This window comes from Solibacillus sp. FSL W7-1436 (genome assembly GCF_038007305.1).
In the GTDB taxonomy this organism is placed as follows: Bacteria; Bacillota; Bacilli; order Bacillales_A; family Planococcaceae; genus Solibacillus.
In genome coordinates this window covers 1,505,001-1,562,671 of sequence record NZ_JBBOWV010000001.1, presented here as the reverse complement: position 1 = coordinate 1,562,671, position 57,671 = coordinate 1,505,001, and the positions used below count along the sequence as shown (strand labels likewise).

The following is a 57,671-nucleotide window of genomic DNA, read 5'->3' as shown; positions in this document are numbered from 1 at the left end:
TTTTAAAAGTGTCAAAAAGCCCTGGATCATTCGGTGTCGTCCTCAGTACATCAGCTAAATCTTTCAGGTTCCCTGACGTATCGAAGTAATCGGTGTTCAACTCGTATTCTTCTTTACCGTTTACTATCTTTTTAATATATTTACGCACAGGTAATGCGAAGAAGTTCGCCTTTTCGTCCACATTTGCTGTTACTCGGATTCTGTTGTCCGTTCCTTCAACATTTTCAACTTTAAAGCCGGATACGAGCGGTGGTTTTGAATCGTCAATTAACGGTCTGCTTTCAATTTTTGAAAGTTGCCCTGAACGATCTTTCAACACCATATATATTTTATAGCTTTTAAACGGATTAAGTTTTGGCGGTGTAGGCTTTGTTACATTAAATTTAAATGTGCCAAGCGTTGCCGGATTTTGGCCATCCGCAATATAGTCATCAGTTGTACCTGCCGATGTCTTTGTCTGGAATTTCCCTTTTACTATATCTGGATCTGTAGAAAACTCATCGACGAAATGACGATTTGTAATACCGCGCTCTGCAATTACCTCATCATAATCAGATGGTAAGATCATGTAATAGTACGTACCGGCTTTGTTTGTATTTACTTCGATTTCATATTGGGAAGGACCCGTTACGACATTTCTGATCCGGATTGTCGGCTGTAATGCGTCCGAATGGCTGTACTGCGCATAATTCCGCGGTTCCATTCCCACCGGCACAACATCCTTATTTTCGAATTCATTTTCCGCTAAATCCTTTACCCCTTTTAAAATGGTAGCGACAATCGTATCACCATTTACTAAAGAGCTGACGGAAGGAATCGTTAAACGAATTCGCTTGTTGGAGTATTGAACTTCGACTGGCTTCATTTCTTTGTGCCCTGATATATTGACAATTCCTGTACCGGATAATAAATAGTTATCAGGATTTTCAGCTGTTGCTTTATCAAGTTCTTCGCTCACGGTTATATAGAAATAGCCTTTTTCCTTATCTGCCAGTTGCAGCTCCGGCGGTTGAATAACATACGGATAGGTCATATCCGGCGCTTCTGTCTTCAATATAATCTTCGGTGCAGGATTGCGCATCTTGTTGCCCGATTTATCGACCATTACCGCATAAATTTCATACTCTGTGTTTGGTTTAATATCGCCGATTGCCGGAGTTGCACCATATTTCGTTTCGGTAATGACGATATCATCAGGTTTTGTAATTGTTCCTTTTCCTGTGTAGCGCTTCATAATTTCATCGACAGTCGGGTCCGGCATCGTAACAGGCGATTTTTCGCGAATATAGTAGAAGTATTCGCCCGGCTCTGCAATTCCCTTAATGACAAATTGCAGACGCTTACCTCCGTACATCGTTTCGCCTTTATCGAGACGGAATGTCGGTGGTCGGTTATCGATTGTCGAGAATTCCTGCTCTTCCTTCTCTGATACATTGTCCGCTTCATCAATTACAATTGCATAAATGATATAGTCCGTCATCGTTTCCAGACCGGTTACAGTAAAGTTCACAGGCTCGTCCATTACGAGTGGCCCACTGCCGTTGTATTTTGTACCGCCTGTTTTAATCTCACTTATTGTTGGGGGTTTTTCATCGGCCTTTTTAATGACATAATAGTATGTTCCATCTTCATCCGCTGTTAATGTCACATCGGCTGTCGATCCGCCGGCTGCTACATCCAACTGTGTAATGGTTGGAGACGTAACATCGGTAACAATCGTATTTTCCACCGGATCGCGGTCAACCGCTTTTCCGTTTTCATCCTCTACATATCCAATGTTCGGGTCATCCGTTTTATAATCGTCAAACACATCGTTTACGGTTTTATTATTCGGGATGATTGCTTTGGAAATATAGGCATGTGTACCAAGATTCGTAAAGCCATTGCTTGATGTAATGTAATAATAGCCATACGAGCTGTCTGTATTCAGGTACACATTTTTCAACGTGTTTTTATACACGTATTGAATATAATGAACGCCATAAATAGAAACATTATAGTCCGTATCGATATACATCGCTCTCGGGCTTGCATACAGCTCCATGTTTGCCACATTCCCCTGTACCGTCAGGCGGTCGATAGTATAGTTGGCTTTTAAAAATGTACGGTCCGCAGTTACATACAGATTACGAATATCCGAATTTTCAAAGTCCACGTATTTCTTAACATTTGTCAAACGTTCGGTGTATTTTTGCAGGTGCTCGGGCTTTGTCGGGTCCGGCTTATCCTGCAGTGTTTCCTTATCATCAGGATTCAGGAAATCTTCATTTTTCGGGTTTGTAGGTGTGCCCCAGTCGATGAACGATGCGAAGTTCCCTATACTCGCAATACGCACATTCCCCAATGCAGCAAGCGAACGTCGCGGTGCTTCTGCCACTTCCACACGTCCTGTAAAATCGATGTTTTTGAAGCGCAAATAGCTTCCGTTAATGACAAGTTCTCCTGCAAACGAAGAATTGCCTCCATCAAGCGCCAATAAACGCGAAGAAGTTCCGCTCGCATTTATCGTAAGCTTCGAAATATTTTGAAGGGTCTTTCCTGAATAGCTTCCCTCGATGTAGGCACCTTTTAATACATTTTGATTTCCCGCATTAATAATACTGCGTAAATGGGATGCCACCGTGTACGGGACACCGTTTATGTATATTTGATTTCCAACAATATCCCCGACTGTGTATACCGGATTGCCCCGGTCCGCTTTTTCTGCTCGCCAAATAAATGTCGCCATCTGCCCGCGTGTTACGGTATTAAAAGGATCAAATGAAACAGGTGTTTTTCCTTTTGTTACATTCAAATCATAAAGTGTCTGTATAAAATACGCATTGGCATTTTTATTTGAAACATCCTTGAAACCATGAGTAAGTTTTGTGGAAATGCCAAACTTGAAGCCAAGCGTTAAAATTTTAGCCATTTGTCCGCGTGTAATCGGCTCTTTTGGTTTAAAGGTTTTATCTGAATAGCCATTAATGACACCCGCCTCTGCCAATGCGGCGATGTAACGGTAATTTGGATTATTCACTGTCACGTCTTTAAACCCAGGATTTTTTGGATTTGTTATATTTACATCAATCGTCAGTGCCAGCATTTTTGCAGCATCTTCACGAGTAATTGCTGTGTTTGGTTTAAATGTACCGTTCGAATAACCTGTTGCAATTTTACGGTTGGCTAAATCGATAATCGGCTCGTAATAATCCGCATTTGGATTTAAATCACTGAACGAAATGGCATTTGCCTGGTGGGGTATTGCGACTAGCACACCACTTGTCGCCAAAACCGTTGCGACCGCTGCCTTTGAAAGTTTTTGTGCCTTTTTCGAGTCCATGTTAGAAAATCCCTCCCTTTTGAAATGTCGTAACATGTTCAATCTAGTAAATACTACTATTGTTTATATCGGCTAAAGGTGTGCAAAAATGTATTGAAATTATGCAGTTTTTCAATTTATTTGGGGATTTCTATTTTTGGACAAAAAAAGGAACGACCCTGCTTTGACTTATTGTCAAAAAGCAGAATCGTTCTATAAATAAATAGCCAACCAGCCATACTTTACCCTAGCAAAAAACTTTCTAATCTTTATCAGGGTTTCTATACTTAGTACATATTCACTAAAATTACATTTTATTCCTGTATAGGGCCAATTTTTTTAAAATAATAGAGAATAATCTATCAATGTTTGTTTTTTCTGTATTTCTGCACATTTTGCTTATTTTCGCACTATAATTTTCAGAGTATTTAAAATATAATAGGGAATAGAGAATTAGAAAATAAGGGGACTCTTTTTCTTATATTTATATTTTATTGAAAGTGATGGCATATTTTTAGTGATAGTTCTAATTTCTACATTGAACTTTTCACAGGCAAGATTCAAAATTTCCAACAAAAACAACTGTTCAACACATAAGGGGGATGGGTATGACTATTTTAAATGGATTAAAAATACTGGATTTTTCTTCTCTATTGCCTGGGCCGCTTGCGTCAATGATGTTTGCGGATCTCGGTGCAGATGTGATTCATGTGGAGTCAGAGCGCCGTGTTGATTTAATGCGGATTATGCCGCCGTATGATGAGGACAAGGAATCCTACTTCCACCAGCATTTAAACCGTTCAAAAAAGTCTTTGCAGCTTAATCTGAAGTCTGCGGAGAGCATTGAAATTATTAAAAAGCTTATCCAAGATTACGACATTGTCATTGAAGGATTCCGTCCTGGAGTGATGAAACGGCTAGGAATTGACTATGAAACACTGCGTGAATTCAACCCGCGCCTCATTTACTGTGCAATTACAGGCTACGGGCAAACGGGGCCTTACGCAACCCGGCCAGGCCATGATAATAACTATTTATCGATTGGCGGTGTACTCAATCATTCGCGTCTGAAGGATAAAAAGCCCGTTGCTATGGGTATTCAAATTGCGGATATTGCAGGCGGGACAATGCATGCTGCTGTCGGAATTTTAGCGGCTGCTCTTCACCGTGAAAAAACTGGTGAAGGGAAATTTATCGATGTTTCGATGACTGATGCGATGTTTTCGATGAATGCTTTATATGGTACGCAATACCTTGGAAGCGGCCGTCCGCCTCAGCCGGAAGAGGAAATTTTAAATGGCGGAACATTTTATGATTACTACCGGACGAAAGACGGTCGTTATTTCTCAGTCGGCAGTCTGGAACCGCAATTCCGTAAACTATTATGTGAAGCGCTTGGCATTCCGGAACTGATCGACAGCACATTTAATGACTCCTACTATACACAGCAGCGCTTTAAAGAAGCAGTTACCGATGCATTTTGTTCAAAAACATTTGATCAGTGGCTTGAAATTTTCAATGAGGATTTCCATGGATGTGTGGAGCCGGTACTTACATTTGACGAAGCTTGCGAACACCCGCAAATTAAAGCACGGAATATGCTCGTAGAAGTTCGGAAACCGGATGGATCCTCGCAGCGCCAAATTGGAACAGCCTTGAAGATAAGCGGTGTTGAACCGACTTACAAACATGTCGGGGCAAAAATAGGTGAACATACCGAGGAAATTTTAACTGCTTACGGCTATAGTAAAGAACAAATCGAGCAGCTGACAAACGATGGCGTATTGCAATAAAACAAGAAGGTGAAGCATGCATCTGCATTGCTTCACCTTTTGTTTAACATAGAGCTACACGGCGCTCAATAAATTGGCGCAAATATTGGAAATGATGCGGTATGAGCAAATATTTCTTATAGACTGCCAGCAGTTTCTCCACTAGCAGGTCTTCTTCAGCCCAAAACAGTATTTTCAACAAATTGCATATATGCTGTGATGTCATTTCGGCAATACGATAATAATCGCTGTTTTTATTTAAATATTGCTGTTGCCATAAAATAATCGATTCCCGGATATTTTGGGGCGAACCATCTACAAATAGAGCAATATCACGTTGAACAGTTGCCTCGATCATATGCAGGATCGTTTCTGTTTCATCGGCATGAAGGAGCTGAAATAGGGCTGCACATGACGCAAGCTCATAATTTTTCAGCAGTTCTATCCCAAGTTCAAACTGCTCCTCCTTTACAACGCTATTTATCAGTTCATAAAAGACATGCTCCAAGTAGTTTTTCCGGTAATCTTTCACAAGTGTATCAGGCTGCGGGCTCATGCTGCTCAGCACATCCGCATATTCAACGACAAGTTCGATCGCATGATTATTGATCCGCTCTTCTTCAATCAAAAACATTCCTTGCAGTAAAATACTCCGATAATCTCTTTTATAAACCGCCTCCTGAAACAACATGTAGCCAAGCAGTGTCTGCTCTTTTGTATTCAATGCAAACTTTCCGGTTGACCAGTTTTCCAGTAATGCCTGAATGCATTTTCGAAGCTTCAGCATATGGCGTCGCCCGCTTGTAAAATGCGTGCGGACATTTAATAGATGCAGCTGCTTTATTTCATCCGATTTCGGGTTTTCAAAATCAATCTTCTGTACAAGCTTATGAATGATTGTTGCAATCCGATTCGCTGTCAACTGTCCGGCAAGCAATGCTTTAAAATGCCTCATTAATTCAACAGGTCTCGTAATCTCCATTAAAGGTACTTGTAAGAACAGTGAATAAATCTTTTTCGCACCGATTATTTCCCAGTACTTTTCATTTGCACAATAAACCGGTTGCACAAAATAATGATTGTCCACTTTGTACACATAAATTTTCTTGAGTTCCGTTTGTATATGAGTTACAGGAACCGGCTTCGAAAAAATATATTCAACCAGCTGGTCTAATGCCACTTCCCCCTGTGTATGTAAAAACGAAAACAGCACTTTTCTGTTTTGCTGCTCGGCAAAAAACTGTTCCATTTTTCCATTCGAATTATTCGTCTCGTATATTGAATCATTAAAAAATAAGTCTAATCCGCCCCAATAGTTTTTTATTAACTGAAAGCAAAACTTCTCTGCACGCTCCTGCTCCAGCAAAAATTCATTGCTCTGTATAGGTGCGCCCCAAATCGCAGTCTGTTTTTCAAATTGAAAATTTCCTTCCAAAGCCTGCTCTAGCTTTTCCCCTGTTTGTCCGTTCGTCTGTTGAAAGAGCTGCTCATCAAATGAAAGCAACAACAAAGATCCCTCCATTTTTTCCACCTTATTTCTATACAAAAATATACCAAAAATTAAATGGATATGTAACGTTTTTAATTTTTTCACTTTCCTTCAAGGTGATTACATAAAAAAGAGCATATCGTTTCATTTGTACCAAGTCGTATGAAATGCTGCTTAAACCATACGCACCGACAATAGAAATCGATATGCCTCATAACTATTCGTTATGCAAAATAGGGGTCACAATAATTTTTGATGGATTGGCTTGCACTGGTTTGCTTTTTGTTGCACGGTCATAAAAAACGAACAGCATCTTTCCTTCCAAATCATTTTGATCCACGCGCTTACCTGCCAAATCCAATATTTCTGTTTTTTCACTGACATGGAGTTTAAGCTTCAGCTGATCACAGTAAAACTGACGGTCAAATGCACCGACACATACTTCGCCATCCTTATCATACTGATCAAAAATGATCAACAGCGGTGTTGTATGCGGCGGGGAAACCATCGGCAACGGATTTCTGGAATCAATAAAGGCAATGATTTTTGCCTTGACCGGAATGGCAGATACCCCAATTTGGTGCCCGTCCTTTGTCATTAAAGGCGTTTTTGATGTAATTTGAAATATGACTTTCTTATTGCCGTCTTTTTCACTAATTGCTTCTATAATACCTATACCGGACTGAACGCTAATCGAGATGACAAGAGTTTCTATCTTCTTGATCAATGGCTGCATCGCTTCATCCCCTCTACTTTTCTAGTAATTTCCTATTTCCCGAAAAATAAAGAACAAAAACTTATCTAATTAACTATGACATTAGTGCATTTAATGATTGATTAATGACATTCAGTCATACTGGCGCTTAACTGTTTTAAAGAGGCGCGCTTTTTTCAGAAGTGTTTTTGGCATTTGAACTGTTGCAGTTACAACTCCCGGATGTCTTCCTATTTCAATTCCACCGGTAATGGTTGCACGGTTTCTCAATTCTTCCACCGTCAGTCCAAATAACTTTGCCGCGCGTTCGAGTGCATTTTCTGTAGCTGCATTTAAGTTAACCCCTGTTCCTACAATCGACAATGGGAAACTTTCCTCGACCTGCTTTACACCGAATTCTTCAGCCAGCTCGCGTGCAATGCGTTTCTCTTCTTTCGTGAAAGGTTTTGCGGTATAAGGTAAATCTTCAACATTCGGAAGCAAGATCGGACCATCCAAGTTTACCTTTTTCAGTACACTTACCTGCAGCTGTACAATACCCGATACATCCGTTGTATGTCCGGCAATTTCACCATCGCCCTGCATTGCATGCATATCTCCTACGTATACACCGCCTCCTGGAACTTTTACAGGGCAAATGACAACAGCCCCTTCACGTACACGGTTAATATCCATATGTCCATCTGTACGGTGAATATTCAGCTCGTCTTCGGTCAATGTAAATTCATGCGGTGCTCCGATTAAAAATGTTCCGAAATCACCGGCATTATGCGAATCCGGCATTGCTTTTGATGGCGTTGTTCCAAGCTGTCCAACAAACGGGCGCATTCTTGCAAGTACCCCGATCAGGTCACTCGGCGCGAATGAAGTAATCGGATTTTGAACCGAATTTTCCGGAGTACGCATATAGTTTTTGCTTTCCTGGGCAATCCGGCGTGCCGCTTCTTTTCCGACCGTTAATCCGACATTCCCTTTTGAATTAAATGCCATTGTATAGCCGTTGGAAATTTTAAATGGTGTTGTGTCCGTACCGCAAGTCATACATTTTATGGACTCCTGACCGATTCCTTCTACAATTGTCGGCGGATGGAGCTTCCCGCACCCCGGGCATTTCACCTTTACAAAAGGATCTCCGATAAAGCGTTCATTTTGAGCTTCGTCCGTTCCCGAAGAAGTCGCAATCGATGTAACTTGAATCGACTTAATCTGGATGACGATTGCATCTCCGACTTCAGCGCCTTCAACATATACAGGCTTCGTTACTTCGTGCCCCCCACGGATCGTCGGTGTAATCATAGGCCCCCAACAACCAGGAGCTGTATTGGCAATGATCGTACCCCCATCTTTTAAAGGCCCTAACATTGGTGCATTCGGGTTTAATACACCGTCCGTAAATTCATTGACGAAGAGCGTTTCGGCAGCCTGAATAACTGGTTTATCCCGGTATACCGGATCTCCTGTTAATTGTTCATTTGCTGATGTTAGTTCATTTACCATCGGAATCCCTCTCTCTTTTAAATTTTTAGTAAATTCAGAAATTGGATACTATCTCCATTATACAAATTTTTTACACTATAAGCTGGATTTGACTTCCCATATAAGCAAAACTTTTATCTATCTTATATAATGTGAACAACTAGTAGATTATGCAAAAGTGGAACGTGAGGAGGAATCTTTTATGGATCAGAAGAAGACGGAAATCCTTTGGCGTGAGGAGAAATACAATGTGATGTTTTATAGTCAGAATCACTACAATGCAATACGTCAGGCTATGAAAAACAAGGCTTCTTATGAAGAAATTTCAGCACTGATCGCTCAGGCATTAAACTTAACACCAACAGCAGGCAGCATGCGCAACGCTTGCCAACATATGTGGGGTTATTTTAAAAAAGTTGCGACCGAAGAGGAGAAAAAACAGTACGAACAATTGATAAAAACAACAGATTTCAGTGAACTATTAACGTTTTTAAGAAGATTGGCGGAGAAATATGAAGTAACGTATTTATTGGAAAGCCGGGTATTGAAGCGTTAGAAAGGAAGAGAATTCAATGAGGAAAAGGGGGTGGGACAAAACCCGCCTCAAAATCAAAAGCCGTTCAAATTTTACGATGAGTAAAGTTTGAACGGCTTTATTATTATGTGTCTACTATGTAGTCGTTGTTCTCCGTTACGGCGGACGCTTTCCTGGGGGCACGGCTCGAGCCTGTAGTCTCTCCCACGTGCTTGTCCCCTGGGAGTCGCCGCCTTCACTCCGAACAACTAATTTTTCTTCTATATCAAGTAAATCTCTGCATAATTTCAGGCATGAAAAAAGGACATTCTCTGTTAAAATTTAAGTATCCTACAACCAAATTTCAAACGAAAGAAGTGTCCCTATGTTTAAAGATTATAACATGAATCAAATTATATTACCGCTAGATTTAGAAGTAAAGTTACATAAAAATGATATTGCCTTTTCTATCCATCATTTGGTCGAAAGCATTCCGAACGAAGCTTTCGCTCCTTTTATTCACCATACTGGTTGTCCATCATATCATCCACGTATGATGCTAAAGCTGATTTTATGCGGTTACACACAATCCACTTTTTCAGGAAGAAAAATAGAGGATCTGACAAGAGACAGTATCCGTATGATGTGGCTTGCCCAAGGATATGAACCAAGTTATCGCACTATTAACCGTTTTCGTGTACATCCCAATATGAAGGAACTCATTCGCCAATGTTTTGTACAATTCCGCTGTCAGCTAGTTGAAGAAAAACTCATCGATCAAGAAGCGATTTTTATCGATGGCACAAAGATTGAGGCAAATGCCAATAAGTTCACATTTGTTTGGAAAAAATCAGTGGAAAAACATCATACCAACCTCGTAGAAAAATCAAATAAACTTTACGATGAGTTATTGGAACATCAAATTATTCCTGAAATCAAACGTGAAAGTGATGAGCAGTTATCGATAGAAGAGTTAACTCAAGTAGCACATCACCTAGAAGAAGTAGTCGACGACTATACAAGCAAAATAGAACATTCTGAAGATGTCATTGAGCGAAAAAGATTACGTAGCGAACGAAAAACACCGAAGCAAATCCTCAAACAAGTACATGATTGGATCATAAGAAAGCAGAAATACCAAAAAGATTTTGAAGTGTTTGGCACACGTAACAGTTATTCAAAGACGGATCATGAAGCAACATTTATGCGGATGAAAGATGACTATATGCAAAACGGCCAATTGAAGCCAGGGTATAATGTACAAATCGCTACAGAAGGTCAATATACACTCGCGTACGATGTATTTCCAAATCCAACAGACACGAAAACACTTATTCCATTTCTTAGTCAAATTGAAGAAAATTATTTCGAGTTACCAAAACATATTGTAGCGGATGCCGGATACGGCAGTGAACAGAATTACCATGATATTCTTAACAAACGCAAACGAACTCCACTCATTACATTTAATCAATACTTGAACGAACAGAAGCGAAAATATAAAAATGATCCTTTTAAGACAAGTAATTGGGTGTATGAGAAAGAAAACGATGTCTACATTTGCCCAAATGAAAAGAGATTACGATTCCAATATAACTCTGTTCGTACAGATAAATCGGGTTTCCAACGAGAATTTAAAATCTATGAATGTGAGGAATGTACAGGGTGTCCTTTCCGTACAAAATGTACAAAAGCTGCAGAAGGTAAAAATCGTAGACTCATGATTAATGAGAAATGGGAAAAACAAAAAGAAGAAGTAAGAGTGAAGCTTTCAGAAGAAAAAACGGCTGCCATTTATCGTCGACGTAAAATCGACGTGGAACCAGTTTTTGGATTCTTGAAGGCTAATTTGTGTTTCCGTCGATTTTCTGTTCGTGGAAAATCGAAAGTTACTAACGAAATAGGTTTGGCATTAATGGCCACAAATTTAAGGAAGTGATTATTGCGGAGCAAAAAGACCACCAGTGCGGAACTTTAAGCCACTCAATGCGGACAATTGAGCCACCGAATGCGGAAACTTTGAGCCACTTACATATATTCCCTTAAACCTCCTGTATAATGAAGGAGCATACCAACAGGTATGACACTTCAGAACAGGAGGATTTTTTATGATTGATTACCGAAAGATATTAGCTCTTTCCTTCGACCAAATTAGCCAACGTACAATTAGCGCTAGTACCGGACACGCTCGCAATACCGTATCCGATGTCATCCAACGTGCCGCAAAGCTAAACGTCACCTCATTGAACGATACGATGACAAATGTGTGGCTTGAAGAGTATCTCTACCCAGAGAAACAGCCAATTGAAAAAGGTTACTGTCCAGTGGATTGGGAGTATGTACACAAGGAGCTGCAGAAAAAGCACGTCACGCTTAAATTGTTACATCATGAGTACGCAATAGCCGCAAAGGAGGCTAAAAAAATCCCTTATGCTTATCGTACATTCGCTGAAAAGTACGGTCATTATGCGCGAAAATTTAAATTAACCATGCCTTTAAAACGCAAACCAGGTGAAATTTTGGAAGTAGATTGGGCAGGCGCAACGCTTTCAATTCAAGATCGTGCAACAGGAGAGGACTTAACTGCCTATGTTTTTGTGGCTGCCTTACCTTACAGCCAAATGATGTATGTAGAAGCGTTTCTAGATATGACATCCGCCAACTGGTTGACAGCACATATCCACGCCTTTGATTACTTTGGAGGGGTTACAGAGACACTTGTGCCAGATAATTTAAAAACAGGTGTGATTAAAGCAAAGCGCGAAGAATCAGTTCTAAATGAAGCTTATCGTGAGCTGGCTGATCATTATCGCACGGTCATTGTGCCAAGTCGCGTACAAAAGCCAAAAGATAAACCAAGTGCCGAAGGTAGTGTGGGACATGCCTCACGGCAAATTATCGCTGCTTTACGCAACATACAGTGTTTTCACATCAATGAACTGAATCAACATATCGTTGAAAAACTTGAAGAAATCAACACCACCGATTTTCAAAAACGTCCTGGAACACGAAAAAGCGTATTTGAGGAAGAAGAGAAAAGCACTCTCCAACAACTTCCTCCAACACGCTTTAAGATGACGGAATGGAAAACCGCCAAGGTTCAACTGAACTACCACATCCAAGTTGAACGCATGTATTATTCCGTCCCTTACGAATACGCCCGTGAATCGGTAGATATTCGCTTAACAACAGATCTAATTGAAGTGTACTTTAAAGAAACTAGAATTGCATCCCATAAACGATTAAAAGGCAACGTTGGACAATATTCCACAAACATCGACCATATGCCTGACCATCATCGTTCATATGTGGAGCATAATCCAGAAAACAGCTCAAAATGGGCAGCAACCATCGGTCCATGTACAGAAAAGTATGTCGCGTATATTTTAGAAAATCATGTAGAGAAAAAGGCACTTCAAATTTTAAATACGCTACAAAATCTCACGAAAAAATACGCAGTTGAAGAACTTGAACAAGCGATTTTACTACGTTGCTTGAAATCTCATCTAACCCATCCAATACGGTTTTAAAGGGACTATTAGAAAGAACCAAACAAACGTCTAAAGCCAAAAATAAACCCAAAAAATCAACTACAGCTTCAACCGAAAATCATGGTTTTACACGTGGAGCTGCTTACTTTGGGAGGGAGAAAAAATGAGTAAACAAGAAACGTTACGTAAGCTTTCAGAAATGGGCTTAAGCGCAATGGCCGAACTTTATCAAGAAATGAGTCGAAATCAGTCTTATCGTGAGATGGACTTTGATGAACTTTTCAGTCTCTTAACGGATACCGAATACGATCGCCGCAAATCCAACAAACTTGCTCGTTTAATTAAACAAGCAACATTCAATGAGCCATCGGCTGCCATTGAAGATATTGAATACCACTCAGATCGCCATTTAGATAAAAAACTCATCTTAGAACTAGCCACAGGAAACTATATTCAAAATCACCACAATATCATTTTAATGGGCGCTTCAGGCAACGGAAAAAGCTATATAGCGAATGCATTCGGCATTCATGCCTGCCGTCAATTCCATAAAGTAAAATATATTCGCCTACCTGAGCTACTTGATGAATTAGCTGTAGCTAAATATGAAGCAGATGGCAGCTATCGAAAGCTCATTCAACACTATAAAAAAATCGATTTATTAATCATTGATGAATGGCTCTTAACAGAACTCACAGAAGAACAAGTTTTAAATGTCTTTGAAATCGTAGAAGCCCGTCTAAAACGATCTTCTGTTCTCAATTTGCGCCGGAAGGCTGGTACGACAAACTTGGCCATGCCCAAATCGCAGATGCCATTTTAGACCGCATCGTCCATGATTCCTACCACATTTTAATTGATGGCGAAGTATCGATGCGCGAACGTCATGGACTAAAGCCCATCAAGCGCTAGTCCTCCATAGCATGAAAGAGGGAAACAAATCACTACTAGTAGTGGTTGTTTCCCTCTTATTTTTAACGAGTGGCTTAATCGTCCGCACTCGGTGGCTCAAAACTCCGCATTCACTGGTATAAAGTTCCGCACTGCTGGCTTAAACGCTCCGCAGTATTCAAGGAAGTATGCGGTAAGAGGATAACACCTCTTCCAATATTTTCTTTATAAAACGCAAAAAAGAGAAATTGCATTGTGCAATTTCTCTTTTTGCGTAAACTGGAACTAATTCTGTCCCAACCCCTAACATTTAATATTTATAAGACTGGCCGCCGTCGATTGGGATAACTGCTGCGTTGATGAAGTCCGCTTCATTTGATAGCAGGAATGCTACTAAATAACCGACTTCTTCCGGCTTACCGAAACGTCTCATCGGATTCGGCTTTACAAATTCCTTGCCGACTTCCTCCCAGTTATCACCGCCCATTTGGCGTAGTGATCCTTCTACCATCGGTGTCATGATCGCACCCGGGGCAATTGCCTTAATCGAAATTCCGTATTGGCCGTATTCAATAGCCGAGTTACGCGTTAACCCGACAACCCCATGTTTACTAGCCGCATAGCCTGACTGGTTTCCGACACCACGGATTCCGCCAACCGATGCTGTATTGACAATAGAGCCATATCCCTGCTCTTTCATTACTTTCAGCACATATTTCATACCATAGAAGACACCGTTCAAATTGATGGAGATCACTTTATGAAATTCCTCAGTTCCGTAATCACCAGTTAAGTTTTGCTTCCCTTCAATTCCCGCGTTGTTAAAGAAACCATCAATTTTACCGAATTTCTCAACCGTTTGATTTACAAAATTTTCAACTTCACTTTCTGTCGCTACGTTTGCTGCCACTAATAATGTTTCAGCATTTGCCGCTACTTCCAGCACTTTCTTCTTCGTTTCGTCCAGTCCTGCCTGATTTAAATCTACGAGTACAAGCTTTGCGCCTTCCTTTACAAGCTGTAATGTGGCAGCTTGTCCTAATCCCGAACCTGCACCGGTAACAATTATAACTTTGCCTTCAAAACGATTCATGAGTAGTCCTCCTTTGTAATGAAAAGCTCACCATCAGCATACAGTATTTTTTGTTCAAGTGAAATTTATAGCTCCTAAAAAACTTATTATTTCGAAAATTGATGCATTATTTCAAAATAATATTATTATATAAATCCTACCATCAAAAAATAAGGCATGAATCCGATATGAAGTCGGACCCATGCCTATAAAATTCCTTAACTCAGAAAAGTTCAAACAGGAAGGCTGTTCGTTTATTGAATTCATCCAAATCGATAGCAGCATCTATTGCTTCACGGACTTTTCTTTCCTGTTCTGCGTATTTTGCTGCTAAATGTTTTGCATCCGCCATCGTCGCCTTGTACTTTTCTGTGATTGCTTCTATATTTTTTTCCTCAACTTCTGTCGGATGGCAATGTTGGGCAATATCGAAAATTTCGTCACCGGAGCGATTTTCATCCGGAAAATACACATGCGGCTCCGTACTGTCAAAAATACAGAATTTCAGTTCAGGAATAATGACCATATCTATCGAATTGGAATCCAAGCCGCACCAAACGAGTTGTACATCAAACCCTCTGCTTATCGCCTCGTTCGCCAACTTTTTCATCATTGAAGACTTTCCAGTACCCGGATACCCTTTAATAAACAATCTCTTTTCAAGATTTTGCGTAATGCTCTGTACTGTGTCCTGCGCTCCAGCTGGAGTTAATGTACCAAGTAAGCGATGAGTAAGGTGGCCGGATTTCTGCCGCTTTGTTTCACCGAACAGATTGTTCGACAGCTCGGCAAACTGCTGGTCCAACCCCCTCCATTTCATATGCCTTCTCGTTTCCACTTCCCAATCATCATGAATATGAATAGCATTTGAAAGCTTCGCAAAACACTGGTCAAAATATGCTTGTTTCGATTCATTTACTGAAGACAGATTCTCATTTCGTGCAATCTGTTGTTCATCCACACAGTCATAAAGGGAAATGACATGATCCCGTACTTCTGGAAATACAGGTTCTATTGACGGGTTTGTCGCTTGAACAATTAAAATCTGATGAGGGGCTTGAATATAAACAGCCTCGACCGTATTTTCAAATAAAGGATCATGGAAAAGCTCAATGTGGGCACCTTTTTCACAGTAATGAGAGCCAATTTTCTGCAGTAACTCCGAAACTTTGAATCCGTGCGCTCCCTTTAATAAATACACAGCTTTTGCTTCATCCATTAACTCTTTATAAATATTTTTAATGCCCTGCCCTGTCATTGCCTGACCGAAGAAATGTTTTGTCGTGCTAATAATGTCATCCTTCCATAACCTTGTTAACCTTATTTTTATGTTAACCGGCAAGAAAAGTTGCCATATACATTTTTACCATTTTCTGTTTATTCCTTAGCAGACCCGAAAAACAGTTTACGGACTTGGATAATAACTAACGGCACCAAAGATAATCCGTAAATCATTAAATATTGGTTACTCGTCAAATTAGCAACTTCAAATAACCCGTTAATCAGTACAAAGTTCAGTATTGTAAACCCAAGTAAAAAGGCGATCCAAACTGCCAAATTTGAGAAAATTCCTATTTTAAAAATGGATTCTTCCGATCGGCAATTAAATCCATGCAGCAACCTTGATAAACATAATGTTGCAAACGCCATCGTTGTTGCGACTGCTGTATCCCCTGTCGATAAGCCCACTTGGAAGGCGATAATTGTGACTGCTGCAATAATCAGGCCTTCAAAACCTACTTGGGATACGAATTTTTTATTTAACAGGGACTCATTTATATTCCGCGGTTTTTCCTTCATCAGTTTCTTATTATGCGGTTCTAAACCAATCGCAATCGCTGGCAGGCTATCCGTCAATAAGTTGATAAACAACAGGTGTATCGGCAGAAACGGAGCCGGTAATGCGAAAAGCGTCGCATATAAAACGACGAATATTGCCCCTGCATTTCCGGATAACAGAAATTTAATCGCGTTTTTAATATTGGCATAAATACTTCGCCCATTTGAAATCGATTTGACAATCGTTAAAAAATTATCGTCTGTTAAAATCATTGCTGACGCATCTTTTGCCACTTCCGTTCCTGTTTTCCCCATTGCTACACCAATTTCGGCCTGTTTTAACGCCGGTGCGTCATTTACCCCGTCCCCGGTCATTGCCACAACATGGCCTTTTTCCTGCCAAGCTTTTACAATCCGGATTTTGTGTTCCGGTGATACACGGGCATAGACGGAGAAGCTTTCTACCTTATTTTTCAGTTCCCTGTCCGAAAGCTTTTCAATTTCTTTTCCTTCAATTGCTTCATCAGGGCTTTTTAAAACACCAAGTTGTTTCGCAATCGCGATTGCCGTAATTTTATGGTCCCCTGTAATCATGACCGGCTTAATCCCCGCTTCGATACAGTCTGCAACGGCCTGTGCCGATTCATCGCGCGGAGGATCCATCATCGCAATTAGCCCGACAAATGTTAAGCCTTGCTCGTCCTTTTCATTTATATTGGAAGAAAAGACTTCTTTATACGTAATGGCAATTACCCGTAATCCGGCATTCGAAAATGCAGTATTCGCCTGGTTAATCTGCTCCAGCTGTTTGCTCGTAATAATTGAACTGCTGCTTGAATCGATGCGGCTGATACGGGGAATAAGCTCATCCACTGCACCTTTTGTAATCATGACATTTCGGTTCCCCATTCGGTGAACGGTACTCATTAACTTTCGAGTGGAATCGAAAGGAATTTCCCCAACACGCGGATGAAGTCCACGTATCAATTGCTCGCTCAATTCATACTCCTGCCCCAATTTTACGAGCGCAAGTTCTGTCGGATCCCCTATCGTTTTATCCTTTAACATCATGGAATCATTGCACAGTATTGCGAAATCGAGCAGTTTTTTATGATTCGGGTTGTTCAGCTCCAGTTCATTGGCGGAGAAAAACTGCTCCCCTGTATAAATTTCCTGAACCGTCATATCATTTTGTGTCAGTGTACCGGTTTTGTCAGTACAAATAATCGAAACACTTCCCAAACTTTCTACTGCCGGCAATTTACGTATAATCGCATTTTCTTTTGCCATATTTTGAGTACCTACTGCCAGTACAATCGTCACGATTGAACTTAACGCTTCAGGAATTGCTGCAACAGCCAATGAAACTGCAAACATAAAGGAATCAATCAGCTCACGCCCCCGAATAATATCCAAAGCAAAAATTACGATACAAATAAGGATAATTCCGATAGCAAGTCGTTTTCCGAATTTATCAAGATTGACCTGCAATGGTGTTTTTTTCTCTTTCGCATTGTCAATCAGCTTGGCAATTTTTCCGATTTCCGTATTCATCCCGATTGAAGTAACTGCAACTGCCCCACGACCATTTGTTACAAAGCTTCCGGAGTACACCATATTTTTTCTGTCCCCTAGAGCAAGCTCTGTTTCAATAATTGTATTGGCTACTTTATCGACCGCCAAAGATTCGCCTGTTAACGAACTTTCATTTATTTGTAAACTATGGCTTTCAACTACTCGTCCATCCGCACTGATAGAATCGCCGGCTTCCAAAAGGAGCAAGTCCCCTACTATTACATTTCTGGACGGTATTTCAATAATTTCTCCGTTGCGTTTAACTTTTGAAACGGGTGCCGCCATTTCCTTTAAACTGTTCAATGATTTTTCTGCCCGTGCATGCTGAACCGTTCCGAGTATGGCATTTAATATAATGACGATTAAGATGACAATGGAGCTATCCATATCTCCGAGGAAAATTGAAACAATGGCGGCAGCAATTAATATGAGCACTAGAAAATCCTGAAACTGCTCAATGAAAACCTGGAAAATATTTTTCTGCTTTCCTTCTTTCAATTCGTTATAGCCATACTTTTTCAGGCGCCCGCGGACTTCGTAATCAGTTAATCCATATTGCGTCACATCCAACTTTTTCATTACCTCTTGTACAGATGCTTGGTAATATTCTGTTGCTTTCATTTGAAACCTCCTTCAAGTCATTTGATTGGTGCAAATAACTATTTTGAGCAATTCCATTTAGAATAGAACAACTCTCCCAAAACACTGTATGATAGTTTTAGTATGAAAATGAAAACTTCCCAATAAAAATCTCTTGAAACTTGGTTCAGTATAGAAAGAGTATGGAACATAACAAAAAGCAGCAATTTTCTTTAGAAGAAAATTGCTGCTTTTTTACATCCTGGAGAATTGATTTCCATTCCGGGGCGCTTTGGCGCGGGCGTGGCCCTTCATACCATAATTCATAAAACTCCAGTCTCTTAAGCCGAATACTCCACCTTTTGAAAAAGTTATTTAAATGAGTCTCTTCTAGCTTTGGCTGCTTTTCTTTCTCTGATCTGTTCTTCCAATTGGGCAATGGCTGTTCTGCGACGCGCATTTTTCTCTTCAATATTTTCCAGCTCATCAGGAAGAGCAAACTCTTTACTAATTTCAGCCTCATGTATATTTTCTTTAGTATTGTTAATCATTTTACCTAAACTTATCGCATTTTCCGATCCTTTGTTAAAAACATCATGTCTGTCATTTTTCATCATGATTCCTCCTTTTCAATGATAAATTTAGTTTGTTTTGCATCACTTTATTTATTCCATAATAATTTTTCTTTATTTCGTCACAGATGTCATATTTTTGTTATATAAATACAATAAAATAATTTTAAAAAGCACTAAAAACACCATCAACCCCTTGATATAAAAGGCTTTCCCATGAAATTTGATATTTTACATGTTATTTACATATTCATTAAAATAGCGTTTTTGTAATAATTATGCGCTATAGTATGGATAAGTTCAAAACAAGTAGTGAGCCTTCATCATGATTCCACCTTTGCAGAAAGACATAGCTGCTAGCATGAGCGAACGCATAACTATACATAATTAATTTGAACAAATTTGACTAACACCTCTTTGCCAATTACGTCACAGCGTAATTGTATCCAAACGTTGGATATCCACCCGAGGTTTTAACTTCATTTAGCGAGTGTTTATAACACACACTTAGATCAAATATAAACACTTCCTCCAGCCATCTTGCAACCTTTCATAGAGGTGGGAAGATGCTACTAAAAAGAAGTTAAGCACAAAAAAGCTCCAGCTATTTCCCAATAGTAGCTGGAGCTTTTGACGTTTTATTCTTTTTTACCATAGCGTTTTGGGGCCTGCATAATTGCATCCCACACGCCGCTAAATGGCGGTGCATACGCTAAATCCAAGTCAAGCAGTTCCTCGAAGGTCATTTCATTGTACAGTGCTGTCGCAAATACATCGACTCGTTTATCGACACCATGTCTGCCTACTATTTGGAGACCTACGAGCTTGCGGCTTTGCTGTTCGACAAGCATCCGCAGCTTCATCGGCTGTACATTCGGATAGTAACTTGCAATATCATTTACTTCCATTTCATACGCTTCTACAAGTGCATTTAAACGATCTGCGGCTTCATTATTTAATCCCGTCATGCCGATGTGAAGATCGAAAAACTTCAGGATGGATGTTCCGACAATGCCCCGGAATTTCTGGTTAAAACCGGCTATGTTCAACCCTGCAATTCGCCCTTGTTTGTTTGCTGTCGTCCCAAGCGGTAAATAATCATCCTTTTGGTTTACTCGGTTAAAATGAGATGCACAGTCCCCTGCTGCGTACACATTGGCAATCGAAGTCTCCATTTTTTCATTGACAATTAGGGCACCATTTTCAAGCTTGGCAAAACCTTGTGCAAACTGTGTATTTGGACGTACTCCTGTTGCGACGATGACCAGGTCTGTTTTATGTAACCCGCTTGTTGTCCGAACTGCTTCTACAAGTTCGGTTCCTTCGTATCCTATCGTATCTTCATTTAATAAAACTTCCACACCATTTTTGATAGCTTCCTCATAAATAATACCAGTCAGCTGTGCATCCAAAATCGACATTAATGTGCTTCCGCGTTGAATGAGACGTACATCCAGACCGCGCTCCCGTAATGTTTCAACTACTTCCAGACCAATATAGCCCCCGCCGATGACCGTCACGTGCTTCACATGCGGCAACTGTTCCATCAGTGCATCCATTTGCGGAATCGTTTTTACAGTATGAATGCCCTTTAGGTCGCCATTGTCGATTTTCGGCATTGTCGGTGATGCTCCTGTAGCAATGAGCAGTTTATCGTATATAAATTCGAATGGCTCCATGCTGTTTACATCAATACCGCTCACTTTTTGCAGTTTTGTATCAACTGCCGTTACTTCATGGAAGATGCGTGCATCAATTCCGTATTTCGAGCGGAACTCCTCGACATCCCTTGCAATCAGGTCTTCAGTATGAGGGACTTTTCCGTTAATTACGTATGGCAACCCGCATTGTCCGTATGAATAAATCTCTCCTTTTTCCAAAACGACAATGTGCGCGGCTTTATTATTACGTACAATTTCCATTGCTGCACTCATTCCTGCCGCGTCGCCGCCTATAATTACAACTTTCATATTTGATCCACTCCTCAATCCACTTTTCACTTTCTTAATAAAATGCTACCAAATATCGTTTCTATTAATAGCATATCATTCCTTTTGTTTCGTAATCCTATGTATTCCCAAAATATGTTACACTAACTATCAGAAAAATCCCATATTTCTTTCGTCCGGCATAAACCGCACAAAAGAATTAAGCCTCCGGTGGATGTCATTCGATTCGGTACCGAATCCAGACGCAATTTCGCCAAGGTATAATTGATAAAAAGGAGCCATTTAAATGACTAAAACAATGACGATTGGCATTATCGGTACTGGTGTTGTCGGAGAACGCATTATTAACCAGGCACTGCAAAACGAACATTATGAAATTGCGGCAATTTTTGATACGAACGAAGAACGTACAGCACAATTGGCTGCTAAATATAGTGTACCCGCTACTAACGATTTACAAGCGCTCTTGAATTTAAAACCTGACTGGGTGTATATTGGCACACCGCCTGTCAGTCACGCACCACTTGCTGCAGAAATCGCTAAGCACAAATTACATATTTTATCGGAAAAACCGCTTGCCCATGATGCAGCAGACGGAGAAACGATGGTACGTATCGCAAATGAAGCGAATGTAAAAACAGCGATGCACTTTCCGTTAATGTACGGTGCGTCAGTCCATCAGCTAAAACAAGAGGTGGCAAAAGATATGGGTGACATTACACGTATTGAGCTGCATACATATTTCCCTGAATGGCCACGTAAATGGCAGCAAAACTCTTGGATTGCTTCACGTGAGCAAGGCGGGTTTATTCGGGAGATTTTCCCGCATTATTTACAATTAACGCATCATTTATTCGGCGATGTTGAAATTTTGGCGCATGAAACAGCTTACCCTGAGGATGAAGCTCTTTGTGAAGTTGGGGTAACTGCTTTAGCAAAAACAGCAAACGGCATCCCGATGGTCATTAACGGGCTTGCAGGTATCGGTCAGGAAGAGCGCATCGACTTTAAAATTTTCGGAACAGAAAAAGTTGTAACATTACGAAATTGGTCCGAGGTTTACACAAGCAAAGCATATGAGCAGGAAGTAAAAATTACCCCTGTCGAAATCCCTGAGACAATGCTTGATGCATGTCGAAAAGTCCTTTTAGGCGAGGAAGCTTTTGTCGTACCATTCGAGGAAGGCTTAAAAGTGCAACGCTGGATTGATGAATTGCTGAAATAATATGATCATGGAGTTGTTTGGAAAGTGGAATTCCCTTTTCGGGCAACTTTTTATTTCGGATTCTGAAATATTTAAATTGTAAAAAAACCCCTTCTGTACTAAAATAGCCGTAATATTCATTTTATTAGGCATTAATTTCAGAGGGGGATTTTTTGTGGACTTTTTACATTATCCATTTCCAAGTAAGCGTAATACGGTCATCGCCAATCGTGGAATGGTCGCAACATCCCAGCCGCTCGCAGCACAGGCCGGACTGGATATTTTAAAAAAAGGCGGCAATGCAGTCGATGCAGCAATCGCAACAGCAGCGGCACTTACTGTCGTTGAGCCTACATCAAACGGAATCGGCGGGGATGCATTTGCGCTCGTCTGGATGAAGGATGAGCTATACGGGTTAAACGCATCTGGCCCTTCTCCCAAGTCGATTTCCAAAGAAGCATTAACAGAGCGAGGTTTAGATCAAATTCCGATGCATGGAGTGATTCCTGTTACTGTTCCAGGCACACCGTCAGCTTGGGCAGCTTTATCAAAACGATTCGGGAAATTGCCGTTAAGCGAGGTATTGGCTCCTGCCATCTCATATGCTGAAGAAGGCTACCCGATTTCCGTAACACTCGGACAATACTGGCAATCGGCCTATAAAAAGTATAAAAAGAATTTCACATCCGAAGAATTCCAGCACTGGTTTGAAACATTTTCAATCGATGGCCGCATGCCGGAAATCGGAGAAGTTTGGAACTCTCCAGCACTCGGAGACACATTGCGCAAAATTGCCAAAACAAATGGCGCTGCTTTCTACAAAGGCGAAATCGCAGACAAAATCGATGCCTTCATGAAAAAACATAATGGCTTTATTTCAAAGGAAGATCTGGCAAGCTATGAGCCGGAGTGGGTAAACCCCATTAAAATGCATTACAAAGGCTATGATGTATGGGAAATCCCGCCGAATGGCCAAGGGATTGTTGCACAGATGGCACTGAACATTTATCAGCATGCCGAGCCAAAATGGCAGGATGCGGAAAATCTACATAATCAGATCGAAGCGATGAAGCTTGCGTATACCGACGGGAAAGCATTTATTACAGAATCAAATGACATGCCGGTAGATGCCGAAACACTGTTATCAAAAGCTTACGGAGAATCACGCTTTGCGGAAATCGGCGATACAGCACTTGATCCGAAACCATTCGACATTCCAAAAGGCGGGACGGTGTATTTGGCAACTGCCGATGCGGATGGCAATATGGTCTCGTATATTCAAAGTAACTATATGGGCTTCGGTTCAGGCATTGTCATTCCGGAAACAGGTATAGCGCTTCAAAACCGCGGCTATGACTTCTCACTGGATGAAACACATCCGAACTTCCTGAAGCCCGGAAAACGAACATTCAATACAATTATTCCAGGATTTTTGACGAAGGATAATGAAGCTGTCGGTCCATTTGGCGTAATGGGTGGCTATATGCAGCCTCAGGGGCATTTTCAGGTCATTACATCCACAATCGATTTCGCACTTAACCCTCAAGCAGCACTTGATATGCCAAGGTGGCAGTGGATCGGGGAAAAGCGCATTGAAGTCGAACCGCACTTCCCTAGCTATTTGGTGCAGGCATTGCAGCGTAAAGGCCATAACATTCATGTTGCAGTGGATGGCGGCAGTTTCGGGCGCGGTCAAATCATTTGGCGTGACCCGAAAACAGGAGTGCTGTACGGTGGAACAGAGCCTCGTACAGATGGTGCAATTTCCGCTTGGTAAATAGTTGATTACATCAAAACAGGAGTATCCCGTTAAAGTATTTTTGCGGGATACTCCTGTTTATATTTTTTTATTTTTGGACTATCTTAATGTATGATTAAACTACGGAAATTACAGTGGCAACACGAGGTTGCGCCCTCACGCACCTATAACTAGCTTTACTTTACCCGTATAATTCATCAATACTTAAACACAAGGAAGGGGATGACTCACATGATTTTTAGTGAACGATTAAAAAAAGAGCGAGAAAAAAGAGGTTGGTCACAAGCAGATCTTGCCGAAAAAATTCATGTTAGTCGCCAATCCGTTTCTAAATGGGAAACCGGGAAGAACTATCCGAGTATTGAAGTAATCATTGATTTGAGTGATCTGTTTGGCATCACGATTGATGAAATGTTGAGGAGTGACGGGGAATTGAAAGAAAAAGTAATTCGGGATAGCAAGAAATTGGCATATCCGAAATGGAAAGCGTTCTTTGATAGCGTGTTTTTATTAGGGGTATTTTTATTGGTAGCAAAACTGATTATTATAGGCTTAAATTCTTTTGCAGGATTGGACATTGTTATTCCTGAAGGCTTGCCGAAAATTCTGTCAAACTTCTTGCCGTTAACATTAATGGTAATCGGCGGGATTGGTGCAGACCAGTTAAAAACAAAATATACCGATTAAAAAAGGTAGCGGATCCGCTACCTTTTTTTATACCAATTATTCAGCTTCTGTTTCACTTGAATCAGCAGATAATTCTTCTTTGCAAAACGCTAAAATCATCGCTTCTTCATCTTCTTCCAATGCAAAATCCAAAAACTCATTATTGGCTTTATCAATAATAAAATAGTTTACGATGCGTACATTGTGGTCAATTACCCCTACAATCACACGAATCTCTAAACCTGCAGCGGAATACAGTTCATCTTCCTCATCCACTTCTACATCTAATAAAAACTCATAACGCTTACCTTCAATAATCTTTGTCGGATCTAAAATTTCTTCTATTGAAAATTGCGTAATATTCATATTCATGCTCCTTCCGGGAAATGCTTCTATTTTATCATAAACGAAAATTGCCCCGCGTCAAATAACAATCATCATTTACACCGTGACAGCAACGTTTTCATATGACAAACTAGAAATTAAGGAGTGATGGACTTTGAAAAATCTATTTTATTACGAAGATGCAATGATGAAGGAATTTACGGCACAAGTTGTGAAAACTGGTCAAGACGAAACAGGAAATTTCATCGTACTGGACAATACTGCATTTTATCCTACTGGTGGCGGGCAACCTAATGATACCGGCTGGATTAATGACTTGGAAATTTTTGATGTCGAGAAAATTGATGAAGAAATTCGTCATTATACGGCAGCCGATGTGTCGAATATTTCCGGGGAAATATCCGGGAAACTTCATTGGTCGCGCCGATTCGACCATATGCAACAACATGCGGGACAACATATTTTAACAGCAGCCTTTGTGGAGCTGTTCGATATGGCGACAGTGAGCTTCCACTTGGGAACAGAGCTTGTCACAATCGATTTAAATGTTGGCGAAGTTTCTGAAGATCAGCTGGCAGCAGTGGAAAAACGGGCTAACGAAATTATATTGGAAAACCGTACGATTGAAACGAAATGGGTGACAAAGGAAGAATTAGCGCAATATAACTTACGGAAAGACGTAAAAGTCGACGATGATATCCGGTTAGTCATTATCCCTGACTATGACTACAATGGCTGTGGCGGTACACATCCTACCTCTACCGGACAAGTAGGCTTGTTGAAAATTTTAGCTACGGAAAAAATGAAGAAGCAGATCCGTGTACACTTTGTCTGCGGTAATCGCGTGTTACAGCAGCTGGCTATGCGTAAACAGGTTTTAAGCGATGTAGCCCGCCAGTTGAGCGCACCGGAAGAAGAGGCCGCTGATGCGTTGCGTAAATTCGTGAAAACAGCGAAGCAAACAGAGAAAAGTTTAACAGAAGCACAAGACGCCCTTCTTGAATTCGAAGCAAAAGAATTGGCAAATGAAACAGTTGCTGCAGCGGCATTCGAAAACCGCTCGATTCAAAGCCTGCAGAAGCTGGCACGTTTTATTACACAGCAAAACGGTGAAGCAATCGCACTTCTCGTTGCCAATAATGAAGACAAGCTGCAATTTGTTGCGGCACGGGGTATTGAGCAAACAAAATCGATGAAAGATATTTCTGCAGCAGCCTTACCGCTCATTAATGGTAAAGGCGGCGGAAACGATGCACTTGTACAGGGCGGCGGTGAAAAAACCGTTTCAGCTGAAGCGCTGATTGAGGCAATGAAAGAAGCCGTTCGATAAAGTGAAACTTCAATCCGTGGAGGTTTCCCCACGGATTGTTAGTTGAACCAATCGGGCTTTTACGGGTAGTTGATCACCCGCCTATTCCTTTGCCCTGCCTAAACCTGGAGGTTGGAGTCTTACTACCCATTAATGCGGGATAAATGAAAAAGAAGCTAATGATGGTTTGAACCATTCATTAGCTTCTTTGCTTTTAACCTGCCCGTAGTCCATTCATACCGCGACGAACATTTGTTATATCGGTATAACCGAGCTTTACGAGTTCCTTGCACGCTTTATTGCTGCGCGCACCACTTTGACAAATGACAACAATCGGTCGATCTTTCGGCAAGTCCCCTAAATATGCTCCAAGCGGACGATTAATAAACTGAGGAATGTGGGCCTCTTTATATTCTTTTTCCGTCCGGACATCCACAAATACATATTTCTCATCTTCCAGTAAAGGCTGCAGTTCTTTTGCCGTAATATATTTCACGCCTTTTTTCGGCATAAAACGCACGATCATTACAATGATTCCCACCATTGCAAGTAGTGTAATAATCCCTTCCATTTGCATACTCCTAAAATCTGTTTTCACTTATTTTACGATAATCTGCATAAGCTTACGAATATTTTGCATTTTTAGAACTGGATTGCTGCCATTTATTAAAGAGGCGTGCAATATATTAGAACTTTTTCGGCTTTATTAGAACAATGACATACTTTATTTGAACAGTTCACCTGTTTATTAGAAGATCGGGACCCTATTTTAGGACTTCTTGATTATTTATTAGAACTTTCACATTATATTAGAACTTTTCCGAGTTTATTAGAAAATCCGCACAATATATTAGAAAACTACTAACCACTGACTACCTTTCCTTCTTCAGCTCAACGACATAAATTTCAGGGAGATTAAAGATCCGGTAAGGAAACAAGCTGTTCCCCAATCCCCTATTTACGATCATTTCAGTTTCCTGCTCTTCATAAATTCCTGCCGTGTATTTTGGCATAAAACCCTGTGTCGGCGCAAAAAGTCCTCCGATAAATGGCAGACGAATCTGGCCGCCATGTGCATGCCCTGTAAACACTAAATCCATTTCCTTCTCGACATATGTTTCAAACAGCTCAGGACGGTGCGACAATAATACTTTAAATGCATCCGGGTCCATATTGTAAAGCGCTTCATCAATCGAATCGCCCGCTTCTTTTCCCATTAACGGGTCCTCAATACCCGCAATGACGATGTGCTCTCCGTTACGCTCCAGCTGTACCGCATCATTCGGTAATACATGAACACCGAGCTCATTTAAAGCCATATAAATTTCATCTGTTAAATTCAATGCAACTTCGTGATTTCCAAGTACATAGTAAACGTCTGTAATATCGACTAACTGGCGGACAGCCTGCAAACTGTTTTCCAAGTCATAACGGCGACTGTCCACTAAGTCACCCGTTATGAAAATTACATCCGGTTTGGTATCCCGCACTTTTTCAGCTAACCGTGACTGATTTTCCCCGAATGTGGCATCATGCAGATCGGTCACTTGGGTAATCCGGTAACCATCAAAACTCTCCGGAACTTTCTCTGATTCATGTACATAATCGGTCTTTACAAGCCAATTATTATTTATATATAAAAATAGATAGACAACACCTATAAAGATGATTAATTTCAATAACTTTTTCAATTTATTCGCTCAATTCATTGTGAGTTTTAAGCAGCTCTAATACCACCCATCGTTATCAATAATATTGAACTGTTTCGGAACATTCAAGTGTAAAATCCGTTTACCAATTAATTCGTCGAGTGGATTATTATAGCTTTCGTACTTGGAAGAGTTCAAGAATCAATAGATAGACAAACTATTCGTTCTACCCTTCCTTTTGAATATGCCTGATCAGCTCAATCAAATCTTCATCCATCACAGCTAAACGTTTTGCTTCTTCCACAATATCCTTTGCCATCTTCGTCAATGTATCGCTTCGTCTTGTCGTTAAAATCCGATGTTTCGCATCCCCGATCACGAACATTCCAAGCCCTCTCTTTTTATACAAAACTTCTTTTTCCACTAAAACAGTCAGACCTTTCCCGGCTGTTGCCGGATTAATATTAAAAATTTCAGCAAGCTGATACTGGGAATAAACTTTCGCTTCCGGAAGCAGCCGGTCTGCCAGTATCTCATTTTCGATCCATTCCGCCACTTGCATATAAATAGGCATTGTACTCTGTGTATTAAAAATCAAAGAGATCATCCTTTCTGAGTCACCAAGTACATTAGTGTTGTAATGCACTATATAAAAAACGAGCTTATTTGTCAATAAATCAAGAAATATTATCCACATATACTATTTATCCACAAAGTTATGCACATTAACGTTAATTATCCACATTTTAATCACGATTTTTCAACAGGCAGAAATATACTTATCCACAAAAAATATTTTAAAATTCTATTTTAGAACAAGATTCCAAAAAAATATTCGGATATATTTTCATTTGTTCTAGAAATTGCCACATTTTTCTTAGTAAAGTCTATTTATTTTTATACTAAATAGGAATACTTTTAATTTCTTATATCCATATTCAGTTAAAAATAAGGAGCTCTACCCCTTTGTTCGATAAATTTGTAACTTTATCTACAAGTTATCCACATCACATAATTTTTTATCCACTAAAAAAAGCATTCTAAAAGCGACATGCCATCACTTTTAAAATGCTTTTACATTCATTATTTAATTTCTTTCAATGTAGCTTCCACTTCTTCTTTTACTTGCAGATTTTCTTCGCCGAACAGGATTTCATTTAATGCATCGTCTCCAGAACCTTCAGCCAGCGGTACGCGTGAACGATACGCCGCACGACAGACTAAATGTCCGGAAACAGGTGCCGTAATAAATACGAATATAATACCTAAAATAAGGCGAATGCTCACATAGCCATCATGGATCCAAAAGTAAATGAAGCCGCCGAACAAACAAAGCAATACGGAAAGTGTCGCACTTTTCGTTGCGGCATGTGAGCGTGTGTACACATCCGGTAAACGTATCATGCCGAATGCGCTAATGACACTCACAATTGCACCAAGCAAGATAAGAAGTGCCGCCATTAACTCAATCAGCTGATTTACGCTCAACAATGACACCTCTTTCTATATATTTCGAGAATGCAATCGTTCCGATAAATGCTAAAATCCCCAATATTAAAATCGCTTCCAAAAATGCCTTTGTTTTTAAAACAATCGACACGATGGCGATCGCAGAAATTAAATTGACGCCAATCGTATCAAGAGCGATTGCGCGGTCAGGCAATGACGGTCCTTTTATTACACGGAATAGGGATAGACCGATTGCCACCATAAATAGTACAAGTGCAGCCTTTAGAATCAAATCGATCATTGTGTCACCTCCAAAATGGCACGTTCAAACTTGCCGATTGAACGGAGTACCGTTTCTTTCGATTCTTCTATATCCATTGCATGAATATAAAACGTACTGTTATCTTCTGAAACTTCCATTACAACAGAACCCGGTGTCAATGTTAATAACAGGGCCAATGTCGTCACCTGGTAGTCTCCTCTTAATTTTGTTTCATAAGTGAAAATACCCGGTGTGAAATTCATCTGTGGACCCAGTACTTGTTTTAATACAGAAATACTTGATGAAAGCAGCTCTCGAATAAATATGAGGATGAGCTTAATAATCTTTAATACACGACGCAAGTAAAACTGTGTTCCGAAAAATCGGTGCATAGCATATAAAATCAATGTTCCGACTAAAAAGCCTGACATAAACGTCGTAAAGTCTGCAGTTGGATCATCCTTTAACAAAAACCAAAGCGCCGCAATAAATAAATTTATAATAAATTGACCTAACATGTGCTCACCCTCCTTTATTTATTCGTATTTAATATCGCATCAATATATACGGAAGGGTTGGATAATGTGTAAGCTGCATCATTCACATAAACTGCAAGCCCTTCTGCACCAACTCCTAAAGCAACGATACAGATCGTCAATAGCACAAACGATACCATCGCACCGCGCGGCATCCGAATTTTGTCCTCTTCATTAATCGAAGTTTCTCCAAAGAATGAAGCAAGGAAAATACGCATTAATGAATAGAGAACGATGATACTCGAACCGAATGCCAGTGCCAATAAAATGTAAGACTCTGTTTCAATAGCGCCCTGGCCGATCAGTACTTTTCCGATAAATCCGCTTAATGGCGGAATCCCGACAAGTGCACATAACATGATAAAGAACAGCCATCCAAATACCGGATAAATTCGAATTAATCCATTCATATTTTTTACAACAATTTCCCCTGTCAAAAGCACCATTGTTCCAATAAGTAAAAACAGCAGCGCTTTACCGAGCATGTCGTGGATTAAGTAATACACTGCGCCTGCCATTGCTGATTCAGTTCCGATCGCAAGTGCCGCCAATATGAATCCAACACTAATGATGACGTTATATGTAGCAATTGTCCGAACATCACGTCCGGCAAATGCGCCCATACATCCCGCTATTATCGTCAGTCCTGCCATCACACCGATCGCTGTATGCGTCACTTCCGGCTGTAGCGGGAACATGAGCGTGAACGTACGGAATAATGCATATATACCCACCTTTGTTAGCAGTGCGGCAAATAATGCCTGTACTGCTGTTGGAGGCACACTGTATGAACCAGGCAGCCAAAAGAACAGCAGCAAGCCTCCTTTTAAAGCAAAAACAATAAGGAAAACAAGTGCCACAACCGTCAGTAACGGATCCTGGCCGGCTTCTGCAACACGCTGTGCAATATGTGCCATATTAAGCGTCTTTAACGTTCCATACATGAAAGCAAGTGCAACAAGGAAAATCCATGATGCGACAACATTAATGAGCACATATTTGATTGACTCGCGCAGCTGTATTTTTCCCCCGCCTAATGCAACCAATACATAGGACGCTAAAAGCATTACTTCAAAACAAACGAATAAGTTGAAAATATCACCTGTTAAAAACGAACCATTCACACCTGCCAGTAAAAACAGGACAAACGGATAAAAGTACATCTTCTCGTGACGCTCTCCGATTGTGGAGAAGGCATAAATCAAACAGATCGCCGTAACGATGCTTGCCGTCAGAACAAGCAGTACCGAAAATGAATCGGCAACAAATAAAATACCGAACGGCGGTGCCCAACCACTAAAGTCTATACGCATGATACCTTCTGTTTGAATAAGCTGTAACAGGACAACAGATGTCGCTATTACAAAAATCATAGTTACTAAACTTACAACTCGCTGAAGTTTAATATTATTATTTAAAAATACTAGCAATGCTGCCGTTATAATCGGCACAATCATTGGTAAAACAATTATATTATTCATCTGATGACCCTCCAAGTTCCCCTAGATCATCGGTTCCGTTCATTAAATACATTCGATAAGCCAGTACGAGTAAAAAGGCCGTAACAGCAAAGCTTATTACGATTGCCGTTAAGATCAATGCTTGGGGTAATGCGTCGGTATATGGTGCGGCCGCTTGACCTAATAACGGCACACTTCCCTTTTTTAACCCGCCGACCGTCAATAACAATAGGTGAACGGCATGAGATAAAATGGCGGTGCCGACAATCACGCGTATGACACTACGAGAGAGGATTAAATAAGTAGCGACTGCGACTAGAATGCCGACAAGTACAATCATTAATGATTCCATACTATTCATCCTCACTTATATTTAAAATAATCGTTACGAGTGTACCGACAACCGTCAATGCGACACCTGCTTCAAAAATCGTAACAGTCGACAAATGCTTTTCTCCTATTAACGGGAGATTATAATAGCCATCTGTCTGTGTTAAAAATGGTACGTCAAAGAAAACTGAGGCAATGGCCGAACCTGTCGCCAGCAATACACCGATTGCAGCAACTTTTTTAAAATCGAACGGCATTCCTTTATGCACGGTTTCAATGTCATACGTCAAATATAGCAGGACAATCCCCGAGCCAAGCACTAATCCGCCGATGAATCCGCCGCCCGGAGCATTATGTCCTGCAAAAAATAAATACATACCAAGCGTAAAGACGATGAACACAACGCCTCGTACGACTGATTTTAAAATAACATCATTTACTTTCAACGTCTGCATCCCCCTTTTTCGCCTTAAGCTTAATAAGTGTGTAGACGCCAAGACCTGCAATGAAAAGTACAACTACTTCAAGCATCGTATCAAATGCACGGAAATCGCCTAAAATCGTGTTGACGATATTTTTCCCGCCTGCCAGATCATACGAATCCTCAAAGTATTTCGAGATTGGCTCAAAACGATCGTAATTCATTACAGCTAATCCGATCAGTGTCACGGTTGCACCGACCGCAATCGAAATTGTAACCTTCGCAAAACGCCAGCTTTTCGAAATATACTCATTTTTAAGCTTCGGTAAATATTTGAATGATAGTAAGAACAGCGCTGTTGTGACCGATTCAACGACAAGCTGTGTGAGCGCCAAATCAGGAGCTCTGAATACAACGAAGAAAAAGGCAACAGAATAACCGAGTACCCCGTTCAACAGCACGACTGTAATACGCTGCTTTGCAAAAATAATTGCAATTGCAGCCGCAATCATAACAAAAACAAGAACTAATTCATAAGGCTCGATCACCGAATCTTTCGAAGGATCCCAGCTGAATACGTCCGCATAAATCATATACCCTGCCAGCAGGGTTACAAAAAACACATATATATATACGAAATAATAAGTTAAATTACCGTTCATATAACGGTTTGTTACACGTCCTGATACACCCTCACTTGAATTAATGACACGTTCATAAATCGCATTTAATGTAAAACTTTGCGGAATTAACTGATAGACTGGACGCCATTTTTTTAATGTACGGTATAAGAAAACACCTACAACAATGACACCAAACGTCATAATAAGCTCCGTACTAATATAACCATGCCAAGCTGCGATATGAGGCGTCAATTCCTCTGCCGAAGGAAACATTGGATAAATGCTTGCCATAGCCGGACTCAAAATATAATGTCCCAAAACATTTGGGAATATAAAAATTCCAATAACGAAAGCCACTAAAATAAATGGTGAAATTAACATACCAAATGGCGCTTCATGTGGCGGCTTTTCCAAACGATCCGGCTGTATTTTCCCGAAGAATGTACGCATGACGATAATGACACAGTAAATAAACGTAAAAATACTTGCCACCCAGGCGATAATCGGGAATAAAAGGCCGATACTATCAAGTGAGAAAATATCAAGCTGTGTAATTTTTAATGTTGCTGTAAAGAACATTTCCTTACTTAAAAAGCCATTGAATGGTGGTAAACCTGCCATTGAGGCACTTCCGATTACGGCAATCGTGAAAGTAAATGGCATTAACGACATCAATCCGCCTAATCGACGAATATCACGTGTTCCTACTTCATGGTCGACGATTCCGACCATCATAAAGAGCGCGCCTTTAAATGTCGAGTGGTTGATTAAATGGAATAATGCAGCAAAAGTAGCCTGAGTATAAATTACCGACTGTGTTGAATAACCAAAATGCAGTGCTGCAGAACCAAGACCGAATAAAGACATAATCAATCCAAGCTGACTAATTGTGGAGTATGCTAGCAGTGCCTTTAAATCATACTGGCGGACGGCATTGAAGGAGCCCCAGAATAACGTTAGCAGACCTACCCCGCTCACTGCCCAAAACCATACTTCATGCCCGCCAAAAATCGGTGTTGTACGAGCTACTAAGTAAATGCCCGCTTTTACCATCGTTGCAGAGTGTAAATAGGCGGAAACAGGTGTCGGTGCTTCCATCGCATCCGGCAGCCAAATATGGAACGGGAACTGTGCTGACTTTGTAAACGCACCTAAAAGTACAAGACACATTGCCGGTACAAAATAAACGCTCGATTGCACGACATCCAAATTCGCAATAATTTCGCGAATACTAAACGTTCCGGATGCAACATATAACATTAAAAAACCAGCGAGCATCGCAACACCACCAGAAACGGTTATAGTCATTGCTTTCCTTGCGCCTGCACGAGATGCTTTACGATGATGCCAGAATGCAATTAACAGGAATGACGATACGCTCGTTAATTCCCAGAATACATAAAGCACCATTAAGTTATCCGAAAAGACGACGCCCAACATCGCGCCCATAAATAATAGTAAGTAGCAATAGAAATGATGTAATGATTCTTTCGTTGATAAATAGAAAATTGAGTAAAGTATTACTAAACTGCCTACCCCAGTAATGAGTAAGCCAAAAATCATACTCAAGCCGTCTAAATAAGTAGTAATATTAATACCGAAAGAGGGGATCCACTCGATTGTTTTTTTGAACACTTCGCCATTGGCAATTCGAGGGATATATGTAGCTAAAAGCGAAAATAATGCAACAGGGATTATTAGCACGAACCAACCTAAATGTATATTCTTAAATCTCCTGTATATTAACGGGATTAATGCTGCAGCAAGAAACGGAAGCATAATCGAAAAAGCAATAACCAAAAGCAATAACCTCCTAACCGATTCAGCCAAAAAATATGTAAAGTTCGGCATTCGAACGATCACACTTGACTATCTATATAACTATCTTCATAATAATGTGGCATATGGGGAATATATTTTCAAACAAGAGTAATTTAATAAAAATTACAAAAGCAAAAATATAACAAAAAATTTACTGAATATAAATATGCATCATAGAAATAAGTATACAATAATAATGGGTGCATTGCACTGTAATAGCCTTCGTTTTATCTCAATTATGCTTAATTTCTCAAAATATATTCGGATTCAATTCATTATTATAGGATAAGAAAAAGAGGTGCGAAATAAAATGAAACATGTTAAAGGCCGATTAGACGAAAGTATTTTGGTTTGTGTATATTACGGACAAAATGGTGAGCGTTTAATTCGCCGAGGACACAAGCTTGCTACATTACTTGACTGCCCATTATATGTGTTGACTGTTGATTCAAAGCCGCTTGACGCATTTGATGCGGAAAAATCCGGCTATATCGAACAATGGAAAGAACTTACTGATGAGTTGGAAGTAGAACAATTCATTGTAAAAGATAATGAAAAGCGTCCATTCCATAAAGTGATTAAAGAAATTGCAATGGACTTTAATATCACGCAAATTATCGTGGGTCAAAGTGCTCAAAGCCGTTGGGAGGAAATCACAAAAGGTTCTTTCTTAAATGTTCTCTTAAAAGAAGTACCATTCGTCGATTTTCATATAGTATCGGTAAAGCGTCCTTCTGAGGATGAACTGATCGATGTTTATGAAAAAGGTGTTCGTGCTTATTTAATCCAGGAAAATGATTACTATAAAGTCGTGTTTACTTGCCCTAAAATTGTGGCTCTTGAAGGGATTTTCTTTAAGGAAATCGGGACAGACTTCGATAATGGTATATTCAAGTTCAATTATAACGGGAAACTTTTAGAGGCTGATATAACAGAAGGTACTGTTAACAACCCTGAAATTCTCCCTAAAGATCGTTTTACATCATTAAAACCTTAATACGAAAGCTGTTTCCAAGTTATTGGAACAGCTTTTTTTAGAATTTATACAATAGGAAAGGATTTTTAATATGAAATTTGAAGTCCCAAAAACAAAGAAGCTCTATGAACAAATAGCCGATATTATTGAACAAAAAATTATGAACGGGGAAATTTCACCTGGCGATAAATTGGATTCAGTTGAACAGCTTGCCAAAAACTTTGAAGTTGGCCGCTCTGCAATTCGTGAAGCTTTGACTGCTCTTCAGGCACGTGGCATTATCGAAATCCGCCAAGGTGAAGGAACTTATATCCGCAAAGTAACAGCACAGGATATTTCATTGAATATTCCCACATACGTCTCCTTTTCCCAGCAGGATTTACAGCAAATATTTGAAGTACGAAAAATTTTGGAATTAGGTCTGATCAAAAATGCTGCAAAACGCAGAACAGCTCGTCAGCTTGAACAATTAGAAGAAGCACTCAATAAAATGAACGACGCCCTTATCGATCCTGAGGCAAGCAGTAACGCCGATATGCGATTCCATGCAGTCATCGCTGAAGCAGCAGATAACCCTCTACTCGTTTCGATGCTGCAAAGTGTTTCAAAGCCGATTGCACGCCAAATCCAGCATACGCGTTCTCTTTTATCAACAACAGACCATGCTGCTTTATACAATTTACACGAAGAACATACCGCAATTTACAATGCATTGTTGAATGCAGATGATGTACTGGCTAAAAAGGCGATGGCAAAACACCTGGAGACCGTCGAATCATTACTTTTCAATCAATAATGTTTTAAGACAGAATTATTCTCTTTAAATACTTATTTCCTAAGTCATCAGATGACCTGTTGACTTAATTATCAGAAAGTTGTAAATTTAATGAAACAGGGGGGATTGGATGAATGTATCATTATTCGCTACATGTTTAGTCGATATGGTTCAAAGTAATATCGGAAAAAATACGGTTGAGCTGCTGGAACGCTTAGGTTGTACAGTAAGTTTTCCAAAAGGGCAAACTTGTTGCGGTCAGCCAGCCTATAATAGCGGCTATGTAAAAGCTTCTAAAGAAACGATGAAAAATACTATTCAAGTATTCGAAGATGCAGAAGTTATCGTCTGTCCATCAGGTTCTTGTGCATACATGCTGAAAGAATATGTTCATATTTTTAAAGATGAACCGATTTGGCAGGAAAAGGCACAACGAATTGCAGACAAGACATATGAACTGACACAATTTATTGTCGATGTACTTAAAATCGAGAATGTTGGAGCAAAACTGAACGGAACGGCTACTTATCACCCTTCCTGTCATATGACGCGTTTATTGAAAGTGCAGCAGGCTCCTCTCACATTGCTTCAGAATGTAGAAGGCCTTGAACTGCTGGAAATGCCTTTAAAAGAAAATTGCTGCGGCTTCGGCGGAACTTTCTCTATTAAAATGGGACCGATTTCCGAACAAATGGTAGATGAAAAGATTGCTTCCGCCGAGCAGATTGCTGTCCATTATTTAATAGGTGCCGATGCGGGCTGCCTCATGAATATCGGAGGACGGATTGACCGGAAGAACATTGACATTAAAACAATGCATATCGCAGAAATATTGAATAGCCGCCAATAGAGAGGATGTGTTTCAAATGGCGATGAAAATCAGTCAGCAAAAATTTAATGAACGTCTTACTACCAACTTGGAAAATGATTTTATGCGTGGTGCTGTAGCCGGAGCACAACATCGTTTTCAAACAAGACGGAGTGCTGCTGTTGACCCTTTAGATTGGGAAGAATGGCGCAATCATGGAGAAGAAATCCGGCAGCATGTATTGGAAAACCTCGATTACTATTTACATGAATTGAGTACAAACGTTGAAGCGCGGGGCGGGCATGTATTTTTTGCTCAAACTGCAGAAGAAGCTACCGAATATATCTCTACTATTGCCAAACAAAAGAATGCCAAGAAGATAGTGAAAGCAAAATCGATGGTAACCGAAGAAATCAATTTAAATTCCCACCTGGAACAACTCGGATGTGAAGTGATCGAAACCGATTTAGGCGAATATATTTTACAGCTTGATGACCATGACCCGCCTTCTCATATTGTGACACCGGCACTTCATAAAAATAAAGATCAGATTCTGGAAGTATTTGAACAAAAAATTGGCTATACGGCTTCCTCCAAGCCTGAGGAACTGGCACTGCATGCCCGCAAAGTTTTACGGGATCATTATTTATCGGCGGATATCGGTATTACAGGATGCAATTTTGCCGTTGCCGAAACAGGTTCTGTTTGTTTAGTAACGAATGAAGGGAATGCTGATTTAGTAACAGCCTTACCGAAAACACAAATTTCCGTCATGGGAATGGAGCGTCTAGTTCCAACATTCGAGGAAATGGAAGTTCTCGTTGGTATGCTGACACGCAGCGCGGTTGGCCAGAAGTTGACGAGCTATATTACAGTGCTGACAGGGATAAAAGAAGCGCTCGAAGTCGATGGTCCCGAAGAATTTCATTTAGTCATTGTCGACAATGGACGTTCCTCGATTTTAGGCGGCAAATTCCAGTCGATTTTACAGTGCATCCGCTGTGCCGCATGTATTAATACATGCCCTGTTTACCGTCATGTCGGTGGCCATACTTACGGATCTATTTACTCAGGTCCGATTGGTGCCGTGTTATCACCGTTATTGGGTGGTTATGATGATTATAAAGAGCTGCCTTACGCTTCCACTTTATGTGGCGCATGCACGGATGTATGCCCAGTGAAAATTCCATTGCATCAACTCCTTCATAAACATCGGGAAGTGATCGTTGAACAGGAAGGCCGTGCCCCGATTAGTGAAAGTTTGCTAATGCAGGCATTTGGGAAGGGCACTTCTTCACAATCAATCTATCAATTGGGCACTAAAGTAGCTTCAACCGTTATGAAGCCGTTCACGAAAAACGAGAAAATTACAAATGGTCCTGGTCCTCTGAAAAACTGGACAGCGTATCGTGATTTTCCTTCCGTGCAAAAAGAACGTTTCCGCGACTGGTTTGAACAACATAACAAAGGAGGCAAATCCAAGTGATCCAAAATCGAGAACCTTTTTTACAAACAATCGCTGCTCGTCTTGGCAGATCCGCTCCTTCTTTAACAAAACCGGAGCGAAACTGGAAGCACCTCCCTCAACACGAAGTATTGAAGGATGCTTCAATGGATGAACTGATTGAAGTTTTGAGAGAACAATGCTTGAACATCCACACTACATTAAAAAAATGCACTCAGCAGCAGTTGCCTGAAATATTAAATGAAACAATTGCAGACTATGGTGGCGGGCGTGTAATTTGCAGTAATGATCCGCGGTATAGGGCATTGAATGTGTTACCGGTTTTTGAACAATATGAGCATTTAAAGTGGCAAGCTGCAAACGGTAAACAAAATATCGAATTTGCTGAACAGGCGAACGTTGGTGTCGTAATCAGCAACGTGACATTGGCGGAATCCGGCACGATTATGCTTCAGGCATCACCGGAAGTTGGCCGGACGCTCTCATTTTTGCCTGAAAATTCGATTGCCATTATACCGAAAAGCAGCATCGTTCCCCGCATGACACAAGCTGCACAGTTTTTACGGGAGCAGTCACATGTCTCCTCCTGTATTAATTTCATTACAGGACCAAGCAACTCCGCAGATATCGAAATGAACCTGGTCGTCGGCGTACACGGTCCGGTGAAAATGACGTATATTTTGGTGGAGGATTATTAAAAAAGAACTTCGGACATAAAAATCCGAAGTTCTTTTATTTTCCTATCCCCCTACACGATCACGCGGCAGGAAAAATGCTACAAGTAATAATAATGTCAGTACCGATATCGCATTCATTGTGAAGTGAATTCCCATTTTATCTATAAGCATCCCGATTACTACCGAGCCGATTGCGCCCATTCCAAATGCAACACCAACTGTTAAACCGGCCATTGTACCGATTTTTGATGGGACAAGTTCCTGTGCATATACAACAGTCACTGTAAAGCTGACCATAATCAAAAGTCCGATAATAATGAGTAAAATCATTACAGCCGGCAGCGGAACATACGGGAGTGCCAGGCAAAACGGAATCGGTGCGATTACCGACAGCAATATAATATTTTTCCGACCGAAGCGATCTGATAATGGACCACCAAAAAATGTACCTACAACTCCAACTGCCATGAAGATAAAGATAAACAGCTGACCGCGCTCAACACTCATCCCATACTGTTCCGATAAATAGAAGACATAGAAACTTGTTATGTTCGTAACGTAAAACGAACGGGCAAATATAATGAACAGCAGCACGAGTAAAGCCATTCCCACCTGTTTTTTCGTTAAAGGCGGCAAGGACGAGATAAGCATTTTTTTGATTTTTGATCTCTTTTCGGCTTCGAGCTGACGTTTGTACCACATTGATATTTTCGTTAATAAAAAGATACCGATCGATGTAAAAATAAGAATAACGGAAACACCGTACATCCCGAATGGCAAAATGATGAATGCGCTTAGCAATGGGGCTAATGCCTGTCCGCTATTGCCCCCCACCTGATAGATGGACTGAGCCAAGCCTCGCTTATTACCTGCCGCCATAAACGATACGCGTGAACCTTCCGGGTGGAAAATGGCTGAACCAAGTCCCAGAAATAGGACCGACACTAAAATCATCCAGTACTCGCCCGATAATATGAGCATTGCCAGCCCGATAAACGAGCTCACCATCCCAAGCGGTAAAGCATATGGAAATGGTTTTTTATCTGTCATAAATCCGACGGCCGGCTGCAGCAGACTCGCAACCATATTCAGTACAAATGAAATCATACCAAGCTGCGTAAACGTTAATCCTAAATCACGTTCCAGTAATGGGAACATTGCCGGTATAACCGCCTGCATCGTATCATTGATTAAGTGACATACCCCAATGGACACCATGATGGGATAGACAGGGTTTGATTGTTTTACTGTTGTAGTCGACATTTTTTCACATTCTTTCTGCTAGATCAATTTCACTTCACACGTTTTCCAACTCAGCCATACGCTGTAATTTTAAATTTTCCTCTTCACCTTTCGCTTTTCATGAATTTATTAAAGTGCATAGTTTATCGCTTTTTATTCATACTACCGTTTAAAAGGAGGGATTATCATGGAACTGAACCTTGGCGAAATGATTTTACGTGCAAGCTTTGCATTTTTCGCAATTTTAATACTCGCCCGTATCATCGGTAAAAAGCAAGTGAGTCAGCTCACTTTCTTCCACTATGCAACGGGAATTACATTTGGTTCGATTGCTGCCGAAATCTCGACTCAAGTGGAAACCCCTTTTTTAGACGGCATCGTTTCATTAGTAGTATGGACTGTTTTAACAGTTGCCGTCAGCTATATTTCATTCAGATCAGAAAAAGCACGTGTCCTTTTTGACGATAAACCGCAAATTGTCATTAATAATGGTGTCATATTAAATAATGAATTAAGAAAAGCGCGGCTTCATCCAGACGAGCTTGCTATGCTGTTGCGTGAACAGAGTATTTTTTCATTTGATGAAGTACAGTATGCCGTTTTTGAAACAAATGGAGAACTGAGTGTCCTGAAAAAGCCGCTTGCCCGGACCGCAACAACAGAAGATGTATCAGTATCTGCTCCTGCCCCGCAATACTTGCCAATGGAATTGATTACAGATGGCCGAATTATTCAAAAAAATTTAACTGAACTTCAGCTTACGGAAGACTGGCTCCGAAAAAAATTAGCAAAGAAAAATATTCATGACATTAATAAAGTTTATTATGCGCAAATTTTAGAAAACGGATCGCTGTATATCAGTATAAAAAATGCTAGTCCACCTTCCTAAATTAGAAGAAAAAACAATTAACTCTCATTATATTCCTAATTTTCCTGGAAGTTAATACAAAAAAGCAGAAATCGATTGAAGGACAATGATTTCTGCTTACTATTTATACTTTTAAATACCGAATATTCTTCTTGCTCATTTGAATACCGATCAGCACTACTGCAATAATTAGAATGAGAACAACAAGTAGTGTATACCAGTAATTTTCCATCAATACGCTGTCGGTAAGAAGTCCTGTTCCGTACTTCGCAAGCTTCCATGGTGTAATACTCCAAAAGCTGCCGATTATTGTATCAATAAGCAGGCCAACCGGTATGAGAATAATTGTAACAGCAGCAGCGACCGATGTTTGGAACGCTGCACTCATAGCAACAGTTAGTGCCATAACAAACAGTAACCATATACAGTACGTACCGAGCATTGCCAAAAACTTCGCTAAATCAACCGTCCCGTATAGCAGTACCGTATAATACATGCTCCCCGCATACCCCGCCATTGCACTGATGACCGCAATTGTGCTTGCAACAATCCATTTACTGAAAAACAATGCCGTAAAAGACATCGGACGGACATAGAGAAGGGTCGCAGTACCATTTTGGCGTTCCCGGCTAACAGATCCGATATAGGCAGTAATGAGTACTAGCAGTCCAATTGTCTGAAACTGACCGGTTGATGCAATTAGCAGATCAGCCGGCTGAAATTCAGGCATTGTCATCATAAATCCTTCGGGCATATTGCCGACCGCCTGTAAAATATCTTCCATAAAGTAATTCATGAGCGGATCACTAATTCCGAGCAGTATAAACACGAGCGGAATCCACAAAATTTTAAAGCTGCGAACACTTTCACGCCATTCTTTTAAAAGTAATGCTTTAAATTGCTGCATGCTTCCCCGCCACCTTCATAAAGATTTCTTCCAGGCTTGCCGTTTCCCGCTCCACTTTTACAACTTCATATGGTAATACCGCCAATTGCTTAAGCAGCTGTTGCATCGACGGGTGTTCATCTGAAATTTCCACATATGCCGCCATTCCTTCAGCAACAGCTCCTAATGTAGACTGACTTGCAAACTGCCGCGCCTCTTCCGCATTTATGAACGTTATTTTATAGCGCGGCTCCTCAAACTTTTTCTTCACCTCTGTCAGTGACCCTTGTTCGACAAGTTTGCCGTCCCGTAAAAACAGCAGCTGATCGGTCATTTCCTCGGCATCATTCAAAATATGTGTTGAATACAAAATCGTCGTTTTCTGCTGTACTTCCTTCAATAAATTCATCACTTCCCGACGTCCAACCGGATCAAGTGCAGATACCGGTTCATCCAGCAGCAGGAGTTTTGGTTTATGAACTATTGCCTGGGCAATACCTAAACGCTGCTTCATACCTCCTGAAAATGTCTCGGTTTTTTTATTCATCGCATCCTGCAAACCTACAAATTCCAGCATCTTTTTGCATTCACTTTTTAATGAACGCTTTTCAAGACCGCTTAAATTAGCGACCATCTCCATATATTCAAGGGCCGTCAGCCAGGAATAGTATTGGGGATATTGCGGCAAAAATCCGATTGCACTGCGCACATCCTTTACATCCGGCATAATAATATTGCCGCTTGTCGGCTCCAGTATATTGGAAAGCATCGAAAGTGCCGTCGTTTTCCCTGCGCCATTCGGACCGATCAGCGCTGTAGATGTATGCACGGGCAAAGTGAACGATAAATCATCCACTACTTTTTTTGCACCAAACCGCTTTGTGAGACCATTCACTTCAATACAGATCATTGGCTTTTCCGTCCGAACAGAAAATAGGCGATCGGTCCAATTGTATTAACAAACAGTGATACGAGTATCCATACCCATTTCGGTCCGCGCGTTTCATAACTGCGCACAATATCCACGATGGCAACCGCCGCAAGCACAAACTGCAATACTAATAACGGCGCAATGAGTCCCCAAGGAATATTCGATAATTGATCCATTTTAAATCCCCCTTAAATTTTTAAATGATGTTTTAAATTGACGAGTAAACTTCTATAACGTGAATCATTTTGAACACTTGCCAGCATCGGATTCTCGGCAATACTTTCATAAATTGATTTTTTGATTGATTCCTCATCCCTTGGTGTCTGTGTGCTCAACATAACTTCCTTTGCAATCCAGCCGTCCAGCAAATAAAAATATTCGTCTCCTGTAAGTTGAAGCGGAAATTTGATTTGTGTACAAACTTTCACGTAGCGCTCAATACAGCGAATTGCTTCATCTATATTATTTTGCGTTGCATAGCCGCTCGCTGCTTTTAAATAAAATAGCAGTGTGTTGTTTAAATTCAGTTTATCTAAATGAAAAGTATTGATTACCGTTTCAATCCTGCTTACCGACTGTTCAAAATACGGGACATTTCCGATTTCCAAGCCAAGTGCTTCATTCGCATTCGTTATCATATACTGCAGATGCTGATACATATTGACCTGATGAATTTCCTTCGCCTTTTCTATATTGCCAAGCATCATTTGAGCCGTAGCGATAAGCTGCTCAGTCCCAAGCTGAACTTCGGCATCCTCCCCTAATAGTTCGAGCACATGCTGAGGTTCCCCTTTTAAAATATACGTATATGCCTCCAGTAAATTCGCTTCGTTATTTAACCGGTAATTTCCGCTGAACTCCTTCACACGTTTACAAAGATCCTGGATTTTGTCCGCAACGACTTCTTTTTCCTGTGCGAGATTAAAGTAATTGATGTAAAGCTGCGCCATCTTCAATAAAAAAGGGAAGCAACTATAATATTCTTCAATGAGCTGATCGATTGCTGCATCCACTTCAGCAAACGGCTCCTTTGAAAAGCGCTGTGCCAATTCCGCATACATTTTTAAAATTCGTTCATCCGTCAATTGCGGCTCATAACCGAGCAGCGCATCAATTGAGATATTGAAAAACGTTGCAAGCTTCGGCAACAGTGCGATATCCGGATAGCTTTGCCCCTTCTCCCACTTTGAAACAGCTGCCCTTGATACACCGACATGCCGTGCAATTTCTTCCTGTGTCACTTGCAGCTGCTTGCGGCGCTCTGTAAAAATGGCCGCAAATTGAAAATTCGTCATCCCCCTCACCTCTTACACTTATTATAAAAAGAATGTTGGCTGTTTAATAGCGACTAATTCTTTCGTAAAGGAGATTTTGTCAACTGATGGTTTCGTTTGATGGTTTGGACGAGGTTTTGCAGGGTTCGATGTTCTAATATATAGGGCGAAAGTTCTAATATATTTTCATTTGTTCTAATAATGTTGTGATTTTCTAATATATCCGTTCATTGTTCTAATATCCGGTTGCATTGTTCTAATATGGGAACTTCATCTTCTAATATCGCTCCGACTTTTTCTAATATCCCGGATCATTGTTCTAATAAAAATTAAAACGCCCTTCTTTTCTCACTCTTCATCACTAAATGAAACCCCGCTTCCCCCAATTCTTACTCACCTTCTAATAAACCCGTCACTTGTTCTAATAACCATCCGACTTCTTCTAATAAACGGCCGCAATCTTCTAATAACCGCAACCGCATCCACCCACTACCGCAAACAATACAAAAAACCGCCCCCAACATGGAGACGGCTTGCTCTATATAAAATTTATTTTATTAAATGCTTAATTTCTTCGTAGCTTGGCAGTGCCGTTAATGCACCTGCTTTAGTTGCGGCCATTGCGCCCAGCTTGTTGCCGAATGCGACACAGCTGACTAAATCTTCTTTTACTGTAGGTAAACCGTTGAAATGAACATAACGTAGTACACCTGCCATAAACGCATCGCCCGCGCCTGTTGTATCAACCGGAACAACTCGTTCAACAGGTACATGTGTTACTTCACCGTTTAACACGGCATAAGCTCCATCAGCACCAACTGTAACCAGCACGATCGGTACTAACAGCTCATCCAATTTTTGAAGACCTTCTTCAATCGTTGTTGTTTCTGTAAGGAAATATAATTCCTCATCAGTAAGCTTTAAAATATCGGCATCTTCAAAGAATGAAGTGATCGTCTCACGGCAGATTTCTTCGGATTCCCAACGAAGAGGACGGATATTCGCATCGATTGCAATGATCGCGCCTTTATCCTTCGCCATATCCACTGCAGCACGTGTTGTTTTTAATGCTGTTTCTTCAAACATCGTTCCTGAACAAACATTTAAAATTGAAGCACGTTTGAATGCTTCCTCCTGTAACTGTTCAGGTGTTACTTGTAAATTCGGTGTCTCATCGACATAATCTTTAAATACTCGTTCACATTTATCTGTTAAATGCACATATACACCACTTACACGCTTCTTCGCATCAAATACAGCGAAATCAAGATTCACACCTTCTTTTGTAATCTCTTGACGGCAAAACTCCGATGTTTCGTCATCGCCTGTAATTGTAATAAGTGCTGACGGTGCCCCAATACGACTAATCCCTGCTGCAACATTGATAGTTGCGCCACCTAAATACTTCGTAAATGAAGTATTGGTCTGATCATTTGCAATATAATCAACGAATGCATCTCCATAAACTAAGATGAATTCTTTGTCTATTTGGCTCATTAATTGTCTAACCTCCGACGTTGTATGTTCTTACTAATTTACCATAGAAAAGATATATTTATAAAACTTTATACTATTCTGAAACTAATGCTTTCTTCGCGAATGAATTTATTTTCTGTTATACTTTGTTCGGTAAGGAGTTGATTGTGATGACCATTACCATTCGGCAAGCAGATCGAAATGACGCGAAAGCTGTCGCACCTTTAATTTATGACGCAATCGGAGACATTGCAAACAATTTGACTGGTGAAGAAGACATTCCACAGATTTTAGCTGCTTTAGAACAGTATGTCACAGAAACGACAAATCGACACAGCTATTTGAATACGTTTGTAGCGGAACAACAAGGTGAAATAGTTGGTATTGTCGTGCTTTATGATGGCCGTCTCGGGTACAAGCTCGATCGACAGCTTGAACAGCAGCTAGCAAAAAAAGGAATTGAGACGATACTGGATATCGAAGCGCATATGGATGAGTATTACATCGATACCCTTTGTGTTTCGAAAAAAGCGCGCGGTCTTGGAATTGGCACGCTCCTATTGCAATTTGCCGAACAAAAAGGCAAGGAGCTTGGCTATGAAAAAATTTCTCTAAATGTGGAACTGGAGAAACATGATGCACAACGCTTGTACGAAAAAATAGGTTATCGTACAATTGAAAGCTGGACAATAATTAATGAGCCATTTCATCATATGGTGAAGTCGCTTTAGAATAGGAAGAAACACTGAATGAAACAAAACTGGATTTACCCGCTTTTAATCATAATAGCGGCTAGTAGTTACGGAATATTATCGACAATTGTAAAAGTTGCGATGCAGCACGGCTATACATCATCAGAAGCCGTGACAAGCCAATATTTCGTTGGATTTTTACTTGCACTTGTGCTCTTCGTTGTAACACAACGCACATTACCGAGGCTGACAAGGAAAGGTACGATTACTTTAATTTTAGCCGGAATATGTACAGCAGTTACCGGTATTTTTTACGGTCAGTCCCTTAATTATCTGCCTGCATCATTGGCAGTTGTTATGTTGTTCCAATTCACATGGATCGGGTTGTTCATGGACTGCTTCCTGAAAAGACGCCTGCCAACACGCATTGAATTAATTTCATTAGTATTTTTATTTGTAGGTACGATTTTTGCAGCCGGTGTAATTGATGTAGATTTATCGCAAATCGCATGGCAAGGATGGGCACTAGGGTTACTTGCTGCCTTTACTTTTGCTGCATTTATGCAATTTAACGCTCAGCCTGTTGAAGGAGTGACGACGATCGGACGTACATTTATTTTATCTGTCGTATCACTGATCATCGTTTCTATCTTTTTATCGCCTGAAATTGTATGGAACGGTCAATTGACTGGCGGTCTTTGGAAATTTGGTCTGGCACTCGGGCTCTTCGGTATTATTTTACCGATCTTACTGTTTTCAATTGCTGCTCCAAAAGTCGGAGGAGCACTTGTCCCAATTTTAAGTGCAATGGAGCTGCCTGTAGCAATTACAGTATCTGTCATTGTATTAAATGAAAATTTAACACTTCTCCAAGTTTGCGGTATCGTCCTTGTACTGTTCGGTATGGTATTACCATCCTATTTCGCTTCAAGAAAAGTGCGTATTATCGATCAAACACAGCAGCTGTCCTAATTTTAGGACAGCTGCTTCTTTTGTATTTCACATAAAGTTCAACTAATTTATTTGAATTGATAAAATTTTCTAATAATTGTAGAATGAAATTATCAGGTACTAGTTTCTATCATTTGATTGGAGGCCCATTCAACATGTTCTTTCAGAATTACCGCAATCTAATAAATGAAAAAGAAGGAATTTTATTTCCTTCCAATAGCTATCGTCAAATGGTTTTACAGCCAGCCTATGATGAGGCACGCAAACATTTTTTGGATGCGATGCTTCAAATTCATGTTGCCCATTTAAAGATGCTTGAAGAACAGGAATTGGTTACCCCAGAAAATGCACGCCGCATCGGTCAGGCAATTCGAAAACTTGATCTGGAATATTACAAAACCCGCGATTACAGCCCGCAATTTGAAGATTTATTTTTCCGCATTGAAAACAAGCTAATAGAACTCGGAGGCGATATATCCGGAAATTTACATATTGGACGCAGCAGAAACGATATGGGAATCGCCATTTACCGTATGACCCTTCGTAAAAAAATGCTCACGCTCATGCAGGAACTTTTGAATTTACGCCAGTCGCTGCTTGTCTTTGCCGAAGAGCATGTAGAGACAATCATGATTGGCTATACACATACACAGCAGGCACAGCCGACAACGTTTGCCCATTATTTAAAGGCTGTCATTGACCAGCTGACAAGGGACTATAAACGAATGCAGGCCGCATATAATACGATTAACCGCAGCAGTATGGGCGCGGCGGCTTTGACAACTACAGGGTTTCCGATCAGCCGCGAACGGGTGCAGGAATTGCTGGCTTTTGATGACTTAATCGAAAATGCTTGGGATGCGGTTGCCGGTGCCGACTATATCGCAGAAGCGGCCAGCATCGTACAGCTCGCTGCCCTCAATTTAGGCCGCACATCGCAGGACTTTTTACTATGGGCAACACAGGAATTCAATGCTTTTAAGCTTGCCAGTCCATATGTCCAGATCAGCTCCATTATGCCTCAAAAGCGCAACCCCGTTTCCATCGAGCACACCCGTTCGCTGCTCTCATCGGTTGTCGGAGATGCGGCAACCGTACTGCAGATGGTCCATAATACACCGTTTGGGGATATTGTTGATACAGAAGATGATATGCAACCTTATTTATGGCGGGCAATCGACCGGCTAGTCGGTATATATAAGCTATTTGCAGGGATGATCCTCACGATGGATGTGAATAAGGAAAACTTGCTGAAACGTGCGCAAAACAGCTTTGCCAACGTAACAGAGCTTGCCGATTCCCTCGTACGCTCCGAGGGTATTTCATTTCGCCAGTCACATAAAATCGTCAGCCTATGTGTGAAAGAACTGATGGCAAATAATAAAGATTCACTCGCAAGCCTGACATGGAAATTGGCAAACGAGAAATGCCTGGAAGTTACAGGTAAGCCGCTTCAAATTAATGAAATCGCCTTTTACCAGGCGATCCAGCCGGAGTACTTCGTTAATATACGTACATTAAAGGGTGGGCCAGCACCTGCAACGATGCGAAAGTCGCTTAAACAGGCACAAGATGATACAGTCCATCTTGAAAATTGGCTAAGAGAAAAAACAGAGGCGATTTTAAAAGCCGAAAATCAATTGGAACAAATTTTAAAGGGGTGGACGGAAAATGAGTAAACGTTATGTATTAGCCGTTGATGGTGGTGCATCAAAAACAATAATGACCATTCGTTCTACAGATGGGCGTGAACTATTTACCGCAACTTCCACAGGATCGAATTACCAGGCTGCAGGAATCGAACATGTCCAACATGTATTTACCGGCCTGCTTAGGAGTGCAGCAGCCCATTTACCGGGGCTTTTTATTGATGTGGCCATCTTTGCACTTTCCGGCATTGATACCGATCAGGATAAAAAGGTTATCGAGGAAATTATAGAGGAAAGTATCGCCCGTTCCCCTTTCACATTCGGTCAAATTCTAATAGAAAATGATGTTGAAGCAACTTTAAAAGGACTAGGAAAGAACGATATAAGCCTTCTTATTTCAGGTACAGGGGCTATTTGCTATAGTCTTATGAACGACAAGATCAGCCGTGGAGGCGGCTGGGGACACCGGATCGGCGATGAAGGAAGCGGTTACTGGATCGGAAAACATATAGCGAAGGCGATTTTCCGCGCTGCTGATGGACGCAACAAGCCGACCGCACTAACAGAGCTTGTTTTAGCAGGGCATCAAGTTGAAAGCACAGATGAATTATTCAACCTTATTTATTCAGCGGATTATACGAATGCCCGATTGGCCAGCTTCAGTACCTATTTAAAACAGGCGGTCGAAATGGGAGATGCTGTTGCACAGAAAATTATGCAAAAAGCAGCAGATGAGCTCGTTTTACTGGCGGCAACAACATTAAAAAATGCGGGCTATTCAAATAAAGACCATATCTTGTTTTTAAATGGCGGGATTCTAAAAAATAATCCCGGACTGGTTGAACTAATAACTGTACAGCTCCAAAAAACACATCCTAATATAACATTAAAGTTATGCGATGAGAAACCGATTGAAGCTATTTTTAATCGAGGATTACGAGAATTAAACGGTGCCCAGTCTGTAAAGTAAACATAAAAAATCCCCTTCAGCATCATTTGCTTAAAGGGGATTCTCTTTTTATTGTTCTACGCCATCCTGACTTCCAAGCTTAGAATCGATTAACTCTTTTGCTTCATCCTTCATCTCATCTGTAATTGACAAATATACTTTTCCCAGCGCCGTTAAAATGATAAATGCATCATCCGTCAAACCGACTAACGGGAGAAAATCGACTACTAAATCGAAAGGCAAAATGAAGTACCCGAGCGCCCCTAAAACAACAAGTTTACTGGATTTAGGCATGTCCGGACTACGCAAGGCAACGTAAAGTGTAGCAGCTGCCTGCATTGCTTTATAACCTAAACCTCCACCGAATTTTTTCATTTTATGCAGGAATTTTTTATCTGAATAATGTTGGTCTTGGCCTTCAATCATTTTATCGAAGTTATATTGTTCGCTCATACGTATGCTCCCTTCTTTGCTATTACTTTATTATTCCTCAAATATGCTACTCGTAATCCTATACGGTTTTACAATAAGAAAAGATTCATTTCGTATTCTGTCTTTTATGTAAGAAGTTCAACCATAGCTGCTGAAATATTTTTGTCGGATTCAATACTTCATCATAATAGATAATTGAATTTTTCCGGAGCTTTGCATGACCGATCGGCACCTCGTAGACAGGAACTTTTCGCCTTATCGCCTCAATGAGCATGTTCGTATCATAGTGATAAGACTCTCCCTTAACTTTATAAAGCCATGAAAGATGTACTCTTGGAATATAGCGTAATCCTGTTTGGATATCGAGCAGACGTTTATGGATAAACAGCTCAAACACCATCGAATAGGCACGGTTTTGCAGTTTACTAATGAATGGGTATTCTGAATCTTTGAAATCACGGATGCCTAATATAATCCCATCCGAAAAAATTTTCGTACTTGATAACACCTGCTCAACATCCAATACCGAATGCTGGCCATGTGCTCCTACCGTAATAATTCCCTTTGCCCGCAATCGGGATTTCAGTATATACTCCATTCCGGTTTTAAGTGCACGGCCTTTTCCCATGTTTTTATCATGTGTTAATACTTCGCAGCCTTCTTGCAGTAATTGTTCAAACAGACCATTATATTTTTCTTCACTGCCATCATTGATGACAATAATACGGGAAACCGGCAAGGCACTCAATTTCCTGACAAATTGAAGAAGGGCCGGTAGAGGGTTCAATGCCGGAATCATAACAATCACTTGCTCCATTTTGCATGCTCCTTTATAGATATTTACAAAAAACATTTTACTTGAACGCTATTCATCGAGCCGGAATATAATTAACGCCGGATATAAAAAAGGGAACGTTCATAAATTGCACCGTTCCCTTTTTCGTAAATATTTCCCCGGTCATTGCCAGGTGTTTTTTAGCTTTGTACTGCTATTGCTTCTATTTCTTGAGCAAATACGCTTTTTGCCTTTTCAATATCGACTTGCAGCTGTTGCTCTTGTAATGCTTCACCAATCGCAACAATTGCCTGCTCCAGCATTTCTGCCGTCGTATTCCCCATATGTCCAATGCGGAATGCTTTTCCTGCCAAGTGGGCTAAAGAACCCGCTACGATAATGCCGCGATCCGCCAGACTTGCCCGGAACTTGCCATCTTCAATACCTTCAGGATATAAAATACAGCTTAATGTCGGTGCTGCTACTTCTTCATTAGCCAGTGGTGTCATTCCGTATGTACGCAGTGCCGCACGGATTGCTTTACCAAATGCGATATGGCGCGCTTCACGTTTTTCCATACCTTCTTCCAATACAATATTTAATGCTACATCATATGCGTAAATTAAGTTAACCGGAGGCGTCGCAAAGTACATTGCCGGGTTATCCATAATATTGCGCCAATTATGTATATCTGCATAATAGGCCGGCACTGTCCCGATCTGTTCACGGGCTGCCAATGCCTGCTGACTGAAAGCAACAATTGCCAGCCCTGGAGGAATACCAATCGCCTTTTGGGATCCTGTTAATACAATATCAATTTTATAGTCTTCTTCACCGTAAGCCTTACTCATGTCCTCTTGCAATGCTGCAGTTGCGACAACACCATCGACAATGACAAGTGCACCGGATGCTTTGATAATCGGAACAAGCGTCTCTAAGTCTGAAACAACACCAGTAGATGTATCCGCATGTGTAATTGTTACGGCTTTATAATTGTTCGCCTTCACCGTTTCCTCAACAAGCTTTGCGTCTACACGTTCACCCCATGTCGACTGCAGTACATCAACTTCAATTCCAAAAGCTTTAGCAAGTGGTGTAAAACGGTCACCAAAATAGCCATGGCTGATAACTAGCAGACGTTCACCTTTTGCAATAGTATTTACGATTGCCATTTCCATTGCCAAAGTACCTGAACCTGCTACTACATACACTTCTCCGTCTGTATTAAAAAGCTTTTTCGTATTAGTAAGCGCGTTTTTAAATGTTTCTACAAAACGAGGGTCGGTATGGCCTCTCGTTTCACTTGCCAATGCGTCATAAATTTCATCCATAACCGGTGTCGGCCCTGGTACTAATAATAATTCTTTATTTTTCATTGGTATGACTCCCTTTTCTTAATAATAAAAATATTCTATCTATATAATATTCTCTACACTTCATTAGAACTCCTTTATTTCTCTAAAATAGAAAATGCCTTTTTAGCCCCATCCAAGCTAAAAAGACATTCATCTATTAAAACCCCTTAGTTTTCCTTATATGTTGGGAGGCATTCCCTACTAAACCGCGTTCCAATTCGATTTAGCTTATATCATAGTAGTCAAGCTGTTCAAGTTCAAGAAATTATTCCTCTTCAACACCCTGCGTTTCTTTCAATAACGTTTCGGCATAACGTCTATTTACTAAGTGCACATTCCCCAATGTCACTTGAACCGGTACGATAGAAGAAAAGGAATAAGATAATCAGAATAAGCAGTTCCCCGTTTACGACTCTCTTCGTAATACTGCCTATTAAATCTCAATCTTATACAAATTGCTCTGTTTCTGTAGAGCCGGACATAGCAGTTGTCGAAGATGTACCACCTGAAATAGTTTGTGATACTTCATCAAAGTAACCAGTTCCTACTTCACGTTGGTGACGAGTAGCAGTGTAACCTTTACTTTCAGCAGCAAACTCAGCTTGTTGCAGTTTAGAGTAAGCAGCCATACCATTGTCTTTATAGTCATGCGCTAGCTCGAACATTGAGTAGTTTAAGCTGTGGAAACCAGCAAGTGTAATGAATTGGAACTTGTATCCAAGTTTACCTAACTCACGTTGATACTCTGCAATCTCTTCATCTGATAACTTAGCTTTCCAGTTGAATGAAGGCGAGCAGTTATACGCTAACATTTTTCCTGGGAACTCAGCGTGGATTGCAGCAGCAAACTCACGGGCTTCTTCTAATGACGGGTGAGAAGTCTCACACCAGATTAAGTCTGCATATGGTGCATAAGCTAAACCGCGTGCAATGGCTTGCTTAATACCTGGTTTAGTACGGTAGAAACCTTCCGGAGTACGTTCACCCGTTAAGAATTCTGCATCGCGTGGGTCAATATCAGACGTTACCATGTCAGCAGCATCTGCATCTGTACGTGCGATTAAAATTGTATCAACGCCTGCCACATCCGCAGCTAAACGTGCAGCAATTAAGTTACGTACAGCGTTTTGCGTTGGTAATAATACTTTCCCGCCTAAGTGTCCGCACTTTTTCTCAGAAGCTAATTGGTCTTCTAAATGTACACCAGCTGCACCCGCTTCAATCATTCCTTTAACTAGCTCGAATACATTTAATGGTCCTCCAAATCCTGCTTCCGCATCTGCTACAATCGGCGCAAACCAGTCAAAACCATCATCGCGGCCCTCCGCATGGTCAATTTGGTCAGCACGTTGAAGCGCCTGGTTAATACGTTTTACTACTGCTGGTACAGAGTTTGCAGGATATAAAGATTGGTCCGGATACATTTGGCCAGAAAGGTTTGCATCAGCTGCTACTTGCCACCCCGATAAGTAGATCGCCTGTAAACCTGCCTTTACTTGCTGTACTGCCTGATTCCCCGTTAAAGCACCTAAAGCATTGATGAAAGGCGCATCATGCAATGACTTCCATAAACGAGCAGACCCTCGTTTTGCTAACGTTTGCTCCTGGATAAATGAACCTTGTAACTTTACAACCTCTTCTGTTGTATAACCACGCTCAATACCTTTCCAGCGCGGGTTTTCTGCCCAATCCTTTTGTAAAGATTCGATTCTTTCTTGACGAGTTGACATAATAAATTTCCACCTTCCCCATTGTGTATAGATATTCTGTTAGAAAAATTTGCAGTTAACTGTTCCATAACAGAACCTCTTGATGTAATATAATGTATAACAGAATGTTTAACTTTTCATTATTTTCTGACAAATTAACTTTAATTTAGGATGAATGGGTATATTTGGAGGATGAATTATCATTTAGGCAATAATACAGAAGGAGTGGGTTTGCATTGTCATTACAAAATATTGAGATCGAAAAAAGCATTTTAAATCAGTATAAAACTATTTTAGAAGATTGGATTCCTCAAGATGCGTCGATTGCAATAGCAGTAAACAATAGCTTTATTTATTTCAGTACAGGTCATCATCATTTTTCCTTGAAAGTTGGATCTGCTGTTCCGAAAGACAGCATCGCTTACAAAGTACTTCAAACAAATCGAAAAATAGATGCTGTTATGGAAAATACACTTTTTGAAACCCCATATTATGCAATCGGTTATCCGATTTTGGTAAACGGTGAACAAGGTGCTTTAGTTGTCGTCCTACCCCCCTTATTTAAAGTAAAAAGTTCAGATATGTATCAGTTTTTAACAGGTAAACAAATGGAAGATTGGGTACCGATTTCAATTGATCAAATTTCGCATATTGAAAGTCTGCAAAAGCGGACATGGTTCTATTCCAAAGGTGAACAATACAAAACAGCCGTTACACTTAAAGAATTACAGACAAGACTACCAAATAACTTTCTTCGCATTCATCGTTCCTATATTATAAATATTTGCTATATAAAAAAAATCTCGCGTGATCTGACTTCTAATTTTATTGTACAGCTGAATGATGGCGTGGAGTTACCAGTAAGTCAGTCCTATATCAATAACTTACGGGCAGTTCTGGAGTTTTAGTATATGGTGGATTATTTGAACTGGGGAAGCATAAATTAAAATTCAATAAAAGGAAAACAAAAAACCCACTGATTTCTCAGTGGGTTCTACATGTGCGAAGCGACGTCCTACTCTCGCAGGGGGAAGCCCCCAACTACCATCGGCGCTAAAGAGCTTAACTTCCGTGTTCGGTATGGGAACGGGTGTGACCTCTTTGCCATCATCACTTCACTATTGTCGGCTTCCAATACACTACTGTGTCTTGAAACCCTTTAGAAAGATTCATTCTTTCAAAACTGGATAAACGGTTCATTGAATTTGTGCAATAAAATGTGGTTAAGTCCTCGACCGATTAGTATTCGTCAGCTGCATGCGTCGCCGCACTTCCACCTCGAACCTATCTACCTGATCGTCTTTCAGGGGTCTTACTTACTTGCGTAATGGGAAATCTCATCTTGAGGGGGGCTTCATGCTTAGATGCTTTCAGCACTTATCCCGTCCATACATAGCTACCCAGCGATGCCTTTGGCAAGACAACTGGTACACCAGCGGTATGTCCATCCCGGTCCTCTCGTACTAAGGACAGCTCCTCTCAAATTTCCTACGCCCACGACGGATAGGGACCGAACTGTCTCACGACGTTCTGAACCCAGCTCGCGTACCGCTTTAATGGGCGAACAGCCCAACCCTTGGGACCGACTACAGCCCCAGGATGCGATGAGCCGACATCGAGGTGCCAAACCTCCCCGTCGATGTGGACTCTTGGGGGAGATAAGCCTGTTATCCCCGGGGTAGCTTTTATCCGTTGAGCGATGGCCCTTCCATGCGGAACCACCGGATCACTAAGCCCGTCTTTCGACCCTGCTCGACTTGTAGGTCTCGCAGTCAAGCTCCCTTATGCCTTTACACTCTACGAATGATTTCCAACCATTCTGAGGGAACCTTTGGGCGCCTCCGTTACTCTTTAGGAGGCGACCGCCCCAGTCAAACTGTCCGCCTGACACTGTCTCCTACCCCGCTAAGGGGCATGGGTTAGAAGTTCAATACAACCAGGGTAGTATCCCACCGACGCCTCCTTCGAAGCTGGCGCTCCGAGATCTCTGGCTCCTACCTATCCTGTACAAGTTGTACCAAAATTCAATATCAGGCTACAGTAAAGCTCCACGGGGTCTTTCCGTCCTGTCGCGGGTAACCTGCATCTTCACAGGTACTATAATTTCACCGAGTCTCTCGTTGAGACAGTGCCCAGATCGTTACGCCTTTCGTGCGGGTCGGAACTTACCCGACAAGGAATTTCGCTACCTTAGGACCGTTATAGTTACGGCCGCCGTTTACTGGGGCTTCAATTCACAGCTTCGCTTGCGCTAACCGCTCCTCTTAACCTTCCAGCACCGGGCAGGCGTCAGCCCCTATACGTCACCTTACGGTTTTGCAGAGACCTGTGTTTTTGCTAAACAGTCGCCTGGGCCTATTCACTGCGGCTTCTCTAGGCTATGCACCCAAAGAAGCACCCCTTCTCCCGAAGTTACGGGGTCATTTTGCCGAGTTCCTTAACGAGAGTTCTCTCGCACACCTTAGGATTCTCTCCTCGACTACCTGTGTCGGTTTGCGGTACGGGCACCTCTCACCTCGATAGAGGCTTTTCTTGGCAGTGTGAAATCAGGAACTTCGCTCATACGAGCTCGTCATCACAGCTCAACGTTATAGTATGCGGATTTGCCTACATACACGCCTTACTGCTTGAACACGCGCAACCAACGGCGTGCTTACCCTATCCTACTGCGTCCCCCCATTTCTCAAACGGTGAGGAGGTGGTACAGGAATATCAACCTGTTGTCCATCGCCTACGCCTATCGGCCTCGGCTTAGGTCCCGACTAACCCTGA

General features: G+C 40.9%; 49 protein-coding genes, 2 rRNA genes and 1 pseudogene (2 of these 52 cut by a window edge). 20 read left to right on the top strand and 32 right to left on the bottom strand.

All coding sequences use genetic code 11. The features are described 5' to 3' along the window. On the bottom strand, window positions 1–3,322 hold the 5' portion of the coding sequence (locus MKX73_RS07845) for an S-layer homology domain-containing protein (RefSeq protein WP_340716961.1). The gene continues 1,079 nt to the left of window position 1, outside the view; the window shows 3,322 of its 4,401 coding nt (coding positions 1–3,322); it begins with the start codon at window positions 3,320–3,322; its stop codon lies off the left edge, out of view. 587 nt (window positions 3,323–3,909) lie between these two features. Here MKX73_RS07845 and MKX73_RS07840 point away from each other — a divergent pair. Further along, window positions 3,910–5,094: a CaiB/BaiF CoA transferase family protein gene (locus tag MKX73_RS07840; protein WP_340716960.1), complete on the top strand. Its 1,185-nt coding sequence runs from the start codon at window positions 3,910–3,912 to the stop codon at window positions 5,092–5,094. A 43-nt stretch (window positions 5,095–5,137) separates the two neighbouring features. Here MKX73_RS07840 and MKX73_RS07835 read toward each other — a convergent pair whose 3' ends face one another. The 3 genes from MKX73_RS07835 to MKX73_RS07825 all read right to left on the bottom strand — a co-directional run bounded on the left by MKX73_RS07835 (window position 5,138) and on the right by MKX73_RS07825 (window position 8,705). Then, a complete protein-coding gene (locus MKX73_RS07835; protein WP_340716959.1) occupies window positions 5,138–6,580 on the bottom strand; it encodes a Fe-S-cluster redox enzyme in 1,443 nt (480 codons plus the stop codon). A gap of 199 nt (window positions 6,581–6,779) precedes the next feature. Next, window positions 6,780–7,298: a hypothetical protein gene (locus MKX73_RS07830; RefSeq protein WP_340716958.1), complete on the bottom strand. Its 519-nt coding sequence runs from the start codon at window positions 7,296–7,298 to the stop codon at window positions 6,780–6,782. 111 nt (window positions 7,299–7,409) lie between these two features. Then, complete coding sequence (locus MKX73_RS07825) at window positions 7,410–8,705, bottom strand: acetamidase/formamidase family protein (RefSeq protein WP_340718866.1); 1,296 nt, start codon at window positions 8,703–8,705, stop codon at window positions 7,410–7,412. Between the two features lie 250 nt (window positions 8,706–8,955). On the opposite strand from MKX73_RS07825, the gene MKX73_RS07820 reads away from it, so the two are divergent. The 4 genes and pseudogenes from MKX73_RS07820 to MKX73_RS07805 all read left to right on the top strand — a co-directional run bounded on the left by MKX73_RS07820 (window position 8,956) and on the right by MKX73_RS07805 (window position 13,670). After that, entirely contained in the window at window positions 8,956–9,309 is a 354-nt protein-coding gene (locus tag MKX73_RS07820; RefSeq protein WP_340716957.1) for a YbgA family protein, read from the top strand. A 343-nt stretch (window positions 9,310–9,652) separates the two neighbouring features. Continuing rightward, entirely contained in the window at window positions 9,653–11,206 is a 1,554-nt protein-coding gene (locus tag MKX73_RS07815; RefSeq protein ID WP_340716956.1) for an IS1182 family transposase, read from the top strand. Window positions 11,207–11,375: 169 nt separating this feature from the next. Further along, a complete protein-coding gene (gene istA, locus MKX73_RS07810) occupies window positions 11,376–12,797 on the top strand; it encodes an IS21 family transposase (protein WP_340716955.1) in 1,422 nt (473 codons plus the stop codon). A 196-nt stretch (window positions 12,798–12,993) separates the two neighbouring features. Further along, window positions 12,994–13,670: pseudogene (locus MKX73_RS07805) on the top strand (ATP-binding protein). Between the two features lie 289 nt (window positions 13,671–13,959). Here the strand turns inward: MKX73_RS07805 and MKX73_RS07795 are convergent. The 5 genes from MKX73_RS07795 to MKX73_RS07775 all read right to left on the bottom strand — a co-directional run bounded on the left by MKX73_RS07795 (window position 13,960) and on the right by MKX73_RS07775 (window position 21,196). Further along, on the bottom strand, window positions 13,960–14,742 hold the full coding sequence (locus MKX73_RS07795) for an SDR family oxidoreductase (RefSeq protein ID WP_340716953.1): 783 nt from the start codon (window positions 14,740–14,742) through the stop codon (window positions 13,960–13,962). 202 nt (window positions 14,743–14,944) lie between these two features. Beyond that, a complete protein-coding gene (locus MKX73_RS07790) occupies window positions 14,945–16,063 on the bottom strand; it encodes a nucleotide kinase (protein WP_340716952.1) in 1,119 nt (372 codons plus the stop codon). Window positions 16,064–16,098: 35 nt separating this feature from the next. Beyond that, window positions 16,099–18,696: a cation-translocating P-type ATPase gene (locus MKX73_RS07785; protein ID WP_340716951.1), complete on the bottom strand. Its 2,598-nt coding sequence runs from the start codon at window positions 18,694–18,696 to the stop codon at window positions 16,099–16,101. Between the two features lie 329 nt (window positions 18,697–19,025). Next, window positions 19,026–19,271, bottom strand: coding sequence for a spore protein Tlp (locus MKX73_RS07780; RefSeq protein WP_340716950.1), 246 nt, complete (start codon window positions 19,269–19,271; stop codon window positions 19,026–19,028). A 593-nt stretch (window positions 19,272–19,864) separates the two neighbouring features. Next, complete coding sequence (locus tag MKX73_RS07775; RefSeq protein ID WP_340716949.1) at window positions 19,865–21,196, bottom strand: FAD-dependent oxidoreductase; 1,332 nt, start codon at window positions 21,194–21,196, stop codon at window positions 19,865–19,867. A gap of 265 nt (window positions 21,197–21,461) precedes the next feature. On the opposite strand from MKX73_RS07775, the gene MKX73_RS07770 reads away from it, so the two are divergent. The 3 genes from MKX73_RS07770 (at window position 21,462) to MKX73_RS07760 (ending at window position 24,825) form a co-directional block, all read left to right on the top strand. After that, a complete protein-coding gene (locus MKX73_RS07770; protein ID WP_340716948.1) occupies window positions 21,462–22,400 on the top strand; it encodes a Gfo/Idh/MocA family protein in 939 nt (312 codons plus the stop codon). A 154-nt stretch (window positions 22,401–22,554) separates the two neighbouring features. Continuing rightward, on the top strand, window positions 22,555–24,156 hold the full coding sequence (locus MKX73_RS07765) for a gamma-glutamyltransferase family protein (protein WP_340716947.1): 1,602 nt from the start codon (window positions 22,555–22,557) through the stop codon (window positions 24,154–24,156). Window positions 24,157–24,369: 213 nt separating this feature from the next. Further along, on the top strand, window positions 24,370–24,825 hold the full coding sequence (locus tag MKX73_RS07760) for a helix-turn-helix domain-containing protein (protein ID WP_340716946.1): 456 nt from the start codon (window positions 24,370–24,372) through the stop codon (window positions 24,823–24,825). Between the two features lie 36 nt (window positions 24,826–24,861). On the opposite strand, the gene MKX73_RS07755 is transcribed toward MKX73_RS07760, so the two are convergent. Beyond that, the gene (locus tag MKX73_RS07755; protein ID WP_340716945.1) at window positions 24,862–25,170 is read right to left on the bottom strand and encodes a DUF6509 family protein; all 309 of its coding nucleotides are present in this window, start codon (window positions 25,168–25,170) and stop codon (window positions 24,862–24,864) included. Window positions 25,171–25,303: 133 nt separating this feature from the next. On the opposite strand from MKX73_RS07755, the gene MKX73_RS07750 reads away from it, so the two are divergent. Then, window positions 25,304–26,479: an alanyl-tRNA editing protein gene (locus MKX73_RS07750; RefSeq protein ID WP_340716944.1), complete on the top strand. Its 1,176-nt coding sequence runs from the start codon at window positions 25,304–25,306 to the stop codon at window positions 26,477–26,479. Window positions 26,480–26,672: 193 nt separating this feature from the next. On the opposite strand, the gene MKX73_RS07745 is transcribed toward MKX73_RS07750, so the two are convergent. The 10 genes from MKX73_RS07745 to MKX73_RS07700 all read right to left on the bottom strand — a co-directional run bounded on the left by MKX73_RS07745 (window position 26,673) and on the right by MKX73_RS07700 (window position 34,988). Further along, the gene (locus MKX73_RS07745; protein ID WP_340716943.1) at window positions 26,673–27,029 is read right to left on the bottom strand and encodes a rhodanese-like domain-containing protein; all 357 of its coding nucleotides are present in this window, start codon (window positions 27,027–27,029) and stop codon (window positions 26,673–26,675) included. 301 nt (window positions 27,030–27,330) lie between these two features. Continuing rightward, window positions 27,331–28,149: a metallophosphoesterase gene (locus tag MKX73_RS07740; protein ID WP_340716942.1), complete on the bottom strand. Its 819-nt coding sequence runs from the start codon at window positions 28,147–28,149 to the stop codon at window positions 27,331–27,333. A gap of 184 nt (window positions 28,150–28,333) precedes the next feature. Next, window positions 28,334–28,705 carry a GntR family transcriptional regulator gene (locus MKX73_RS07735; protein ID WP_340716941.1) on the bottom strand — a complete coding sequence of 124 codons (372 nt, stop codon included), beginning with the start codon at window positions 28,703–28,705 and terminating at the stop codon, window positions 28,334–28,336. Window positions 28,706–29,190: 485 nt separating this feature from the next. After that, window positions 29,191–29,595: a Na+/H+ antiporter subunit G gene (locus MKX73_RS07730; protein WP_340716940.1), complete on the bottom strand. Its 405-nt coding sequence runs from the start codon at window positions 29,593–29,595 to the stop codon at window positions 29,191–29,193. Continuing rightward, window positions 29,573–29,857, bottom strand: coding sequence for a Na(+)/H(+) antiporter subunit F1 (locus MKX73_RS07725; RefSeq protein ID WP_008407457.1), 285 nt, complete (start codon window positions 29,855–29,857; stop codon window positions 29,573–29,575). Before MKX73_RS07725 ends, MKX73_RS07730 begins: the two co-directional genes overlap by 23 nt. Continuing rightward, complete coding sequence (locus tag MKX73_RS07720; protein WP_340716939.1) at window positions 29,854–30,336, bottom strand: Na+/H+ antiporter subunit E; 483 nt, start codon at window positions 30,334–30,336, stop codon at window positions 29,854–29,856. The genes MKX73_RS07725 and MKX73_RS07720 overlap by 4 nt, the downstream gene beginning before the upstream one ends. Window positions 30,337–30,350: 14 nt before the next feature. Then, window positions 30,351–31,835: a Na+/H+ antiporter subunit D gene (locus MKX73_RS07715; RefSeq protein WP_340716938.1), complete on the bottom strand. Its 1,485-nt coding sequence runs from the start codon at window positions 31,833–31,835 to the stop codon at window positions 30,351–30,353. Then, window positions 31,828–32,166, bottom strand: coding sequence for a Na(+)/H(+) antiporter subunit C (locus MKX73_RS07710; protein ID WP_008407452.1), 339 nt, complete (start codon window positions 32,164–32,166; stop codon window positions 31,828–31,830). Before MKX73_RS07710 ends, MKX73_RS07715 begins: the two co-directional genes overlap by 8 nt. 1 nt (window position 32,167) lies before the next feature. Then, complete coding sequence (locus MKX73_RS07705) at window positions 32,168–32,590, bottom strand: Na(+)/H(+) antiporter subunit B (RefSeq protein ID WP_340716937.1); 423 nt, start codon at window positions 32,588–32,590, stop codon at window positions 32,168–32,170. After that, the gene (locus MKX73_RS07700; protein ID WP_340716936.1) at window positions 32,577–34,988 is read right to left on the bottom strand and encodes a Na+/H+ antiporter subunit A; all 2,412 of its coding nucleotides are present in this window, start codon (window positions 34,986–34,988) and stop codon (window positions 32,577–32,579) included. Before MKX73_RS07700 ends, MKX73_RS07705 begins: the two co-directional genes overlap by 14 nt. 331 nt (window positions 34,989–35,319) lie before the next feature. Here MKX73_RS07700 and MKX73_RS07695 point away from each other — a divergent pair, with 331 nt between their 5' ends. The 5 genes from MKX73_RS07695 (at window position 35,320) to MKX73_RS07675 (ending at window position 39,731) form a co-directional block, all read left to right on the top strand. Continuing rightward, on the top strand, window positions 35,320–36,006 hold the full coding sequence (locus MKX73_RS07695; RefSeq protein ID WP_340716935.1) for a histidine kinase: 687 nt from the start codon (window positions 35,320–35,322) through the stop codon (window positions 36,004–36,006). 70 nt (window positions 36,007–36,076) lie between these two features. Further along, on the top strand, window positions 36,077–36,781 hold the full coding sequence (locus tag MKX73_RS07690) for a FadR/GntR family transcriptional regulator (protein WP_340716934.1): 705 nt from the start codon (window positions 36,077–36,079) through the stop codon (window positions 36,779–36,781). A gap of 109 nt (window positions 36,782–36,890) precedes the next feature. Next, window positions 36,891–37,610, top strand: a complete 720-nt coding sequence (locus MKX73_RS07685; RefSeq protein ID WP_340716933.1) for a (Fe-S)-binding protein — start codon at window positions 36,891–36,893, stop codon at window positions 37,608–37,610. 16 nt (window positions 37,611–37,626) lie between these two features. Beyond that, window positions 37,627–39,054: a LutB/LldF family L-lactate oxidation iron-sulfur protein gene (locus tag MKX73_RS07680; RefSeq protein ID WP_340716932.1), complete on the top strand. Its 1,428-nt coding sequence runs from the start codon at window positions 37,627–37,629 to the stop codon at window positions 39,052–39,054. Continuing rightward, on the top strand, window positions 39,051–39,731 hold the full coding sequence (locus tag MKX73_RS07675; RefSeq protein WP_340716931.1) for a LutC/YkgG family protein: 681 nt from the start codon (window positions 39,051–39,053) through the stop codon (window positions 39,729–39,731). The genes MKX73_RS07680 and MKX73_RS07675 overlap by 4 nt, the downstream gene beginning before the upstream one ends. Before the next feature lie 42 nt (window positions 39,732–39,773). Here MKX73_RS07675 and MKX73_RS07670 read toward each other — a convergent pair whose 3' ends face one another. Beyond that, window positions 39,774–40,973: an MFS transporter gene (locus MKX73_RS07670; RefSeq protein WP_340716930.1), complete on the bottom strand. Its 1,200-nt coding sequence runs from the start codon at window positions 40,971–40,973 to the stop codon at window positions 39,774–39,776. A 187-nt stretch (window positions 40,974–41,160) separates the two neighbouring features. Between MKX73_RS07670 and MKX73_RS07665 the strand changes: the two genes are divergently transcribed. After that, window positions 41,161–41,841: a DUF421 domain-containing protein gene (locus MKX73_RS07665; RefSeq protein WP_340718864.1), complete on the top strand. Its 681-nt coding sequence runs from the start codon at window positions 41,161–41,163 to the stop codon at window positions 41,839–41,841. A 103-nt stretch (window positions 41,842–41,944) separates the two neighbouring features. Here the strand turns inward: MKX73_RS07665 and MKX73_RS07660 are convergent, their stop codons facing one another. The 5 genes from MKX73_RS07660 to MKX73_RS07640 form a co-directional block, all read right to left on the bottom strand. Next, window positions 41,945–42,727: an ABC transporter permease gene (locus MKX73_RS07660; RefSeq protein ID WP_340716929.1), complete on the bottom strand. Its 783-nt coding sequence runs from the start codon at window positions 42,725–42,727 to the stop codon at window positions 41,945–41,947. After that, window positions 42,714–43,616 carry an ABC transporter ATP-binding protein gene (locus MKX73_RS07655; protein WP_340716928.1) on the bottom strand — a complete coding sequence of 301 codons (903 nt, stop codon included), beginning with the start codon at window positions 43,614–43,616 and terminating at the stop codon, window positions 42,714–42,716. Before MKX73_RS07655 ends, MKX73_RS07660 begins: the two co-directional genes overlap by 14 nt. Further along, window positions 43,613–43,813, bottom strand: coding sequence for a PLD nuclease N-terminal domain-containing protein (locus tag MKX73_RS07650; protein WP_340716927.1), 201 nt, complete (start codon window positions 43,811–43,813; stop codon window positions 43,613–43,615). The genes MKX73_RS07655 and MKX73_RS07650 overlap by 4 nt, the downstream gene beginning before the upstream one ends. A 12-nt stretch (window positions 43,814–43,825) precedes the next feature. Next, window positions 43,826–44,932 carry a helix-turn-helix domain-containing protein gene (locus MKX73_RS07645; RefSeq protein ID WP_340716926.1) on the bottom strand — a complete coding sequence of 369 codons (1,107 nt, stop codon included), beginning with the start codon at window positions 44,930–44,932 and terminating at the stop codon, window positions 43,826–43,828. Window positions 44,933–45,460: 528 nt separating this feature from the next. Next, window positions 45,461–46,408, bottom strand: coding sequence for a carbohydrate kinase family protein (locus MKX73_RS07640; RefSeq protein WP_340716925.1), 948 nt, complete (start codon window positions 46,406–46,408; stop codon window positions 45,461–45,463). A 149-nt stretch (window positions 46,409–46,557) separates the two neighbouring features. Between MKX73_RS07640 and MKX73_RS07635 the strand changes: the two genes are divergently transcribed. The 4 genes from MKX73_RS07635 (at window position 46,558) to MKX73_RS07620 (ending at window position 50,649) form a co-directional block, all read left to right on the top strand. Beyond that, window positions 46,558–47,118: a GNAT family N-acetyltransferase gene (locus MKX73_RS07635; RefSeq protein WP_340716924.1), complete on the top strand. Its 561-nt coding sequence runs from the start codon at window positions 46,558–46,560 to the stop codon at window positions 47,116–47,118. A gap of 18 nt (window positions 47,119–47,136) precedes the next feature. Further along, entirely contained in the window at window positions 47,137–48,051 is a 915-nt protein-coding gene (locus MKX73_RS07630) for an EamA family transporter (protein WP_340716923.1), read from the top strand. Between the two features lie 134 nt (window positions 48,052–48,185). Beyond that, the gene (argH, locus tag MKX73_RS07625; protein WP_340716922.1) at window positions 48,186–49,709 is read left to right on the top strand and encodes an argininosuccinate lyase; all 1,524 of its coding nucleotides are present in this window, start codon (window positions 48,186–48,188) and stop codon (window positions 49,707–49,709) included. After that, entirely contained in the window at window positions 49,702–50,649 is a 948-nt protein-coding gene (locus MKX73_RS07620; protein WP_340716921.1) for an N-acetylglucosamine kinase, read from the top strand. The genes argH and MKX73_RS07620 overlap by 8 nt, the downstream gene beginning before the upstream one ends. Window positions 50,650–50,697: 48 nt before the next feature. Here the strand turns inward: MKX73_RS07620 and MKX73_RS07615 are convergent, their stop codons facing one another. The 4 genes from MKX73_RS07615 to aceA all read right to left on the bottom strand — a co-directional run bounded on the left by MKX73_RS07615 (window position 50,698) and on the right by aceA (window position 54,920). Then, window positions 50,698–51,081, bottom strand: coding sequence for a YkvA family protein (locus tag MKX73_RS07615; protein ID WP_340716920.1), 384 nt, complete (start codon window positions 51,079–51,081; stop codon window positions 50,698–50,700). A gap of 85 nt (window positions 51,082–51,166) precedes the next feature. Further along, entirely contained in the window at window positions 51,167–51,877 is a 711-nt protein-coding gene (locus MKX73_RS07610; RefSeq protein ID WP_340716919.1) for a glycosyltransferase, read from the bottom strand. Window positions 51,878–52,035: 158 nt separating this feature from the next. Next, entirely contained in the window at window positions 52,036–53,211 is a 1,176-nt protein-coding gene (locus MKX73_RS07605; RefSeq protein WP_340716918.1) for a pyridoxal-phosphate-dependent aminotransferase family protein, read from the bottom strand. Window positions 53,212–53,636: 425 nt separating this feature from the next. Then, complete coding sequence (aceA, locus tag MKX73_RS07600; RefSeq protein WP_340716917.1) at window positions 53,637–54,920, bottom strand: isocitrate lyase; 1,284 nt, start codon at window positions 54,918–54,920, stop codon at window positions 53,637–53,639. 215 nt (window positions 54,921–55,135) lie between these two features. Here aceA and MKX73_RS07595 point away from each other — a divergent pair, with 215 nt between their 5' ends. After that, on the top strand, window positions 55,136–55,807 hold the full coding sequence (locus MKX73_RS07595; RefSeq protein ID WP_340716916.1) for a LytTR family DNA-binding domain-containing protein: 672 nt from the start codon (window positions 55,136–55,138) through the stop codon (window positions 55,805–55,807). Window positions 55,808–55,901: 94 nt separating this feature from the next. Here MKX73_RS07595 and rrf read toward each other — a convergent pair. Next, window positions 55,902–56,017 (bottom strand): 5S ribosomal RNA (gene rrf, locus MKX73_RS07590). Window positions 56,018–56,118: 101 nt separating this feature from the next. Further along, a 23S ribosomal RNA gene (locus MKX73_RS07585) occupies window positions 56,119–57,671 on the bottom strand (it continues 1,376 nt past the right edge of the window).

Excerpts from the sequence above, each read along its gene's own strand:
- MKX73_RS07840 (WP_340716960.1), top strand. The coding sequence starts at position 3,910 with ATGACTATTTTAAATGGATTAAAAATACTGGATTTTTCTTCTCTATTG.
- MKX73_RS07830 (WP_340716958.1), bottom strand. The coding sequence starts at position 7,298 with ATGCAGCCATTGATCAAGAAGATAGAAACTCTTGTCATCTCGATTAGC.
- MKX73_RS07820 (WP_340716957.1), top strand. The coding sequence starts at position 8,956 with ATGGATCAGAAGAAGACGGAAATCCTTTGGCGTGAGGAGAAATACAAT.
- MKX73_RS07815 (WP_340716956.1), top strand. The coding sequence starts at position 9,653 with ATGTTTAAAGATTATAACATGAATCAAATTATATTACCGCTAGATTTA.
- istA (WP_340716955.1), top strand. The coding sequence starts at position 11,376 with ATGATTGATTACCGAAAGATATTAGCTCTTTCCTTCGACCAAATTAGC.
- MKX73_RS07795 (WP_340716953.1), bottom strand. The coding sequence starts at position 14,742 with ATGAATCGTTTTGAAGGCAAAGTTATAATTGTTACCGGTGCAGGTTCG.
- MKX73_RS07785 (WP_340716951.1), bottom strand. The coding sequence starts at position 18,696 with ATGAAAGCAACAGAATATTACCAAGCATCTGTACAAGAGGTAATGAAA.
- MKX73_RS07780 (WP_340716950.1), bottom strand. The coding sequence starts at position 19,271 with ATGATGAAAAATGACAGACATGATGTTTTTAACAAAGGATCGGAAAAT.
- MKX73_RS07775 (WP_340716949.1), bottom strand. The coding sequence starts at position 21,196 with ATGAAAGTTGTAATTATAGGCGGCGACGCGGCAGGAATGAGTGCAGCA.
- MKX73_RS07770 (WP_340716948.1), top strand. The coding sequence starts at position 21,462 with ATGACTAAAACAATGACGATTGGCATTATCGGTACTGGTGTTGTCGGA.
- MKX73_RS07760 (WP_340716946.1), top strand. The coding sequence starts at position 24,370 with ATGATTTTTAGTGAACGATTAAAAAAAGAGCGAGAAAAAAGAGGTTGG.
- MKX73_RS07755 (WP_340716945.1), bottom strand. The coding sequence starts at position 25,170 with ATGAATATTACGCAATTTTCAATAGAAGAAATTTTAGATCCGACAAAG.
- MKX73_RS07745 (WP_340716943.1), bottom strand. The coding sequence starts at position 27,029 with ATGGAAGGGATTATTACACTACTTGCAATGGTGGGAATCATTGTAATG.
- MKX73_RS07725 (WP_008407457.1), bottom strand. The coding sequence starts at position 29,857 with ATGATCGATTTGATTCTAAAGGCTGCACTTGTACTATTTATGGTGGCA.
- MKX73_RS07720 (WP_340716939.1), bottom strand. The coding sequence starts at position 30,336 with ATGTTAGGTCAATTTATTATAAATTTATTTATTGCGGCGCTTTGGTTT.
- MKX73_RS07715 (WP_340716938.1), bottom strand. The coding sequence starts at position 31,835 with ATGAATAATATAATTGTTTTACCAATGATTGTGCCGATTATAACGGCA.
- MKX73_RS07710 (WP_008407452.1), bottom strand. The coding sequence starts at position 32,166 with ATGGAATCATTAATGATTGTACTTGTCGGCATTCTAGTCGCAGTCGCT.
- MKX73_RS07695 (WP_340716935.1), top strand. The coding sequence starts at position 35,320 with ATGAAACATGTTAAAGGCCGATTAGACGAAAGTATTTTGGTTTGTGTA.
- MKX73_RS07690 (WP_340716934.1), top strand. The coding sequence starts at position 36,077 with ATGAAATTTGAAGTCCCAAAAACAAAGAAGCTCTATGAACAAATAGCC.
- MKX73_RS07685 (WP_340716933.1), top strand. The coding sequence starts at position 36,891 with ATGAATGTATCATTATTCGCTACATGTTTAGTCGATATGGTTCAAAGT.
- MKX73_RS07680 (WP_340716932.1), top strand. The coding sequence starts at position 37,627 with ATGGCGATGAAAATCAGTCAGCAAAAATTTAATGAACGTCTTACTACC.
- MKX73_RS07670 (WP_340716930.1), bottom strand. The coding sequence starts at position 40,973 with ATGTCGACTACAACAGTAAAACAATCAAACCCTGTCTATCCCATCATG.
- MKX73_RS07665 (WP_340718864.1), top strand. The coding sequence starts at position 41,161 with ATGATTTTACGTGCAAGCTTTGCATTTTTCGCAATTTTAATACTCGCC.
- MKX73_RS07660 (WP_340716929.1), bottom strand. The coding sequence starts at position 42,727 with ATGCAGCAATTTAAAGCATTACTTTTAAAAGAATGGCGTGAAAGTGTT.
- MKX73_RS07655 (WP_340716928.1), bottom strand. The coding sequence starts at position 43,616 with ATGATCTGTATTGAAGTGAATGGTCTCACAAAGCGGTTTGGTGCAAAA.
- MKX73_RS07650 (WP_340716927.1), bottom strand. The coding sequence starts at position 43,813 with ATGGATCAATTATCGAATATTCCTTGGGGACTCATTGCGCCGTTATTA.
- MKX73_RS07645 (WP_340716926.1), bottom strand. The coding sequence starts at position 44,932 with ATGACGAATTTTCAATTTGCGGCCATTTTTACAGAGCGCCGCAAGCAG.
- MKX73_RS07640 (WP_340716925.1), bottom strand. The coding sequence starts at position 46,408 with ATGAGCCAAATAGACAAAGAATTCATCTTAGTTTATGGAGATGCATTC.
- MKX73_RS07635 (WP_340716924.1), top strand. The coding sequence starts at position 46,558 with ATGACCATTACCATTCGGCAAGCAGATCGAAATGACGCGAAAGCTGTC.
- MKX73_RS07630 (WP_340716923.1), top strand. The coding sequence starts at position 47,137 with ATGAAACAAAACTGGATTTACCCGCTTTTAATCATAATAGCGGCTAGT.
- argH (WP_340716922.1), top strand. The coding sequence starts at position 48,186 with ATGTTCTTTCAGAATTACCGCAATCTAATAAATGAAAAAGAAGGAATT.
- MKX73_RS07620 (WP_340716921.1), top strand. The coding sequence starts at position 49,702 with ATGAGTAAACGTTATGTATTAGCCGTTGATGGTGGTGCATCAAAAACA.
- MKX73_RS07615 (WP_340716920.1), bottom strand. The coding sequence starts at position 51,081 with ATGAGCGAACAATATAACTTCGATAAAATGATTGAAGGCCAAGACCAA.
- MKX73_RS07610 (WP_340716919.1), bottom strand. The coding sequence starts at position 51,877 with ATGGAGCAAGTGATTGTTATGATTCCGGCATTGAACCCTCTACCGGCC.
- MKX73_RS07605 (WP_340716918.1), bottom strand. The coding sequence starts at position 53,211 with ATGAAAAATAAAGAATTATTATTAGTACCAGGGCCGACACCGGTTATG.
- aceA (WP_340716917.1), bottom strand. The coding sequence starts at position 54,920 with ATGTCAACTCGTCAAGAAAGAATCGAATCTTTACAAAAGGATTGGGCA.